Origin of the sequence: Sinorhizobium terangae (genome assembly GCF_009601505.1) — a bacterium.
Taxonomy (GTDB): domain Bacteria; phylum Pseudomonadota; class Alphaproteobacteria; order Rhizobiales; family Rhizobiaceae; genus Sinorhizobium; species Sinorhizobium terangae.
Map to the genome: position 1 here is coordinate 1 of NZ_WITC01000045.1, position 57671 is coordinate 57671.

The window sequence follows — 57671 nt, forward strand, 5'->3', positions numbered from 1 at the left end:
AGAGCAGGTCGTTGAGGCAATGGCCGAAACGCGACACCATCAACAGCACCTTCATGCGCTCTTCGGAATCGCGGATCTCCGCCGTCATCTCGAACCGTTTCGCGACCGGTTCGAAGCCTTCCCGCAATTCGTCAAGCTTGACACCTTCCTCGCTGATGAAGACCAACCGCATGAAGAACAGGCCCGTTTCGAGATCGTCGAATTGCGAGCTGTCAGTGATGTTACAGCCCTTTTCGGCGAGATAGCCCGAAACTGCCGCGATGATGCCGGTCGTCGACCTGCAGGTAATTGTAAGGATGTGCGATTTCACGACTATCTTCCTTGGGACGTGAGCTAAACCGCGACGACGGCAACACAGTCGCCCTGCTTGACCAGACCTGGAAAGTGCCGGGCAGCCAGCAGGCCGTCCATCTTCGCCTTGATCGCGACCGGTTCGGCACCGGTGCGCCCGATGGGATAAATGCGGGCGACCACGTCGCCCTTGCGTACCTTGTCCCCTAGATCGACGAGTGGCTCGATCAGGCCCCCATCTTCCGCGAAGGAGAAGCAGTCGCCGTCCGGCATGTCGAGCCATTCGGTCTTCGATGTCTCGACTGCACCCTTCAGAATGCCGGCGGCGCGAAGAACGTTCCTGACGCCGCGTTTGGCGATGCCGGCGCTCCTGGCGGTTGCCGTTCCGCCGCCGCCAAGCTCGGTCGTGATAAACACCTTGCCCATCTCTTCGGCTGCAGTATCGTACATTCCGACCGCATCGATCTCCAGCATCTTCATCGCCCAAGGCGCGCCGAACGCCTTGACCAATTCGAAAGCCGTTGCCTCCTGCTCCTTGTCCGGCAGGATGTGGGCGGCGCAGAACGGCAGGAAATCAAGCGTCTTTCCCCCCGAGTGGAAGTCGAGAACGATGTCCGCGAGCGGCAGGAGTTCTCGCTGGAAATAGTCGGCGATCTTCTGCGTCACGGTGCCGTCCGGTCTTCCCGGAAAGCTACGGTTCATATTGCCCTTGTCGATCGGCGACGTGCGGGTGCCGGCGGTGAAGGCCGGATAGTTCATGGCCGGTACGATAATGACTCGTCCCGTCACCTCATCCGGCTCCAAAGTCCGGGCGAGATCGAAGAGCGCGATTGGCCCTTCGTACTCGTCGCCGTGATTGCCGCCCGTGAGAAGGGCGGTCGGGCCATCCCCATTCTTGACGACGGTGATCGGGATCATCACCGATCCCCAGGCGGAGTCATCGCGGCTGTAGGGCAGCCGCAGAAAGCCGTGCTGGACGCCTTCGGCCGAAAAATCGACGCTTGCTGAGATCGGCGATGGCCGCAATATCGTCTCGGTCATTTGTTGCTAGTCCTTGATAAAGAGCTGGCGCGGCACGTTGGCGAAGCACTCGACACCCGTCTCGGTGATGAGGATGCTTTCCGTGGTCTCAAAGCCCATGTCCTCGAGCCAGAGCCCCGTCATGAAGTGGAAGGTCATGCCCGGTTTCAGTTCCGTCCTGTCGCCGGGACGCAGGCTCATGGTGCGCTCACCCCAGTCCGGCGGATAGGAAAGCCCGATCGGATAGCCGGTGCGGTTGTCCTTGACGATGCCGTATTTCTTCAGGACCGCGAAGAAGGCCTTGGCTATGTCCTCGCAGGTGTTGCCCGGCCTGGCGACGGCAAGCCCCGCCTCCATTCCTTCGAGGGTCGCCTTTTCCGCGTCGAGAAAGGCCTGGGTCGGCTTGCCGAGGAAGACCGTGCGCGACAGTGGCACATGGTAACGATTGTAGCAGCCGGCGATCTCGAAGAAGGTCCCCTCACCCGCCTTCATGGGCTTGTCGTCCCAGGTAAGATGCGGCGCGGTTGCATCGCGGCCCGAGGGCAGCAGCGGCACGATCGCCGGGTAGTCGCCGCCGATCCCGTCAACCCCGCGCGTGCCGGCGTCATAGATCTCCGCGACGAGATCGCATTTGCGCATGCCGACCTCGATCTTTTCGAAGATACGGCGATGCATGCCCTCGACGATACGGGCCGCGTTGCGCATGTACCTGATCTCGGTCTCGCTCTTGACCGCGCGCTGCCAGTTGACGAGCGCGGTCGCATCGACGAAGCGGGCATTCGGCAGATGCTTTTGCAGCGAGGCGAACGCGGCGGCGGAGAACCAGTAGTTGTCCATCTCGACGCCGATCCTGAGTGCACCCCAGCCGCGGTCGGCAAGGATGCCGGAGAGGTAATCCATGGGATGGCGTTCGGTCGACTGCACGTAATGGTCGGGGTAGCCGATGATGCTCTCGTGCTTCAGATAGGCGGTCAGCTTCGCACCGTTGGCGTCCTGGCCGCGGCCGAACCAGATCGGCTCGCCCGATAGCGGTACGATCACGGCCTGGTGCACGTAGAACGACCAGCCATCATAGCCCGTCAGCCAGGCCATGTTCGATGGGTCGCTGACGATCAGCAGATCGATGCCCTTCGCCTCCATCGACTGGCGCGTTTTCAGCAGTCTTGCTTCATATTCCGCCAAGGAAAATTTGAGATTGGGTTGAGTCATCGTCGTTTCCTCGATTTTTCCCAGGGTCTAGCTTTCGAACGTAGTCCCGGCATCCGCCGCATTGGCCCGCGTGAAGGCGAGGGTGGCGATTGCCGTATCCTGAATGCCGGTTCCGGTGAGATCCGCGATGGTGATCTGAGCGGCGTCCGCGCGTCCCGGTCTCTGCCCGGCGATGATCTGCCCGAGTTCGGGGAAGTCACGTCCGGCCCCGACGACGCCAGCCTCAATGGCGTGATGCAGTTCGCCGAGCCGGCGCGTCTGCGCGAGACTGTCGGCCACATAGAGGTCCGCGCGGCCAATGGCGGCGGGCTCAATCTCGTTCTTGTGCTCGGCGTCCGAGCCCATCGCCGTAACGTGCTGTCCCTTCTCGAGCCATTCCGCTTTCAGAATGGGCGTGACCGAGGGCGTCGTCGTGATGATGACGTGTGCGCCCGAGACAGCTGCCTTCGCGTCTGAAACGGCGGTCACGGGGATCCCGAGCTTTTCGGCAAGCTCATCTGCCGCAGCCTCGGCCTTGGCATGATCCCGCGCCCAGATGCGCGCTTCGCGGATTGGCCGCACCAGCGCGAGCGCCTGAAGCTGCAGCTTCGCCTGCATCCCGGCTCCCAGAACCGCGGCAACGCTGGCATCCTTGCGGGCGAGATGCTTCGCGGCAACCGCTCCGGCGGCGGCGGTGCGGACATCCGTCAGGTAGCCGTTATCGAGCAACAGCGCCTGAACGAGGCCGGTGCGGCTGGACAGCAGCACCATCATCCCGTTGGTGCTCGGCAAGCCGATCTTGGGATTGTCGAAGAAGCCAGGGCTGATCTTGATTGCAAAGCCTTCGATGCCGGGAACATAGGCCGTCTTGACGTCGACCTCGCCGCGATACTCCGGAATGTCCAGCCGCAGGATGGGCGGCATTGCCACGGCCTTTGTGGCCAAGGCATGGAAAGCGCTCTCGACGCAATCGACCGCCTCGAGGTCGAGCGATACGACCGCCCTCAGATCAGCCTCTGTGAGGATCTTCATTTGTGTCATGTTCTACTACCCTCCCGCAGGGGATCCTTCTCGCCGTTGATCACGCGCCGGTGCAGCCCCATGTCGATGTTGCGCCCTGAAAGGATCAGCGCGACAGGTCCGCCAATGTCTTTGATCTTGCCCGCCAAAAGTGCCGCAAAGCCGACGGCCCCTGCCCCCTCGACAATCTCGCGTTCCTGTTCGTAGGCGTGTCGCATGCCCGCGGCGATCTCTTCTTCGGAAAGCAGCACGACTTCGTCGAGGAGATCACGACACATGGTGAAAGTGACGCGGTTGTCGAGTCCGATCCCGCCGCCGAGCGAGTCCGCAAGACTTTCCTCTTCTTCGACCTGCACGGGCCGGCCGGCGTCGAGGCTTGCCTTCATCGCCGCACCGCGCTCCATCGTCAGCCCGATCACCCGTGCCTTTGGCCGGCGCGCTTTGACCGCTGCGGCGACGCCCGCCGCGAGCCCGCCGCCCGATAGCGGCACCAGCACCGTCGACACATCCGGCATGTCGTCGACTATCTCCAGCCCCAAGGTACCCTGGCCGGCAACGATCGCCGGATGATCGAACGGCGGCACCATCACCAGCCCCTCCTCGCTGACCAGACGGTCGACCTCCTGCTGGGCCTCGTCCTGCGATCTGCCGACGATCCTCACATTCGCGCCGAGGCGCCGGATCTCCGAGACCTTGTTCTCGGGCACCAGCCGCGACATGCAGATCGTTGCGCTCGATCCTTCGGCTTTCGCCGCATGGGCAAGCGCCCGGCCGTGATTGCCGGTCGAAGCCGCCACGACGCCGCGCGCCCGCTCCTGCGGGCTGAGCGACAGGACGGCGTTGGTAGCGCCGCGCAGCTTGAAGCTGCCGGTCGTCTGGTGGTGTTCGAGCTTCAGGCCGACTGGCACGCCGCAGCGCTCGGAAAGCGACGCGGAAAGGACAAATGGGGTGCGCAGCACCCGGCCGGCGATCCGTTGCCGGGCCGCCAGGAAAGCGTCGAGCTCCATCACTGGCATTCCTCCAGCCATTCAGAGATGCTCCTTGCGAAGCTTCGCGGCACGACAAATTCGCCATCGCGCTCCGAGAAACGCGTGAACATGACCGGGATGCGGTGCAGCGAAGAAAAGGTCGCAACGCCCAGTGTGCGGTCCCAGTCGATCGCCAGACACTTGGAGACGACATCGCGCAGATCGGGCGTGGAGACCTCGATGCGTATCCGCCCTTCGCTGAGGTCGAGCCTGCAGCCTAATTCGGGCGGAATGCCGGAAGCGATCGCCGACGAGCGCTCGAACGGGAAAATCCAGAAGCGCCGTGGTCCGGCGCGCACGACGCTGAGGCCGTCGCGGCCGGCAATCTGCCCGACCTGGATCGGCAGGGCGCCACCGATCTCGCCGGCAAGCGCCGACTCGAAAGCCGCAAGGGTGCCCTCCCAGGCATCGCATTGAATGAGCGGGCATGGCAGTTGCTTCAGCACCATGCGCTTGGCGGATGACGTCTCAACCATGCATGCGTTCTCCGGCGGGATCGAGGAAGACAGGCGAAACGACGCGCGCCCGCACGACTTCATTTTTCATGGGATAGGAGGCGATCACCTCGTCGCCTTTGAAGTCCGCGGCAAGCAGTCCGAGGCCGACGTAGCAGTCCAGCTCCGGACTGTAGGTGATCGACGTCATGCGGCCGTGGCCGTGGCCTTGCAGCGGCTCGCCGGGCGCAAACAGAAGCGCCCCACCGCGAAGCCGTTTGCCCGGTTCGACGCATTTGAGGCCGACCAGCCGCTGGCGGTTTGCAGCCTGAAAAGCCTCCCGATGGCTGAGCGCCTCGCCGACATAGCCGCTGCGCTTGGCGACCATCCGGCCCATGCCGAGGTCCGCAAGCGTCGTCCTGCCGTCGATTTCCGGGCCGGCTACGTGGCCCTTTTCGATGCGCAGCGCACCAAGCGCCTCGACGCCGTAGGGTTTCAGGCCGTGAGGCGCGCCGGCGTCGATGAGATGCCGCCAGGCGGCTTCTCCATTCGAGGCCCCGACATAGATCTCGTAGGCGCGCTCGCCGGAGTAGCTGAGGCGTATGATCCTCAGCGGACTTTCCTTGAACATTCCCTCGGCCAGCCCCATGTGCGGCAGCGCCTCGTTGGAGAAATCGATCTCCGGGAACGCCGCCGCGAGTATTTTGGCGCTCTCAGGCCCAGCGACCGACATGCCCGCCCATTCGTCGCTGACCGATGAAACGGAGACGCGCAAATCCGGCCACGCCGTGTCCAGCAGGAACTCCAGCCAGGAAAGCACGTCCGCCGCCTTGGCGGTCGACGTCGTCATGAAGAAGCGGTTCTGCTCGAGGCGGGTCGTCGTTCCATCATCGAAAACAATTCCGTCGTCGCGCAGCATGACGCCGTAACGCGCCCGCCCGACTTTAAGGCTGGCGAAACCGTTGGCGTAGACCCTGTCGAGAAAGGCGGCTGCGTCCGGTCCCTGGATGTCGATCTTGCCGAGTGTCGAGATGTCCATGATCCCCGCCGCGGATCGCACAAGCCGCATTTCGTTGACGTAAGCCGTGTTCACATCCTTGCCGGAAGCCTCGAAGAACCACGGCCGCATCCAGAGCCCGACCTCGAGCATCTGCGCGCCATTTGCGGTATGCCAGTCGTGGATCGGCGTGAGACGGTAGGGACGGAAGTGGTGACCTGTCGCACGCCCGGCAACCGCCCCGATCGCCACCGGCGTATAGGGCGGCCGGAAGGTAGTCGTTCCGGCCCCCGGGATCGAAATCCCGCGCAATTTGGCCATCACCTTCAGGGCGTTGATATTGCTGGTCTTGCCTTGGTCGGTACCCATACCGAGCGTCGTATAGCGCTTGAGGTGCTCGACCGACTCGTAGCCTTCCCGCTGGGCGAGTTGGATATCGTCGAGCGTCACGTCCATCTGGAAATCGACGAATGCCTTTCGCTGACCGAAGATCGGCTTGTAGACGGTCGTCTGTCCGGCCGCCTCCTCGATCTCCAAAGCGGGCGCTTCGGTGACTGTCCCGACCTTTCCGGCGACGGCGGCCGCCGCGCGGCCGGCGCTGGCACCCTCGGCGATCGCCGCCGAGACGCTCAAGCTTCCGCCCGCCGCGCCCGCGACGAACTGGGTTTCGGGGAGCTGCCCCGGAACAAAGGCGTCGATCTCTGGGCGGTAGACAGGCTTCACTCCCTGGTGCGACGTCAGATGCAGCACCGGAGACCAGCCGGCGGACATGCCGACCAGATCGCAACTGACGCCGGTGGTGCCTGATTTTCCTGCGAGAACGACACCGGTTACCGCATATTTGCCTTTCACGTCCGCGACATTCGTCGCGAGGTGAATCTCAGCACCCAGTTGCTTGGCCTTCGCAAGCAGCGTCGGCGCCGCGAGCGGCCTTGCGTCGGCGATCGTGACGCGTGCGCCGTGGGCGAGGAGATCGAAAGCGGTGAGATAAGCGCTGTCGTCGGCGGTCGCGATCACGACGTTCCTGCCGGGCAGAACCGCGTAGCGATTGACATAGGCTCTGATCGCCGAGTTCAGCATGACGCCGGGACGGTCATTGTTCGGGAAGACCATCGGCCGCTCGATCGCGCCCGTCGCAAAAACGATGCTGCGGGCGTGCAGCAATGTGAAGGTTTTCCGCGCCGCATCCATCGCGGGGCCAGCGAAGGGATCCGCATCCTCGATCAGTGCAAGCGTGTTCCCGTCATAGAGGCCGAAGGCGGTCGTGCGGCGCATGATGCGCACGTTCGCCATTTCCTCAAGCTCTGCCCGCATCGCGCCGAGCCATGCCGCTCCCGCAGGCTCGGAAAGCAGGCGGCCGCCGAGTTCGAAGTCCTGCTCGATCAGCAGCACACGCGCTCCGGCTTGCGCGGCGGCCCGGGCGGCGGAAAGTCCGGCCGCGCCACTGCCGACGACCGCCACGTCCGTGAAATCGTCACGGGAGTCGTAAACATCCGGGTCGGGCAGCATTGTCGCCTTGCCGAGACCGGCGGCCTTGCGGATGAAGTGCTCATAGAACATCCAGGCCCGGCGGCTCGGTCCCATGAAGGTCTTGTAGTAGAAGCCCGATGAAAGCAGCGGGCTGAACAGGCTGTTGACGCTCTGGACATCGAAACGCAACGACGGCCAGTTGTTCTGGCTTGCCGCATCCAGGCCGAATGCCAGTTCAAGCATCGTGGCCGGCAGGTTCGGCTCCCGGCGCGCGCCGGTGCCAACCGTCACCAGCGCGTTCGGCTCTTCGGCACCGGCAGAAAGGATGCCGCGGGGACGATGATACTTGAAGCTCCTGCCGACCAGCGCGACCCCGCTCGCAAGCAGGGCGGAAGCGAGCGTGTCTCCCTTGAATCCCGCATACGGACGGCCATCGAACATAAACTTGATGACTTGCGAGCGGTCCAGATATCCGCCCGACGCAAGGCGCTTTTCGGTGGGTATCATGCCCGTTGCCTTCTTGAAAAACTGACCGAATGGATCGAGTGCGTGACCGTGTCGCGCTCGACGACAAGCCATTGGCGGCAGCCGAGAACGTGCTGCCAATATTCCCGATGCAGCCCCTTGGGATTGGCGCGCACGTACACGTAGCGATACCAGGCATCGCCATCCGGATTGTCGTGAGCGGGGCGCTCGACGGTGGCATCGCCGCCGTAACGGAATTCACTGTGGTCACGCATGCCGCAGCAGGGGCAGTCGATACGAAGCATCTCGCTCTCCTATTGAAGCCACGCGAAGGGGCCGGCACCAGCCTCGTCGATCATGTGCCCACTGCGGAAGCGCCCCAGCCCATAGCCGCGGACGAGCGCCGGCGTCTCGCCAGTCGCCAGCATCTCGGCGAAGCACCAGCCGGATGCGGGCGTCGCCTTGAACCCGCCGTAGCACCAGCCGCCATTCAGATAGAGGCCATCGACGGGCGTCAGCGAGATGATCGGGCTGGCGTCCGGCGTCATGTCCATGATGCCGCCCCAATGGCGCAGCAGGCGCAGGCGCGAGATGTTCGGCATCAGCGCGATCGCAGCTTCGCAGACCTCGCGCAGCACGCCGGTATTGCCGCGCTGGGAGTAGGAATTGTAGCCGTCGAGATTGCCGCCGAAGACGAGGCCGCCCTTGTCGGACTGGCTGAGGTAGAAGTGGTCCGCCCCGTAGGCGACGACATGGTCGACCAGCGGCTTGACCGGCTCCGTTACGAAGGCCTGAAGCAGATGGCTCTCGATCGGGAGCTCCAGCCCCGCCTTCTGGGCAAGGACCGAGGTATGGCCGGCCACCGCAAGGCCGACCCGGCCGGCACCGATGCGGCCGCGAGTGGTTTCAACGCCGACGATCCGGTCGCCCTGCCGGACAAAGTCCGTAACTTCGCAGCCTTCGATGATGTCGACACCGTGGCCGCTTGCCGCGCGCGCATAGCCCCATGCAACCGCATCGTGGCGGGCCGTGCCGGCGCGCCCCTGGAAGATCGCCCCATGGATCGGAAACCGCGCCGTGTCGGAGAAGTCGAGATAGGGCACGAGCTTGCGCACGGCGTCCCGGTCGAGAATCTCCGCATCGATGCCGTTCGAGCGCATGACATTGGCGCGGTGGCTGAACGTATCGAGCTGATCCGCCGAATGTGCCGTCACGAGCTGGCCGCGCTGGGAAAACATGACGTTGAAGTTCAGCGCCGCTGACATTCCCTCCCAGAGCTTCATGGAGAACTCGTAGAACTGGGTGTTGCCGTCGAGCAGATAGTTCGACCGGATGACCGTCGTATTCCGGCCCACATTGCCGCCGCCGATATAGCCCTTCTCCAGCACCGCGACGTTGCGGATGCCGTGGTTCTCGGCGAGGTAGAAGGCGGTCGCGAGGCCGTGCCCGCCCCCACCTATGATGACGACGTCATAGGAGGCCTTCGGAGTGGCGGCCCGCCAGGCGCGTTGCCATCCCCGGTTGCCTGTGGCTGCGTGGCGCAGCAGCGAGAAGACCGAATAGCGGCTCATGACAAAGTCCTATCGAACGATCGGGCCGAGCGGCGTGCGCGTCAGCACCTCGGGTCCGGTCTCCGTCAGCAAGACGGTGTTGGAGACGAAATCGTCCCCCTTTCCGGTCCCCATGAGCCAGGAAAGAATGTGGAAGCTCATGCCCGTGCTGATCTCGAGATCGGAATCGTGCCTGAGACCGGTCACCGTGTTTCCGCCCGTCCACGACGGCGGCTGGCCGACGCCCACGCAGTAGCCGCAGTGATGGCGGCGGTAATGGGAAAGGCCCGCATCATCGACGACGCCCTGCCAGGCGGTATAGACATCCCGGGCGCGCGCGCCGGGTCTGAGCGCCCCGACAACGGCGTTAAAGGCCGCCGCCGTCACTTCCGCCATGCGCGCATCGGCGTCGCTGATGCCTCCAAGCCGGATCAGGCGCCCGAGCGGCGCGTGATAGCGCGAGATGCATCCGGAAAGCTCGATGAAGACCGGCTCTCCTTGGCGGTAGTTTCCCGATCCCCAAGTCGTGTGCTCCTCGCCAAGGCGGGAGGCCGGACGGATGAAGGGGCCAAAGCCCGGCACGTGACCTCCCGCGCGGGTCATCGCCGCGATGCACTCCGCAGCAACGTCGCGCTCCCGTGCACCGTCGGCAATCGCCTCAATGGCGGCACCGGCCGCCGCGTCCGTGACCGCGGCCGCCCGCCGCATGAGGACTTGCTCCTCGGCGCTCTTCACCAGTCGCAATTGATCCACCAGGTTGGAGACATCGCTCCACTCGGCGGACACGAGCGATTCCAGCCGCCGCGCAAGCCCGTGGCTCAGCCCGGACGTCCATTGCTCGAGCCCGAGCCGCTTTCCGGCAAAGCCCTGATCGTTGAGGATGCGCGACGTAAGGTCGGCCGCGGTTTCGCTATCGCTGTGGCCGCGGAACTCGGCCGCACGGACATGGTTCTCGATCGTCACCCGCTCCATCGCGCGGGTGACGAGCGTGGGCTTGCCCCGGAGCGGAACGACGAGAAGATGGGGGGCAAAGTAGCCCCAGTGGTCGAGACCGGTCAGATAAAAGATGTTTTCCGGCGATGCGAAAACCGCCGCGTCAAGTCCGCGATCGACGAGCCCGGCTCTTACAGCATCAAGACGGCGCGCGATCTCGCCATCGGTAAAGGGATTACCGTCCATGGTTTCTCTCTTGTCTTCCGCCCTCGGTCGGCGGCGCTTCGAATGGATATCAATGGGCGTCTATTCGACGACGATCAGCTCCCGGGGCGACGTGCAAAGCTTCTCCCCGCCCTTGTCCGTGACGACGAAGGACTCGGATATCGCCAGGCCGAAATCGCCAAGCCAGACACCCGCCATCATGTGAAAGCACATGCCTGGCTGCAGCTCGGTCCGGTCGCCCGGACGGAGACTGACCGTGCGCTCGCCCCAGTCCGGCGGATAGGCCAGGCCGATCGGATAACCGACGCGGCTTTCCTTTTTCAGCCCCCGGCTGCGCAGAACGGCCTGCCATGCGGCCTCGACCTCCTCGGCGGTGTTGCCGGAACGCGCCTTTTCGAGCCCGGCGTCCACACCGTCGACAATTGCCTTGGCGATATCGATGTAGGCCTGCGGCGGCCGCCCAAAATGCACCGTGCGGGTAAGCGCCGCATGGTAACGCCGCCTGACCCCGGCGATTTCAAGGATCGCGAGGCCGGACTGCGGCAGGGGATCCTCGGTCCAGGTCAGATGCGGCGTGGCGGTGCCTTCACCGACGGGCATCAGCGGGCAGATGGCGGCATAGTCGCCGCCGAGACCACCGACGCCCATGATCTGGGCGTGATAGAGCTCGGCGATGACTTCGTTCTGCGGCACCCCGGGGCTCATCTTCGCGACGGCCCGCTCCATGGCATGTGAGCAAATGGCGCCGGCCTCACGCATTAAGGTCAGTTCGGGCTCGGATTTGATCAGGCGAGCCCAATTGACGAGATCGCCATTGTTGGAAAAGCGGGCGTCCGGAAGCCCCTTGACGAGATGGGCGTGGCACCGCGCCGTGTAGTAGTGCGCGTCCATCTCCACACCGATGTGCGCCTTCCCCCAGCCACGGGCCCGCACCAGTTCGGCAAGCTCGTCAAAGGGGTGGTCTTCCGGGTTCTGCACCAGATACTCCGAAAACGGCACGACGTTGCTCTGAGGCAAGCCGGTCGTCAGAAGGGCGCTCTTCTCGTCCTGCGCGCGGCCGAACCAGATGGGCAGTTCCCCGTCCGCGTGCACGAGGACGCACTGCGGAACATAGAAGGACCAGCCGTCGTAGCCGGTGAGCCAACCCATGTTCGCGGGATCCTGACAGATGATGAGGTCGAAGCCCGCCCGCTCCATGCGCTTCTTCACGTCACGGATCCGGCGTGAATACTCCGCCGCGGTAAAAACAGCCGACCTGCTCACGACATCTCCTCCATCGTGTACGACGACATAGATGTGTACATCATTTTGCGCGACACGCAACTGGCTTTCCAGTTTTTCGTATTTCTTGCGGACCTTCTTGCCAAAACGAGAGACAGATGTATACTTCTATTCTCTCGCGAGGCATCCATGCCGTGTGAGGCGAACACCATGTTCAAATAAAAGGGGAACCCATGTTCAAAACTCTCATTTCCCGCAGGAATGCACTGAGGGCAGCAGCCCTCACGATTGCCGCCGTGTCCTTCTCCGGCTACGCCCATGCCGAGTCGACCCTCGAGAAGGCAAAGGCTGCCGGCTATATCCGCATCGGATTTGCCAATGAGGCGCCTTTCGGATTTGCGACGCCGGACGGAAAGCTCACGGGAGAAGCGCCGGAAGTTGCGAAGGCCGTACTCAAGAAAATGGGCATCGCGGAAGTGGACGGCGTCCTCACTGAATTCGGCTCGCTCATTCCGGGCTTGAAGGCAGGTCGCTTCGACATCATCGCGGCGGGCATGTTCATCAATCCCAAACGTTGCGCCGAGATCGCCTTCTCCGAGCCCTCCTATGGCATCGGGCAGGCCATGCTGGTCGCGAAGGGCAACCCCAAGGGGGTCAAGGACTATTCCACCTTTGCGTCCAACAAGGACCTGAAGCTTGCCGTGATGGCGGGTGCTGTCGAGAACGGCTACGCCAAGGATGCCGGCGTCGCGCCCGACCAGGTCATCTCGCTGCCCGATCAGTCCAGCCTCGTCGCCGCCGTCCAGGCCGGCCGCGCGGATGCGGCAGCGCTGACCGCGCTCTCCATCGCCGAGATGGCCAAGAAGGCGGAAGGCGTGGAATCGACCGAACCCTTCGGTGAAGTTGCCGGAAAGTCGGTCAAGGGCCATGGCGGCTTCGGCTTCCGCAAGGAAGACAAGGACCTCGTCGAGGCCTTCAACAAGGAGCTCGCCGCCTTCCTGGGCACCCCCGAACACATCGCCCTCGTCGAACCGCTGGGCTTTGGCAAGGCCTATCTGCCAAACAAGACGACCGCGCAGCTTTGCGCAGGCGAGTAACGCCTTCTGGCCGGCGGCGCGAAAGCGCCGCACTTCCAATCCCTGCGTTCATGAGGGACCCAGATGTGGATTCGCATGCTCGCCGCGATGCTCGCGGCAACGTTGCTGCTGATTGCCCTGCTTTCGGCGAACCCTGATTACCGGCTCTTCATGCCGGGCTTGCTCGACGGCGCCGTCCTGACGGTAGAGATCACGCTTCTGGGTGCTGTACTCGCCGTATTCATGGCGCTGATAGCGGCACTCGCAAAGCTCTACGGCCCTCTGCCGATAAGGTGGCTTTCGACGACCTACATTGAAATCTTCCGCGGCACGTCCGCGTTGGTGCAGCTCTTTTGGCTCTATTTCGTCCTGCCGCAATTCGGCATCTTCCTCGACGCCTTCGTGGTGGCGGTTCTGGCGCTCGGCCTGAACATTGGAGCCTATGGAGCGGAAGTGGTCCGGGGTGCCATCGTTTCCGTGGCGCGCGGACAATGGGAGGCTTCGATCGCGCTCAACATGTCGCAGGCACAGATGCTGCGCCGGATCATTCTGCCGCAGGCGTTTGCGGCGATGATCCCGCCCTGGGGCAACCTTTTCATCGAACTGGTGAAGTCCACGTCGCTCGTTTCCCTGATTACGCTCGCGGACCTCACCTTCAAGGCCCAGCAAATGAACCAGACCACACTGAAGACCGTCCCGGTGTTTACCCTCGTGCTGCTGATCTATCTGGCCATTTCTCTAACCGTCACCATTGGCATGCGCCTGCTTGAGCAGCGCGCGTCGAGGGGACTGACACGCGGAAGGGTCGCCTGATGTGGGATTGGACATTCACATTCGAGATTCTGCCGGTCCTTGCTCGAGCGGCGATCATGACGGTCGAAGCGACCGCTCTCGGTTTCCTCATAGCGGCGACACTCGGCCTTGTGCTCGCCTCCATCAGGCTGGCTTTTCCGGCCGCCGGTGTGGTCGTCACGGTGCTCGTGGAACTGATCCGGTCGACGCCCCTGCTCATCCAGATATTCTTCCTCTACTTCGTCTTGCCGAAGGCAGGATTCGTGCTGGATGCGTTTACGGCCGGCGTGGCAGCGATCGGCATTCACTATGCCGCCTATTGCTCCGAGGTTTACCGGGCCGGGTTCGAGAACGTTCCGAGAGGGCAATGGGAGGCATCGATCGCTCTCAATCTGTCTCCCTGGAACACTTTCAAGGATATAATCCTGCCTCAGGCGCTGCCTCCCGTCGTTCCTGCGCTCGGAAACTATCTGATCGCGCTTTTCAAGGAGACACCCTTGCTTTCGGCCATTGCCGTCCTCGAGCTCATGCAGACCGCAAAGAACATCGGATCCGAGACCTTCCGCTATACCGAGCCCGTCACACTCGTCGGGGTGTTCTTCCTGGTTATGAGTCTTGTTTCAGCGGGCATGGTCCGGATGCTCGAATCGTGGTTGCAGCGGAGATAAAAGATGAACGACATGCCAATGGTACGCTTCGAGAACGTTTCAAAACGCTACGGCCCGCTCACCGTTCTCGACAATCTCAATCTTGACATCGGCCGCGGCGAGAAGGTGTCGATCATCGGTCCCTCGGGCTCCGGCAAGACGACCGTCTTGCGCATGCTTATGACGCTGGAGGCCATCAATGACGGCGTCCTCTGGGTCGATGGGGAGCCGATGACGCACATGATGCAGAACGGCAAGCTCGTGCCTGCGACCACCAAGCACATACGCCGGATCCGCGCGAAAATCGGCATGGTATTCCAGTCCTTCAACCTCTTCCCGCACATGACGGCGATGGGAAACTGCATCGAAGCTCCGATAACCGTGCTCGGAATGAAGCGCTCGGAGGCCGAGGAACGCGCGGCGGAACTTCTCAACATGGTCGGCCTGTCCGCCAAGAAGGACCACTACCCGTCGCAGCTGTCGGGCGGTCAGCAGCAGCGCGTGGCGATCGCGCGGGCGCTTGCAATGCGCCCGAAGATCATGTTGTTCGACGAAGTCACGTCGGCGCTCGACCCGGAACTTGTCGGCGAAGTCCTGCAGGTTATAAGGAAGATCGGGCGCGAACACGACCTGACCATGCTCATGGTCACCCACCAGATGGGTTTCGCCAAGGAGTTTTCGGACAGGGTGTGCTTCTTCTATCAAGGCAAGATTTGCGAACAAGGCGCGCCTGCGGAAATCTTTGGAAACCCCAAGAACGAAAGGACAAGGCAGTTTCTGAACGCTGTCTTGGAAGCAGGATAATCTTGCATCCGGAATTGCCCGACAATGTCGAAACCAGCAGCTCCCTCCAGCCGGCATCGGCCAGAGAGAGGTTCGACCGGATATACCATACCCTCAGGGACCGTATCTGCATGCTCGAATACGCGCCGAGCAGCCGTCTGTCCGAGGAAGAGCTGGCGAAGGAATTTTCCACCAGCCGCACGCCCGTGAGACGTGTGCTGGCAAGGCTGGAGTCCGAGGGGCTGGTGGAATCGGTGCATGGTGTCGGGACGATCGTGACCGACCCCGATATCGGGGAATTGGTGCAGATCTATCATTTGCGCATGGAACTTGCGCTTCTGGTCGGCAAGCTTTCGCCGATCCCGCGCAGCGCCGAGGATCTCGAAAGGATCAGGGCGCTGATAGCCCGCTGCGACGAGGAGATGAGAAATCCCACACAAAAGGCCTTCCTGCACCTGAACATGGCATTCTTTACCGAAATCAGGGCGTTTACGGGAAACCTCCCGCTGCGGGAGATCAGCGAGCGACTGTACTATCAGGTCGTTCGCGTCGTCTTGAAAATGATGCCGAAGCTCGGATTGGCGGAAGAGTACTCGGCCTTTCGCAACGAGATGCAGGCTGTCCTGTCCGCCGCCGAAATCGGCGACTGGGAGGCGATCGGGTACATTCGGCGGGCCCATATCTCGATGAGCTTCCACCGCATGATGGCCTATGCCGAGAAGTCGGAACTGTCCGAAGAGCGTTCCAAGGCATGATCAAGCTTGATGCCATTGATCTGCGCATCCTGGAGGCGATCCAGAAGGACGGAAGAATTACCAAGCTGGCGCTCGCCGAAAAGGCGGGGCTGTCGCCAACACCGTGCTGGCTGAGGCTGAGGAAACTGGAAAAGGCCGGGATAGTAACGGGCTATCACGCGCGGCTCGCCATGCGCCGGGTGACCCCGGTCACGAGCGTTCTCACCGAAATCACGCTCGGCAACCATCGCCAGACCGATTTCGAACGCTTCGAACGGGTGGTCGCGTCGATCCCCGAAATCGTCGCCTGCTGGTCCGTCGGCGGCGGCGTCGACTATATTCTGAAAATCATGACACCCGACGTCGACGCCTACCAGCGGCTCATCGATGGCTTGCTGGATCGCGAGTTGGGCATCGACCGCTATTTCACTTACATCGTCACCAAGACGGTCAAGGAAGAAACCCAGCTCCCGCTCACCAGCCTGATCCCTGATACGCCGTAGACAATCCGGCTCCCCAATCCCGGTTATTTAGTCCAACTCTCTGCCGGATGTGCCCGGAATAGACAACTTCTCTCCCTGTTGCAGTCCAGACTACAGCCAACACGAGAGGAGATCGGACATGACAGCTGTTTTCGCGCGCACGACCTTCCATGACGCATTGAACCACCTGAATGATCGGCAGCTCTTACGGGAGCTCGCCTATGTCGGAGGGCGCTGGGTTGCCGGGCGTGACGGCAAGGCCTTCGAGGTCTCAGACCCGGCAACGGGTGCGACGCTTGCCTGGGTTGCCTCACTCGAAGCCGCCCAGGCTTCCGAAGCCGTCGATGCCGCTGCCAAGGCTTTCCCGGCATGGCGTAGCATGCTGCCGCAAGCACGCGCCGCCATTCTGCGCAAATGGTACGAGCTGATGCTCGCCGCCAAGGAGGATCTCGCGCTGCTGATGACGCTGGAGCAGGGCAAACCGCTTGCGGAATCCCGTGGCGAAATCGACTACGCCGCCTCCTTCATCGAGTGGTATGCCGAGGAAGGCAAGCGGCTTAACGCTGAGAGCGTGACGAGCCATCTGCCGGGAGCGGAGATGATCGTGCGCCGTGAAGCGCTCGGCGTGGTCGGCGTCGTCACGCCCTGGAACTTCCCCTCCGCGATGATCACCCGAAAGGCGGCCGCTGCGTTTGCCGCCGGCTGCACAGTCGTTGCCCACCCCTCCTCCGAGACGCCGCTTTCCGCCCTTGCGCTTGCGGAACTCGGCGAGCGCGCCGGCCTTCCGGCAGGCGTCTTCAATGTTGTTACCGGTGATGCCGCGACCATTGTCGGCCGCCTGTGCGAGGAATCCCGCGTCCGCGCCATGAGCTTCACCGGCTCGACCGAGATCGGCAAGCTGATCGCCCGCCAGTGCGCTCCGACGATGAAGCGGCTGGTAATGGAACTCGGCGGCCACGCGCCGCTCATCGTTTTCGCCGATGCCGATGTGGAGAAGGCTGCAGACATCGCGATCGCCGCGAAGTTCGCGACCTCCGGGCAGGACTGCCTGGCGGCGAACCGGATCTATGTCGAACGCCCGATCCTCAAAGCCTTCAACGAGGCTTTCGCTGCACGCGTTTCCCGTCTCAAGGTCGGCGCGGGCCTCGCACAAGGCACGGACATCGGACCGCTCATGCATGAGCGTGCCATCGCCAAGGTCGAGGAGCAGGTCGCCGACGCGCTGAAATGCGGCGCGAAACTCGCGATCGGCGGCAAGCGGCACGCGGCAGGGCCGCTGTTCTTCCAGCCGACCGTGCTCACCGATGTGCTGGACGACGCGCTGATCATGCGTGAAGAGACATTCGGCCCCGTAGCCGCCGTCACCGCATTCGACAGCGAGGATGAGGTGATCGCCCGGGCGAACGACACCGAATATGGCCTCGTGGCCTATGTCGTCACGCAAAACGGCGCTCGCCAGCTGCGGCTCGCACGGGCGCTCGAATACGGCATGGTGGCAATCAACCGGGTGAAGATCACCGGCGGACCGATCCCTTTCGGCGGCTGGAAGCAGTCCGGCTTGGCGCGCGAAGGCTCACGCCATGGCATGGAGGCCTTCACCGAACTCAAATATCTCTGCATCGACACCGCCGCCTGAACCGATTTGACGAAAGGAAAGACCATGCTCGATAAAAGCAACGAACTCACCGCCTGGGACCGCGACCATTTCTTCCATCCGTCCACGCATATGGGCATGCATGCGCGCGGCGAGAGCGCGACACGGGTCATCGGCGGCGGCGAAGGCGTCTACATCACCGATGTCACCGGCAAGCGCAGCCTCGACGCCTTCGCTGGCCTCTACTGCGTCAATGTCGGCTATGGCCGGCAGAAGATCGCCGAGGCGATCGGCGAACAGGCGAAGAACCTCGCCTATTATCACGCCTATGTCGGCCACGGCACCGAGGCGTCGATCCGACTCTCCAAGATGATCATCGATCGCGCGCCGAAAGGCATGAGTCGCGTCTATTTCGGCCTTTCCGGCTCGGATGCCAACGAGACCAACATCAAGCTCATCTGGTACTACAACAACATTCTCGGCAGGCCCGAGAAGAAGAAGATCATTTCGCGTTGGCGCGGCTATCACGGTTCAGGCGTGATGACCGGCTCGCTGACCGGCCTGCACCTATTCCATAATGCCTTCGATCTGCCGCGCGCACCGATCCTGCATACCGAGGCGCCCTACTATTTCCGCCGTCCAGACCGCTCGATGAATGAGGAGCAGTTCTCGCAATATTGCGCGGACAAGCTGGAGGAAATGATCCTCGCCGAAGGGCCGGATACGATCGCAGCCTTCATCGGTGAGCCGATCCTTGGTACGGGCGGCATCGTGCCGCCGCCGAAGGGCTACTGGCAGAAGATCCAGGCGGTGCTTGAGAAATACGACATCCTGCTCGTCGCCGACGAGGTCGTCACGGGGTTCGGACGTCTCGGCACCACGTTCGGTTCCGATCACTACGGCATCAAGCCGGACCTCATCACCATCGCCAAGGGCCTGACTTCGGCCTATGCGCCCCTTTCCGGCAGCATCGTCTCGGAAAAGATGTGGCAGGTGCTGGTGCAGGGATCGGACGAACTCGGCCCGATCGGCCATGGCTGGACCTACTCCGCCCACCCGATCTGCGCGGCCGCCGGTATCGCCAATCTCGAACTGATCGACGAACTCGGCATCGTCGAGAACGCCGGCTCGACCGGAGCCTATTTCCGATCCGAGCTTGCAAAGGCGTTCTCGGAGCACAGGCACGTCGGCGAAGTGCGCGGAGATGGTCTGATGGCGGCGATCGAGTTCGTTGAGGACCGGGACGATCGGAAGTTCTTCGATCCGGCGCTGAAGGTCGGCCCAAGGGTGGCTACGGCGCTGGCAGAGCGCGGCGTCCTCGGCCGGGCGATGCCGCAGGGTGACATCCTGGGCTTTGCCCCGCCCCTCTGCCTGACGCGGGAAGAGGCCGACATCGTCGTGACGGCGGCAGTCGGCGCCATCTCCGAAGTCCTGGGCAAAAAATAACCGCCTGAATTCCGATAGTTCAAATCCGGCGGAGCGCTGTCCAGCTACGGCGCTCCGTAAACCGTTCCAGTCCAACTTGCTTTGCAGCGCCCGTCAGCGACCGGCGGGCTGAAACAACTCGACGAAATTGCCGGACGGGTCGATCAGCAGGATCTGTGATCCGCCTGGTCCGGTGACGATGTCGTTGCGGAACTTGGCCCCGCCGGCTTTCAGTCGCGCGACCTCGGCAGCCAGATCATCGACGATGAGGTGGATACGATTCCAGCCGCCGGGCGCGGGACGCTCGCCGTCGGGCATCGGTCGGCCCGCGGAACTCAAGGGGCCACTGAGCAATAGCCGCAACGCTCCGCGCTTGACGTCCGCGAAAGCCGGAGCGTGGTTGGAAAGAAGCGAAAAGCCCAGATGCTTAGTGTACCACTCGATGGAAGCCTCGACGTCATCCACCATGTAGCGCACGTTGACGGTTATTTCCGGCATGCCTGCCTCCCGATCCGAGTTCACCCAGCCAGATTGACGTGCTGTACTCTACGACAACGGTCGCGGAAGCGGAAATTTCCTGTGGCGCAACCAGCCGATCAGGCTGCTGCGGGATCGAAAAGCGCCATGTCGATATCGGTCATCTCGGCGCGACGCTCGAAGGCGATGCCGTTTTCGTCGAACAGGTGGCAGTCAGCGGCACGGATGCCGGTCCTGACCTCTTCGTCCGCCCGGATCGCAGCGGTGCCCGGGAGCATCGCGCAATAATTCTCCCCCTCACCTCCGAGCGAAGCATAGGCAACCGTATGGGCTCCGAGACGCTCGATGACGGAGGGCGTGACCGCCAACGTCAGGTCGCCGGAACCGACCTGGATATGCTCGGGGCGCACACCAAGGGTCAAAGTCGCACCGGCCATGCCGCTACGCGGCGTCACCGGAATGATCGCCGTCTGCCCCTTGTATTCAACCTCGACGCCGGCGTCGCTGACGCTCTTGCAGGTGACCGGCAGGAAGTTCATTTTCGGGTTGCCGATGAAGCCGGCCACGAAGGTGTTGGCCGGTTTGTGATAGAGTTCGAGCGGCGCGCCCGTCTGGGCGATCTCTCCGGCGTTCAGCACGACGATCCGGTCCGCCATCGTCATCGCCTCGACCTGGTCGTGCGTGACGTAGATCATCGTTGCCTTCAGTTGCTGGTGCAGTTTTGCGAGTTCGATGCGCATGTCGGCACGCAGGGCCGCATCAAGGTTCGACAGCGGCTCGTCGAAGAGGAAGATCTTCGGCTCGCGCACGATTGCCCGGCCGATCGCGACACGCTGGCGCTGGCCGCCGGAAAGCATGCCGGGCTTCTGCTGGAGCCGCTGATCGAGATGGAGAATGCGCGCCGCGTGCTCCACCTTGGCCTTGAGCTTCTCCTCGGGCATCTTCTCCACGCGCAACGGGAATGCGATGTTCTCGAACACCGTCATATGCGGATAGAGCGCATAGGACTGGAAGACCATGGCGATACCACGCTTGACCGGCGGCAAGTCGTTGACACGCTTGCCGTCGATGACGATGTCGCCCGCAGTCGTCTCGTCAAGGCCAGCGATCATTCTGAGCAGCGTGGACTTGCCGCAGCCCGACGGGCCGACGAAGACCACGAACTCGCCGTTCCTGACTTCGAGTTCGACACCCTTCAGCACTTCGTAGGTTCCGTAGAATTTCTGAACCTTTTTGAGATTGAGCTGTCCCAAGAATCTGTCTCCGGCCACCGGCGAGAAGCGGCTCTTTCGTGAAAGCGAGGGAAGGACCGCGAACCTGTCAGTTCGCGGTCCTCATCGGGCTTACTTGTACTGTTCGAGTTCGCCGGCAGCCTTCTTCAAAGCATCGACCGGCTCCGCCTTGCCCGTGACGACCGACTGCACCATGTCGATCATTGCGTTCTGAAAGCCCTTGTAATCCGTGAAGAGCGGCTCTGGACCGCCATAGCCAATGCCGTCGATCAACGGCTTCCAGGATGGGTCGGCCTTGACGAATTCGTCGACCTTCGGGGACGGGCGTAGCGGCGTCAGCCCTGCGCCGCCCTGCAACTCGTACTCGCCCTGCGGTCCCGGCGAGGTGATGAACTTCGCGAATTCGATCGCCTTTTCCTCGACGCCGGTGCCCTTGAAGATCGCCAGGCTGTCCGTGATCAGGAGCGTCCCTTCGCCCTTGGCCGAAGGGCCGAGCGGCAGCGGCGCGATGCCCCAGTTGATCTTCGTGTCCTTGAGCAGCGCAGCCGCCCCGGAGCCCGACTGGATCATGCCAGCCTTGCCGTCAAGGAAGATGGCACGGATTTCGTTCTGCTCGTAAGCGGTCGCCCCTTCGACCGAATAGGGCGTGATGTCCTTGTAAGCCTGCAGCGCAGCCAGCACTTCCGGGCTGTCCACCACAATCTTGTCGCCGTCGATGACCTTGCCGTTGTTGGTGTAAACCCAGTGCATGAACTGGTGCATCGTGTTGTCGAAGGTCTTGGCCGGCAAACCATAGCCCGCAATGCCGGTCTTTTCCTTGATCTGCTTGGCAAAGGCGATCTCTTCGGCCCAGGTCTTCGGCGGCGTTTCCGGGTCGAGGCCCGCCTGCTTGAAGAGGTCCTTGTTCCAATAGAGCGCCTTGGTCGAGAATGCGATCGGCACGCCCCACTGGTTATCCTCGAAGGTCACCGTGTCGACGATGTTCGGATAGTAGCTCTTCTTCTCTTCCTCGGTCATGGGGACCGGAACGATCATATCGTTCTCGGCGAACTCCTTGAGTGTGCGGGACCCCACATAGGCCATGCCGACGGGCGTACCGGCCGCAGCAAGTGTCGTCGCCTTGTCCTGGCACTGGGCCCAGCCGACGACTTCCGGTACCACCTTCCAGCCGGCGTTCTTGCCTTCCCATTCCTTGATGTATTTCTCGTGGATCGGATCGATCTTGTCGCCGCAGTAGATCCAGCTGATCTCCTGGTCGGCGGCCTGCGCGGCAACGCTCCCGAGCGCGGTCGAACCGAGCAAGGCAAGCGTTAGAAAAGCAGTCTTGTAAGCAATGGTCACGATGGAACTCCCCTTCTTTGGTGGTTGCTTATTGTTTCACCGCGCCGGCGGTCAGGCCGCTGACGAGATAGCGTTGCAGGAAGAAAATGACGACGACGGCCGGCGCGATGCCGACGAAGCTAGCGGCCATCAGTTCGTTCCAGACCACTTCCTGCCGGCCGAAATAGGCGAAGAGACCCACGGGCAACGGCATGTACTCGGTCTTGGAATTGAAGGTCAGCGCGAAGATGAACTGCTGGGCGTAGGAGCCGATGAAGGTGGTGATCGCGACGACGGTGATGCCCGGCATGGCGATCGGCAGGATCACCCGGCGAAGCGTGTAGAAGTGACTGGCGCCGTCGACGAAGGCAGCCTCGTCCAGTTCCCGGGGGATACGCATCATGTAGGTGCGCAAGAGCCAGATCGCCGAGGGAATGAGGAAGGCGACGCCCGGCACGATCATGGCGAAATAGGTGTTGAGCACGCCGAAGCTGCGCATCAGCCGGAAAAGCGGGATCAAAAGCACTGCGCCGGAAAACATGTTGACCGCGAGGAAGGCCGCAAGCAGCGGTCCGCTGCCGCGGAACCTGAAGCGCGCAAAGGCATAGGCAGCCGGCACCACCAGCGCCAGCACGACGGCGGTGACGATGATGGAAACGAAGAATGAGTTGAAGATATAGCGGGCGAAGCCCGGCACGCTCACCCACATGGTCCTGTAGGCGGCAAAGGACCCATTCTCCGGCCAGAAGCGATAGGGCGATGAAAAGAGCAGGCTGAGCGGCTTCAGCGACACCAGGAAGCCTTCGACGAAGGGGGCGAGAATGAAACTCAGGAAGACAAAGATTCCCGCGTAGATTCCGACGAGCTCGTACCAGCGATAGCGATTGATCAAGGCCGGTTGGCTCATCGGCTTTCTCCCGAGGCGAGGCGGTGTGTGACGCGGAAGTAAAGCAGGCAGAAAATCGACAGGAAAATGCAGATCACCACGGCACGCGCTGCACCTTCGCCGTATTTCTTCGAGCCGATCGCCGTTCGATAGGTGTCGATGATCATCGTCGTCGTGTCACCGTTCGGGCCACCCTGTGTCAGGATCCAGATGATGTCGAACGAGTTGAAGGTGGCGATCAGCGACAGCATCGACATGGTGATCATCGCCGGCACGAGCAGCGGCAGGGTGATGCGGCGAAAGCGATAGAAGCGGCCAGCCCCGTCCGTCCATGCCGCCTCGTAAAGATCCTGCGGGATCGCCTGGATCGAGGCCAGAAGATAGAGCGTCACCAGCGGCACGCCGATCCAGACATCGGTGATGATCGTTGCCCAGAACGCCGTTGAACCATGCGCGAGGAAGGCGATCGGGCCGTCGACAAGGCCCATGTTCTGCAGCACGCCGGAAATCATCCCGAACTGGCCGTTGTACATCCAGCCCCACATGAAGATGCCGATTGCCATCGGCACGATCCACGGCGGCATGGTCAGGACGCGAAACAGGGCACGGCCCGGTACGGCGGCGTTCAGCATGACGGCGCCGAAGGTGCCGATGATCATCTTGATCGAGACGGAAAAGAAGGTCCAAACGAATGTCCGGACGATCACTTCCGCGAAGGTGCTGTTGAAGATCTTGTCGTAGTTGACTGTGCCGACCCATTTGGTGGTCTTCTTCAGCGAAGCATCTGTAAACGACAGGATAAATGTGTCGACGAGCGGATAGGCGACGATGACCGAGACATAGAGCAAGGCGGGAAGAAGCAGGATCCAGGCGAAGATGACGGTGCTGCGCCGAACGCTCATGCTCCTCACCCTCTCAGGCCGCACGGGCGTGCAGGGCTTCGTCGAAGCGGTCCCAGAGCGGTCTCAAATCGACGACCGCCCTCTTCATCCGCGCCTCGTCCATGGAAAGCGCCAGGATGCCGGCCTCCAGCGCATCGAGCGGTGAGACCGGCAGCGGCCCCTCGTCTCGGACGTGGGCGATGATCTCGGCCGCCATCTGCTCGTCGGCGCCGTAATGCTGCGAAAGCTCCGTCGCGGCATAGCGCTTCTCGACCACCTTCTTGCCGGAGAGCACTTCATGGACATCGAGATAGCCGCGGATGAAGTCGCCTTCGGCCATGCCGCGCGATCCCATCACGCAGAAGCGGCGGAACTGGTCCGGCACGTTCAGGTTGGTGTGGAAATTCATCGCAACGCCGTTGGCGTATTCGATGATCGCAACCTGATAGTCGATGATGTCGCCATCGCTGTCGAAGACCCTGTCCGATCCGAGCCACCCGCTTGGCTTGCGGTGGAAGAGCTGCAGATCGTTGATGCCTTCGCGGGCGGGATCGTTGGCAGGAATGAAGCTCTTGCGGCCGCCGAAGCTTGCGACCCGCTCGGGCCGGGCGCCGACGACACCGTTATAGAGATCGAGGTCATGGCAGCATTTTTCGAGCATGAAGCTGCCGGCGTAGCGTCCATAGCGGCGCCAGTCACGCATGAAAAATGCGCCATGATAGGGTTCGATATGTTCCGAGGCCTCGATCGAAACGACCTGGCCGAGCGTTCCCGCGGCCTGGGCGGCGCGAAGGTCGCGATACAGCGGCGCGTAGCGCAGCACGAGGCCGACCATCAGGCGGTCGTGACCGTGCTTCGCCAAAACCCCGGCAAGCTCGAGGCTCTGTTCGATCGTGCTGACGATCGGCTTCTCACAGAAGATCTTGAGACCAGCCTCTAGGCCGATGCGGATATGATCGAGATGCATGTGGTTGGGCGAGCCAATCATCAGCAGATCGAGCTTCTCGCTGGCGATCAGTTCCTCAGGCGATCCATAGGCCTTGCCGGCGGGAATGCCTTTTTCGACGAGGGTTGCGAGTCCCGCGGGCGCCGGGTCGACATAGCCGGCGATCTCGAAGCTTTCGTCGATCGCCTTGAAAACGTAGCCCAGATAGCCAAGACGGAATCCGAGTCCGATTATACCGACTTTCATGCTCGCGCTGTTCCCTTGCCTTTTGGCGTAATTTATTTTCGTAGACTGAGATAGATTTTTCAGGGCGTCAACAAAAAATCGGCCATTCCGGCGAAATGTGAAATTCATTTTCACAATCGCACCAAACTGCTGCTGTTACGACTTCTGCGAGCAGTGGCAAGTCGTCCGGATGGTCTAGGCGCGCACCCGGCCGGAAAGGAATCTCTCGAATGCCTGAAGCCCATCATGGATGAGCACGGCCAGCGCGGCGACGATGAGGCCGCCTTGAAGCACGAAGGCGAGGTTGTTCGACTGCAGACCGGCGATGATGACTTCCCCGAGCGTCTTGGCCGCAACGGTCGACCCGATCGTTGCGGTCGCAAGACTGATCACGACGGACAATCGGATCCCCGTCAGGATCACCGGCAGCGCCAGGGGAAGCTCAATGTTGAAAAGCCGCTGGCGCTCCGTCATACCCGCGCCGCGTGCAGCCTCCATCACGGCGGGCGGCAGCGTCGTCAAGCCCGTCAGCGCATTCTCGAAGATCGGCAGCAGGCCATAGAGGAAGAGGGCGATCAGCGTCGGTTTCTCGCCAAAGCCGAAAATCGGCACCGCCAGCGCCAGGACAGCGACCGGCGGAAAGGTCTGGCCGATGTTCACGAGGCTGCGCGAGAGCGGAAGAAACTCCGCCCCTGCCTTCCGCGTCACGAGGATCGCCAGAGCCACGGCAACGGCAGCCGCGCCAGCCGTTGCGACAAAAACTGTCCTGAGATGCAGCACGGTCAGCCAGAACAGGCTGCCCTGGTTGTAGATCGCCGGCGCATTTTGCTGAACCAGTGGCCGCAGCAAGGGTTCGAACCAGGAGGGCTGCAGCAGGAAGGCGAGCAACAGCAGCAGGACAGCAATCCGGGCGAGCTTGGGTAGCCACGCCATCACCGTGGCCTCGCCGCCCGTTTTGCCAAGCCTTCGAGGCTGACCTTGCCGAGGATGGCGCCGTCCGGCGCGGCAACCGGCAGCGCAGATCGCCCGGACCACAGGAGCTCGGAGAGCGCCTCGCGCTGGCTGAGCGTCGCCGGTATCGGCGCGCCTTCGGCCGAGCCGGGCTCGACCGCATCCGCGGCCGTGTCGATCGCCAGCAGCCGGAATGGCCGCTCGCTGGTGCCGATCAGCGTTTCCACGAAAGGTGTCGCGGGTTTGACCAGCATCTCGGCCGGTGTCGCGTATTGCACGACCTCGCCCTTGTCCATCACGGCGATCCTGTCGGCGAGGTGAAACGCCTCTTCCATGTCATGGGTGACGAGGATGATGGTCGTGCCGAAGTGTCTCTGGATCGCGACGAGGTCGTCCTGCGCCTTGGAGCGGATGATCGGATCGAGGGCGCCGAAGGGTTCGTCCATCAGAAGCACGTTCGGCTCGGCGGCGAGCGCGCGCGCAACGCCGACCCGCTGCTGCTGGCCTCCGGAAAGCTCATGCGGATAGCGCGGGCCAAAGGCCGCAGAATCGAGCTGGAACAGCGTCAGCAGTTCCTCGACCTTCGCGTCGATGCGCTTCCTGTCCCAGCCGAGGAGCGTCGGGACCGTGGCGATGTTCTGGGCGACCGTGCGGTGTGGAAACAGCCCGTGGCCCTGGATGGCGTAGCCGATCCTGCGGCGAAGCTCGAAATCCGGCAGGGCGCGGTTATCCTGGCCATCGATCCTGATCGTGCCCGAAGTCGGCTCGACCAGCCGGTTGACCATTCTGATCAGCGTCGTCTTGCCCGAGCCGGAGGTGCCGACGATCACGGTGATCGTATGCGGTTCGACGGTCAGCGACACGTCGTCGACAACGGTCGTGTTGCCATAGCGCTTGGTAACCTGTTCGATTTCGATCATGCGGTATTGCCCTGGTTACGGTCCGTTACGGTCATTTCGATCAAGGCGTCGAGCACGATCGCCGCCGCAAAGGCCAGGACGACGGTCGGCACAGCGCCGAGCAGCACGAGGTCCATCGCCGTCTGGCCTATGCCCTGGAAGACGAAGACGCCGAAACCGCCGCCGCCGATAAGGGCGGCGATGGTTGCGAGTCCGATGTTCTGGACGAGCACGATGCGGATGCCGGTGAGGATCACCGGAAAGGCGAGCGGAAACTCGATGCCGGCAAGTCGCTGCCAGTCGGTCATACCGATGCCGCGGGCAGCGTCGTTGGCGTCGCGCGGGACGCCGGCGAGCCCGACCACCGTATTGGCGACGACGGGCAGCAAGGAATAGAGAAACAGCGCGACAAAAGCGGGCGCGACGCCGATGCCGCGAATGCCGATGGCCGCGGCACCCGGCACATGTGTCGCGATCCAGCCGAGCGGAGCGATCAGGATGCCGAAAAGCGCGATCGACGGAATTGTCTGGATGGCGTTGAGAACGTTCAGCACGCTGGCGCGCAACACCTCCACCCGATGGCAAAGCACGCCTAGCGGCAAGCCGATGACGGTCGCCGCCGCGAGCGATCCGAGCGCGAGCGTTACGTGCCGCCCCGCCTCCTTCCAGAAGGTGTCGACGCGGCTTGCATATTCCTTCAGGATGGAGAGTCCGTCCCAGCCGCCGGCTATCAGCATAGCACCGGCGGCCGCAAGAACCGAAACAAGAAAGAGGAGGCGGATGACGGGCCCGGGATTCAGGCGTGTCAGCGCATCGGCAACCAGAAGTGAGAAGGCGAAAACCATCACCCAGAAGCCCGAGGCCGGCGAAACGCGGGCATAGGTGTTTTCCGGCGGCGTCAGATGATTGGCGGCCATTCCGATCAGAATGCCAAGCGCGACGAGAGCGGCAAAAGCCGCAGCCATTCGTACCAGGTTCGGCGTCTTGAAGAGGGCAACCGCCGCAGCCAACGCGATGAGGCCAAGAAGCGTGTATCCGAGCGATGGCGGCAAGCCCTCCAGAATTGCCTTCGCCTCACCCTGGACGATCCGGTTGGCCCGGAAGGTTGCAAACGGCGCAAGGAGCGCGCCGTAGCCAGCGAGCGCAGCAATGACGACGCCGAGCTTGTCGACGCGGAAGGGCAAGCGTTCCTTTCCTTGGATCATGCCATCACCCGTGGCGTTTCAGGAGTCGCCCGTCCGGTCGGATGGACTGCTGCATGATTCCTTAAATCGGAATCGATTAAGGACAAAATCATGCGGCAGTTCGATTTGCTACAGCGTCCTTTGCGCATCTGACTGGACGCGTGGGCTGCAGGAGGCGCCCGTCTGGACGTGCGCCCTCCCTTCGTCACATCATTTCAGAAAGCCGTTCTTCTTCAAGAAGTCCTCGGCAACGGCCTTGGCCGGCTCGCCGCCAACCTGGACGCGCCCATTAAGCTCCTGCAGCGTCACGAGGTCGAGCTTTTCGAAGACCGGTTTCAGCAATTCCTCGATCTGCGGGTTTTCCTTGAGCACCGCTTCGCGGATGATCGGTGCCGGCTGATAGATCGGCTGGACGCTCTTGTCGTCTTCGAGCACGACGAGGCCGGAAGGCGCAATGCCGCCATCGGTGCCGTAGACCATCGCGGCGTTGGCGCCGTTCGTCTGATTTGCAGCCGCGGCAATCGTCGCCGATGTATCGCCGCCTGACAGCGTGATCAGTTGGTCGGGCTTAAGCTTGAAGGAATATGTTGTCTGGAACGCCGGAAGCGCCGCGGCCGAGTTGACGAATTCGGACGAGGCCGCAAGCTTGACCTCGCCGCCGCCCGAGACATATTTGCCGAAGTCGGAGAGCGTCTTGAGCTTGTTGGCCTCTACGACCTCCTTGCGGAGCGCGATCGCCCAGGTGTTGTTGGCGGGCGACGGGGTCAGCCAAACGATCTTGTTGGCGTCATAGTCGAGCTTCTTTGCCTGCTCATAGGCCTTGGCAGCATCTTTCCAGGCCGGATCGTCCGCCTTCTCGAAGAAGAACGCTGCATTGCCGGTATATTCGGGATAAATGTCGATCTCCCCGGCGGTAATCGCCTTGCGCACCACTGGTGTCGCGCCAAGCTGAACACGGTCCGTGGTCTTGATACCGTTGGCATTGAGGACGGCGAGAATGATATTGCCGAGCACGCCCCCTTCCGTATCGATTTTCGAGGAAACGACGACATCGGCCTCAGCCGCAGCGGCGGTGAGCGCGATGGCAAGGGCAGTACCGATAACAGTCTTGATCAGGCGCATGATTGTCTCCCTCGTTCTGGTCTCGCAGTTTGATCACGGATTCTCCGCTGGGTCGGCGTAAGCCATTCCATATATGTCAGGGTTCGGCGAAAAATAGAGCGGGTTGCGTGTCCGCGCCTACGGTTGAATTCTCCGGCAGACGCACTCTCCTATTGGACATTGCAATCGATACCGTTCTCAGCCACTCTCCCCTCAGCGCATGGAATTGTTTCGGGGGAAACCATGTCCGTCAAGATTTTCGCGCTTTTGATTGGTGTGGTGGCGGGGCTTTGTGCCATGACCGCGCCCGCCGCCGTCTGCATCGCGGCCGATGCGGGCTGGCTGCCAATTGCCCTTCTCCAAGCTCTGATCGCAATTCTGCTAACCTTCCGGGTGGTGTCCTCCGTGTCATGAGCAAGCACTTCGACGCAATCATCATCGGCGCCGGCCAGGCCGGACCATCGCTTGCCGGGCGGCTGACGGCTGCCGGCAAGACCGTTGCGCTCATCGAGCGCAAGCTTTTCGGCGGCACCTGCGTCAACACCGGCTGCATGCCGACCAAGGCGATGGTGGCCAGCGCCTATGCGATCCACACCGCGCGTCGCGGCGCCGAATACGGCATGATGACCGGCGCGATCTCCGTCGACTTCGCCCGCGTCATGGCACGCAAGGAGAAGGTTCGGCTCGATGCTCGTTCGGGCGTGGAAAGCTGGCTCAAGGGCATGGACAACTGCACAGTCATCGAAGGCCATGCACGCTTCGAAAGCCCGACCGACATCCGCGTCGGTGATGAGCTGATTTCCGGCGACCAGATTTTTCTCAACACCGGCGGCCGTGCAGCGGTCCCTGATTTTCCTGGCGTCGACGAGGTTCCCTATCTCACCAACACCTCGATGATGGACCTCAGCGAACTCCCGGAGCACCTCGTCATCATCGGCGGCAGCTATATCGGGCTCGAATTTGCTCAGATGTTCCGGCGTTTCGGTTCCGAGGTGACCGTCATCGAGAAAGCGCCGCGCCTGATCGGGCGGGAAGATCCGGACGTCTCCGATACGATCCGCGACATTCTCGAAAAGGAAGGCATCCATGTCCGCCTCAATGCCGAATGCATCCGCTTCGCCAAGCATAAAGACGGCGTCGCCGCCGGCGTCGATTGCACGTCAGGAGCGCCGGAAGTCATCGGCTCGCATGTGCTGCTCGCCACCGGCCGCCGGCCGAATACGGACGATCTCGGGCTCGACAAGGCTGGCGTGAAGACCGACCCGCGGGGCAATATCGAGGTCGACGATTTCCTGCGATCCAGCGTTCCACATATCTTCGCGATGGGCGACTGCAACGGCCGCGGCGCCTTCACCCACACCGCCTACAACGATTTCGAGATCGTCGCCGCCAATCTCCTCGACAACGATCCGCGCCGGGTGACCGACCGTATCCCGACTTACGCGCTCTACATCGACCCACCGCTCGGGCGCGCGGGCATGACCGAGAGCGAAGCCCGCAACAGCGGCCGCAAGCTGCTGATCGGCACACGGCCGATGACGAGGGTGGGGCGTGCCGTCGAGAAGGGCGAGACGCAGGGCTTCATGAAGGTGATCGTCGACGCGGACACGCAGGAAATCCTCGGCGCATCGATCCTCGGCACCGGCGGAGACGAAGCGATTCAGAGCATCCTCGACGTCATGTATGCGAAGAAGCCCTATACGACGATCACCCGCGCCGTGCACATCCACCCGACCGTGTCGGAACTGATCCCGACGGTGTTCGGGGAACTTACTCCTGCGAAGTAATGCCAGGATTGTCCTTACCGAGTCCCTCAGAGCACGTCTGTCAGTTCGAGCGTCTGGTAGCCGGCCAAAAGCGTGATCAGGGATCCGACAAGCCGCAGGAGTGTCTTCTCCTGCAATGTCTTGATCACCCATCCCGCCGGCGCCGCCGGAACACCTCCGACGATCAGCCCGCCAACAGATGTCAGGTAATCGCCGATTTCGCCGGTTTGCTCCCAGTGGCCGGTTACATGGTGGCGAGGAAGCTCAGCCACACCGAAGTGCAATCAGGAACTCGGCCGCATTGACCGTGCCAATCACGTATCGCGGCCGACCGCCGCGAACAGTAGGAATTCTTCCATACGTGGCTCTGCGCATGACTGCGTTCATGGTGCCCCTCAAGGTTCGCAATTAAACGGACCACGCATCGGCTTGTCCCGTGATTTCGGCTCGGTCCGGGCGTGCCTAACTACTGTCGAAACGTTGCCGCACCCTGATCCAGTCGGTCGTGACCGGCCCCGCGACGATCACGTTCGTACGGATAGAGGCGTGGGGCGCGCGCAGCACAAACCAAAACGAGTGCCTTCGCGAACAAAAGCATCTCAGCTGTCGTTGCCGCAATTTGCGCGAACAACCGTTCGCGCCCAGAGCTTTTCCACTCTCGCTATTTCACCGGTACCATAAGGTGGGCGTAAGGAGTGCCTGCCCACATCACATACGGCCGGGAGGTGTCGGGCTTAGGGTCCGTCGGATAGCCCTGCATCATGTCCGTCGCGTTGACGATCATGACATGCGGGCCGGTTTCCACCCAGTTGTTACCCTCTTCAGGTTTTGTCGCGTAAGGATCGGTATTGCTTCCGTCGGTGCCGCCGGCCAGCATATACATGAAGCCTACCTTCCCTTTTGGCGGCTCCTTTTTCTGCATCCATGCCGTCGCCCATTCCATGGCATTGGCATCGCCGCACATCGGGTCCGGGCCTGGCGTGACCGGATTGTCCGGCATGCACCAGAAGCCGTTCGTGCCCTCCCTCAACGTGCGCATACTGCCCTTCTCGTCCATAACGTGGATGGCAGCGCCCCTTGCTACCGCAGCGGGCGCAGCGGATTCGGCGCTTTTGATCAGCGCAGCGTCGTCGACGGCTGCGTCGGCGGCTACGCCTTGCATTGCAACCAAGCTGCTTGCTGCCAACAGAGCAGCGGCCGTTAGAAGCCTTTTCATGGCCATTCTCCCGGATCGCATTCATCGTTGTCATTGTATCGGCCGGCGGCTGTCCCGAGCCGCATTAGCCACGCCTAAAATAATAGCAGATTGGCCGCACCCAAACAATTAAGCAGAGCAGGCCAGGGCGCCCGCGACGATCTGGTATCGTCCGTTGCCATGCGGCACCTATTCACCCACCTTTTCCGCAGCTGAACCAACGCAGCGACATGCAGGAGAGCCCGGCATCGATCTTGCCGATTTCCGTGGTCTTCAGCGGCACGACCTTGAAGCCAGCCCTGTCGAGCATCTCGATCGTGCGCGGGAAGTCGGCGCCGACCATGACGACGTCATTGACCCGGAGCGCGTTGGCGGCCGCCTCCTCGCCCTCCGGAATGATCACCTGCTTGAATTTCCCGAAGACGCCCGACCGCGCCAGGCGGTTGGTGGAAAGCACGGTTTCGTCGTCGAGCAGCGAGCAATCCGTCTTGAAGTGGAGAACGCCCTCGGGCGTCGCGACGATCTCACTCTTGCGGCCGAGCCTGTCGAGACAGCTCTGAAGCGCTTCGGCGCCTGCCTTGTCTGTGCGGGCCGAGAGAATCATTACGCTTTCACCTGTCGTCAGCACGTCGCCGCCATCGGCATAGCCCGTGCCCGGTAGTTCAAGAACCGTCTCGAACGCATCGCGCAGCGTCGGCGCGATTTCCTCGACTTCCTTCACGCGTGTCGCCGCGCCCGGCCTGAGCAGGATCGCCCCTTCGGTGAAGACGAGTGCCGGGTCCTCGACGAAGATCGCGTCCGGAAAGGCTTCGAGCGCCGGAAGGACGGCAACCTCAACGCCGGCTTTCTGCATCGCCTGAAGATAGGCGTCATGCTCGGCCTTGACCCCCTCATAGGTCGGGTTACCGCGATCTTCGGCGCGCAAGCCGTTGACGACCGAGCGCGAAGGAGTACGGGCGATGATCCTGTTGAAATTATAGACGGAGCGTGGCTGCGGCATTCGTTCGGCACCTGAGCTTCGACGGTTTTCACTGATGACCGCTGCAGTCGATCAGAGAATCGCGCTCGACGCTAGCAAGTTTGCGTCAGAATAAAGTGTTTTGATGAACAGAGTCTCAGCCCGGCCCTGCCGGGGCTCTGCAGCTTCTGATGGGCGTCCCTGCGGCTGAGCTAAAGCTCGTCGGAGACGCCGACCCGGTGGCGATAGACCAGCTCCCAGCCTTTCCAGCCGGTGAACAGGAAAATTCCGACGACGATGAGCGAAAGCAGCAGTCCTTCCGGTATCACGGCCTGGTCGCCATTCGAATAGCGCAGATAGAAGTTCACCGCCGTCACGACGATTGCCACCGCGTTGCCGATGAAGTGATACCAGGCATCCGTCAGTCTCCGGATGAGAGGTTCGCCCAGGAAATCCGTCAGACCGGCGACCGCTGCCAATGCGCCGAAGACCAGCGCGCCGCCGAGGAGCCACAGCGCCGCGGCTGACCATGATGACGAGCCCGTCTGCCAGAAGGCGAGATCGCAGAACAGCGTCGTCACCACGAAGACGACCGGAAACGGAATGAGCATCGGGTGGATCGGATGGCCGGCGATCTGCAGCGTGCTGCGGGGATTGCCAGCAGGACGCGCCAATTCCGGCGTCGATACGGCTCCTTGCGCCGTCGTTGAAGTGTGACTTTCATTCCAAGTCATGGACGCTGCCTCCTCAATACGGAAGCGGCGGGCGTCAAAACTTCGCGTCACATCCAGCCGGATGGCGCGGAGCCGGTAGAGGTGTCCGGTGAAGCGCTCGACAACCTCCGAAGATCACTGCTCGACCTCTTCCGGCGGAGCCGGCGGCCGCCAACCTCAAAACGGCGGAATCGCGAGCGAGCAATTACAAACGTCGCTTGATAGTAGAAGGTTCCACGACCGCAGGTACACTCAGCTGCCAGGCGCGGATGCGAGCACAAAGCAGCGGCGGTTGCTATCCCTCTGGAACCCTTGGGTGACACGCATTACAGCGCCGTGCGTCCATTAGGACGCACAAACGACGCTGTAACTCTTTGATTCGACGCATCGTGCTTTCCGAAAATCGGGTCCGATTTTCGGGCCGATGTGCTAGCCATATACCCTGGTTGCGAAATCCGGATTGCCGCGCAAGGTATTGCTGATCGTGCAGATCTCCGCCTCGGCCGCCTCGGCTATCGCATGGCGAACGGTGTCGTCGAAATCGCCCTTGATGGAGAACTCGATGTCGAAGCGTGCGACACGCGACGGCTCGTCATGGGCTTTCTCGCCGGTGACCTTTGCGGAGACTTCCGTCAATCTGTCGAGTACACCGAAGCGGCTCGCGGCAATGCGGGCGCTCAGCACCAGACAGCTCGCAAGCGAAGCATAGAGAAGATCGAGCGGGCCATAGCCGGGTTGTGACGGGCTGGTGACGATATCGAGTTCGCCACCGGTGACCGATTTCACGTGCGGGAAGCCCGTGCGCCCGACGACGGCGGTCGCGCCCGTCTCCCTCGTCCTTACCTTCAACTCACCCATTCATTATTCCTTCCCGCTGCGCACGCGACCGGCGCAATATCAATGCAACGCTCCGCTCCTGCAACAACGCCGCGGGGGCTTATCAGGCCCACGGCGCAATTTGCTCCCCGAAGAAATGGACGTGGATCGCTCAGTTCTTCTTCACCAGGCGGTAGGAGACGAAGTCGGATGTGGCGCCGTTGACGTTGCCCGCGACATTATTCTTCGTCGCCACCTGGGTCGCCGCCTGGAACATGATCACGATCGGCGACTTCTCCTGCACATTCTTCGGGTCGCGCTTTCGGAGCTCATCGAGATGCCGGCCAAGCTCGCCTTTCTCGCGGCCGCGCGAAAGGCTGCGAAGCAAGAGCGCTCGGTCGCTCTCCAAACTTCATTGGGTCGCGGCGCGGTTTACGACCGCGATCCCTCGCCCTTGTTGTCCGGTCTAACGTCGCGCCGACGAATCAGGCGGTTTCCGGCGGAATGACGCCCTTGGTGAAGAGGAAGCAGCCGTAGAAACGCGTCTCGCCCGTGGTGATGACGCAATAGGCCTTCTTCGCCTCTTCGTAGAAGGCGAAGCGCTCGATGCCGTACATCGGCGCCGGCTTGCCCTCGGCGCGATCGATTTCGGCCTGGACCTCCCGCTGTACCGCCGGAAGCTCGTCCGGCGCGCCCATGACTTCCATACGACCGGCCGAGGGCTGCAGCGGTGTGTCAAGCGGAAGGACCGAGAGCACCGCCTTTACGGCGCGCGCGGCGGAGACGTTGTCGATGTGCAGCAGTTTCCCGAGCGTCGTCTGACGCGCGATCGCATCGGATGGGAAATTGGTGTCCGAGATGACCAGCGTGTCGCCGTGACCCATCGAGCGCAGCGCGTGCAGCACGTCGGCATTGAGAGCCGGGTCGATATTCCTGAGCATTCCTGTCCTCCCCTGCATGATTCCTTGACCGATCTAACGACAGAACCATGCTGCAATTCAACGTGCTGCAGCAACTTTGCACGTCCGATCGGACGCGCGGCCCTGCAGGCACCCATCGCCGGGGCTTCCGGCGGCGTACGGCCGCATCAGGCCCATTCCAACGCCGGGCGTCAACAAGGTTGTTCGGATTTCCCCGCTCTTCCGGCCGTGCCCCCGCCCGAGAAGATGCTGGATCCTCCTACTCGCCGTAGGGGATCCAGATGTTCTTGACGTCGACGGCACGGCGCAGGAAAGCCGGGCCCTCGGCAGCCGTCCGGTCCATCCAGTCGATCGCCATGCCGTAGTCGACAAAGGTGCGCTTCAGGTTGCCGACGGAGAGCTTCTCGACCAGCGCCGAGAGTTCCGGTGAGCCGAAAGCCCAGAGCGCATCGACGTCGTTGTGGGCGGCAAGCGTCTTGGCGAGTTCGACCGCCGATCCGGTGACGATATTGATGACGCCAGCCGGCACATCCGAGGTTTCAAGCACGGAATAGAAATCCGTTGCCGCCAGCGGATGCTGCTCACTCGGAACGGCGATGACGCGGTTGCCGACGGCGATCAACGGCGCCACGAGGCTGACAAGCCCAAGCAGCGGTGCCTCGGGCGGGCAGATGGCGCCGACGACGCCCTGCGGCTCCGGCATCGCCAGCGCAACGCCGCGCAGCGGCGGCTGGTGCACGACGCCCTCGTATTTGTCCGCCCAGGCGCCATAGGTGAAAAGACGCGAGATCGCAGCGTCCACCTCGGCCCTCGCACCGGCTGCCGAGGCGCCGGTCATGGCGGCGATGCGATCGGCAAATTCCGCCGCGCGGCCGCTTAGGTTTTCGGCGATGTAATAGAGGATCTGCGCACGGTTATGGGTCGTTGCAGAAGACCAGGCCGATGCGGCCTGCGCTGCGACGACGGCGTTGCGGATGTCCTTGCGGTTGCCTTCGCCGACCTCGCCGATCACCTTGCCCTTGGAGGAAAGCACCGGCCGCGAATAGTTTCCATCCGGCCGCGCCTGCTTGCCGCCGATGAAGAGCTTTGCGGTGCGGTCGAGCGCCGGCATGGAGAAGTCGCCCGCGGCCGCTTTCACGATCGGCGCGGCCGGAACGGACCGGAGCTTGCGCCCGACCCAGGCCTTCGGCTTCAGATATTCATAGCAGCCCTCGCGCCCGCCCTCACGACCGAAGCCGGACTCGCGTTTTCCCCCGAAGCCGGCCGCCGCGTCGAAGAGATTGGTGGCATTGACCCAGACGACGCCGGCCGCAAGCTTCGCGGCCACATGCAAAGCGAGCCCGATCGTTTCACTCCAGACGCTGGCGGCAAGGCCATAGCGCGTATGATTGGCGAGCTGGATCGCCTCTTCCGGCGTGCGGAAGGTCATGGAAACCGCCACCGGACCGAAGATTTCCTCGGTGGCGACGATCGAGGTCGGCTGAACGTTCGTGAGCAGCGTCGGCGGATAGAAGCTGCCGCCCTTCGGCAGGTCGATCTTGGGCTGGTGCAGCGACGCGCCCTCGGTCACACCCTGGGCTACAAGGCTCTCAATCCGCTGCAACTGCACCGGCGCCACGATTGCCGCCATATCGATCGCCTTGTCCAGCGGTTGGCCGACGCGCAGCGTTCCCATGCGTCGCGTCAGGCGCTCATAAAAAAGCGGTGCGATGCCCTCCTGAACGAGAAGGCGGGAACCGGCACAGCAGACCTGGCCCTGATTGAACCAGATGGCATCGACGACGCCTTCGACCGCCCCGTCGATATCGGCATCGTCGAAGATGATGAAGGGTGACTTGCCGCCGAGTTCCAGCGTCAGAGACTTGCCGGTTCCGGCGGTCTTCTCGCGGATGAGGCGGCCGACCTCGGTCGAACCGGTAAAGGCGATCTTGTCGATATCCTCATGCTCGACGATCAGCGCGCCGGTTTCGCCCTCGCCCGTCACCACGTTCAGGACGCCCGGCGGCAACCCGGCCGCGGCGGCGAGATCGGCGAAGAGAAGCGCCGTCAACGGCGTGAATTCGGCCGGCTTCAGGATGACCGTGTTGCCGAGCGCCAGCGCCGGCGCGACCTTCCAGGCCAGCATCAGGAAGGGGAAGTTCCACGGGATGACCTGACCGACGACGCCGACCGGCACCTGATCGGCGAACTCGGTCTCCTGGAGCTGCGCCCAGCCGGCGTGGTGATAGAAGTGACGGGCGGCAAGCGGAATGTCGATGTCGCGCGTCTCGCGGATCGGCTTGCCGTTGTCGATCGCTTCGACCACTGCGATCAGACGCGCGTGGCGCTGGATCATGCGGGCCAGCGCGTAGAGGTGACGCGCACGCGCATGGCCGGGCAACTTCGCCCATGCGCCCTGCGCCTTGCGGGCGGCGCCAACCGCGCTGTTGACGTCCTCGCGGCCGCCGAGCGCGATCTTGGCGAGCAAGGCCCCGGTCGCAGGCTCGTAGGTATCGAACGTCTTTCCAGACGCCGAAGCGACGAAGGCGCCGTTGATGAAGTGGCCGAACACGCCCTTGTGGCGCGCGAGCCATGCACGCGCCTCGGTGTCGGCCTCAGGTGCGGGACCATAGGACATTTCGTCAAAATACCTGGCAACCGTCATCAGGATTATCCTATCGGGTGTCTGTTGAGGGCCGAGTAGGCGCCGCTGACATGATGCTCGAGCTGGCGTTCGATATCGGCAAGCAGGCTCGATGCCCCGATGCGGAAGAGATCGGGTTCCAGCCATTCACGGCCAAGTTCGTCCTTCATGAGGAATTGATAGTTCAGCACATCTTTCGCCGCCGAGATGCCGCCGGCCGGCTTGTAGCCGACCTTGAGCCCGGTGCGCTCCTGATAGGCCCGGATCATTCTCAGCATGACGAGCGTTACGAGCAGCGTCGCGTTGACACCCTCCTTGCCCGTCGAGGTCTTGATGAAGTCGGCGCCGGCCATCATGCAGACGAGCGATGCGCGCGCCACATTGCGCAGGGTCTTGAGATCGCCGGTCGCGAGGATCGCCTTGACATGAGCGTCTCCGCAAGCCGCGCGGAAATCGCGCATCTCGTCGTAGAGCGCCTGCCAATTGCCGGTCAGCACATGCTCGCGCGTGATGACGATATCGATCTCCCGCGCGCCATCGGCGACGGAGGCCTCGATCTCCTTCAACTTCACGTCGTGCGGCACGAGACCCGCCGGAAAGCCGGTGGAGACGGCGGCAACCGGAATACCTGAACCTTCAAGCGCATCTACCGCCGTCGAAACGAAGCGATGATAGACGCAGACGGCACCGGTCGTGATGCCGCGATCGCCCATGCCGAGCGCATCGAGAATGTCCTGTCGCACTGGCTGGCGCGCCTTGGCGCATAGCCGCCTGACGCGCTCGGTCGTGTCGTCGCCATTGAGCGTGGTAAGATCGATGCAGGTCACCGCCTTCAGCAGCCAGGCGGCCTGGGCGTCCTTCTTGACCGTACGCCGCCCCGGCAGTGTCGCAACACGCCGTTCGGCAGCCGACAGATTGACACGCTGATCGACCACCCACGAAAGGTCGAGCTCGATGCCATCATTGCGCGGCCAATTGTGACCCGCACCGACGATCTTAGCGGATGCCGCCGCCGTGCTCTTCACAGCAAGGTCTTCCAAACGACTACTCCTCGTATCGCCGATGTCGCCCTCGGGCGCGCATCTTCGCAGCTTTTGTCCGCCTTGGCGATGTTGTTATCTTTTTATCTATTTATGTTAGAATTCCACCAAAGCGCCGATCTGTCAAGCAAAGCGCGAAGCGCCTATCCGACCGCCGTCTCGCCGTCTTCCGTGATCACCGCCCGAAAGGCGCCCGTGGGCGCGAAAAAGGCCGGCTTCAGCTTGCCGATCTTGCTGCGATCGACGACGAGGTAATTTTCCCGAGCGAGCGAGATCACCTTCTGCTTGATCGACACCTCGTGGAAATGGACGCAGGTCGCGCCCCGCTGTCGGTCGATCCCGGCGGCGGAGAGAAACGCGACGTTGATACCAAGCCGATCAAGCGTCTCCAGGCCGGAATCGCCTGAAAAGGATGCCGACGACGGATGAAAAAGACCACCCAGCATGACGATCCGCACATTGGGTTTCCGGGTCAGGCGGTCGGCCACGTTCAACGAATAACAGACTGCCGTTATTGAATAATCTTCCGGAATCAGATCGACGAGGTATTCAAGCGTCGTGCCGCAGTCGATGAAGATCGTCTCATCGGGACGAATATACCGTGCGGCATGGACGCAGGCCTCGCGCTTGGCGGCCGCATGGCTGTCAGCCGCGCGCGCAAGCTCATAGGGAATGTCGCTTTCGATATCGGCCGCGGGAACGATGTGCCCCCCGAGATAGCCGAAAAGCCCGGGATTGTCGGCAACGTCGCGGCGCACCGTCATTTCCGATACGCCAAGCAGCGCGGCGGCCTCTTTCAGATGAAGCACGCGGCGCGCCGAAAGCGCGTCGGTCAAGGTCGTGATACGTGTCGACTTGCGACTGGTCATCGATCCCGGTTCTCGCAATCCAGCATGTGAGCGGGAGCTCGCTAGAAATTTCTTTGTGAGAATTATCACAGAATCCATCACATCGGCAAGCGGCCTTCCAATCGGTCACCTGGATGCGGCCCTAGAGGCTCAGCACGTCTTTCAGGTCACCACTTTTCTTCGCTCGGAGATCGAGGTCGGCTTCGATGTGATCGATATGTTCTAGCATCAGCCTGCAGGCGGCCTCGACATCTCCTTTCTCTAAGGCGTCGATGATCTGCTGATGCTCGGCATGACCGCAGCTTGAGACCACCGACTGGCCGTAAAGCGCAATCACCAGCGAGGAACGCGCAATGAGTTCGTCCATAAAACGCTGGAGAATGGCATTTCCGGTGATCGCCGCGAGCGCCAGGTGAACGTCGCCGGAGGCCTTGATCTCCGCCCGGCGCGCCGACTGGCCACGCTCATTGGTTAGCCGCTCCTCTGCGGCAAGCAGCGCACGCAACTCCTTGATATGTCGCTTCTCCAGATGACGGGCCGCCTCGCGTAAAAGGCCCGGCTCGATAAGTCGGCGCGTCGCGAATATCTGCTGCGCCTCAGCAACCGAGGGGTAGGCGACGAAGGCGCCGCGGTTCTTTTCGACCGTCACGAGCCCTTCGTAGGAAAGGGCCTGGAGCGCGGCGCGCACGACCGTGCGGCTGACGTTGAAAAGGCCGCCGACGTCGTTTTCGGAAAGCTTCGTTCCGGGCGCCAACCGCCGCTCGACGATCGCCTCGCGGATCACGTCACGGATATGCTGGGCGCCGGTGTCGATGGCGTTTTCTGCCGGGGCAAGAGTGGCTGAGGTCATGGGGCTGGGAATCCGAACAATGTTGACACTCTAACGCGGCGCACGCCGGAAGTGAATCATTAATTGTGCTCAACTCGGCTTTCAATTGTATACAATATTGGGCAGTCTTTGCCGACGACCGCCTACAAAATGTGCAACCGCTCAGGCCAAACCCGCCGGCCGATCGCGGCATCCGAAAACGTGGCCATGGATATCAGGCTTTTTAGCAAACTGGCACGCTTGATGCTTCTCTCCTGTCGCAAGGAGAAAACGCCATGTCAAAAGCGGCAGAGATCGATATTGCCTCCGTTTCCAAGATCTACGGATCGACCACCGCCGTCCATTCGATCAGCCTAAAGATTCCCGCCGGCAGCTATTGCTGCTTTCTCGGACCCTCCGGCTGCGGCAAGACATCGACGCTGCGCATGATTGCCGGTCACGAGAGCATTTCGTCCGGCGACATTCGTCTCGGCAATACCGTGGTCACGGATTTTCCGCCGGCGAAACGCGGCACGGCGATGATGTTCCAGTCCTACGCGCTGTTCCCTCATCTCGATCTCGTCGACAACGTGGCCTTCAGCCTGAAGATGAAGGGCATAGAAAGGGATGAGCGCCGGGCGAAGGCGCTGGAAATGCTGAAGCTCATGCAGATGGAGGCCTATTCGACGCGTCGCCCGGCGCAGCTTTCCGGCGGCCAGCAGCAGCGCGTGGCGCTTGCCCGGGCGCTCATCACAGATCCGGAGGCGCTGCTGCTCGACGAGCCGCTCTCCGCGCTCGATCCCTTCCTGAAGATCCGGATGCGGGCAGAGTTGAAGAAGCTGCAAAAGACGCTCGGTATCACCTTCGTCCATGTGACGCACAGCCAGGAAGAGGCGATGGCGCTGGCCGACCTGATCGTCATCATGAACAACGGCCGCATCGAGCAGGCGGCCAAGCCACGCACCGTTTTCGAAAAGCCGGCAACCGCCTTCGTTGCCCGCTTCATGGGCGACCATAACGTGCTTTCCGGCCGCATCACGGCGATCGGGGACGGCATAGTGACGCTGCAGGTGCCCGAAGGCCAGACCTTTGCCGTACGCGATATCGCGCAGGAGGTCGGCAAGCCGATCGACATCGGCATCCGCACCGATCGCGTGCGTCTCGAACCGGCCTCGGAAAGATCACTGGGCCTCCAAGGTGTCGTCTCGAATGTCGAATATCGCGGCGCTTCCGTGAGGATCACCGTGATCGGCGCCGGCAGCGACGACTTCACCGTGATCCTCTCCGACGCGGACTACTTCAGGAAACCGGTCTCCGTGGGCGAAGCGGTGTCCTTGAGCTGGGCCTTGGAGGACGTGATCCCTCTCGGCCGTCTTTCGGCATAGCGAGAAGAGGAAACGCGCGATGCGTTTTCGCCCGCGCCTTGCTCACAAACAACCACCAACCACCAAGAAGGGGAACTGCGTATGACAACCGAAGCCAAGACACTGAAAGCCCAAAAGGGCATCTCCCGACGCTCGCTGCTTAAGACGGGCGCTGCCGCCGTTGGCGCCATCGCCGGATCCGGCGTTATCACCGGATTCCCGACCATCTGGGCGCAGAACCCGATCACGCTCCGCCAGTTCGGTACCGGCGTTTCGAACATCAACGCGATCGCCGAGAAGTGCAAACAGGACCTTGGCATCACGCTGGAAATGACGGCGACCGACTCCGACGCCGCCGCCCAGCGCGCCGTCACCCAGCCGGACTCCTACGACATCGCCGACATCGAATACTGGATCGCCAAGAAGGTCTTCCCGGCTGGCGTCATGCAGCCGATGGATGTCACCAAGATCAAATATTACGACAAGATCGTGCCGCTCTTCATCAACGGCAAGCTGAAGCCGGACAGCGTAATCGCCCAGGGCACCGCGCCGCACACCGTCGGCTTCGTCGAAGCGCAGGACTCCAAGACCTTCGCCAAGGCGCCGACGCAATGGATGACCCTCATCCCGACCATCTACAATGCCGACACCCTCGGCATCCGTCCGGATCTCGTCGGTCGCGAGATCACGACCTGGGCCGACATCATGGATCCCGCCTTCAAAGGCAAGACGGCGCTCCTCAACATCCCTTCGATCGGCATTATGGACGCCGCCATGATCATGGAGGCCATGGGCAAGATCAAATATGCCGACAAGGGCAACATGACGACGGATGAAATCGACCAGACCATCGATTTCCTCATCAAGGCCAAGCAGGATGGCCAGTTCCGTGCCTTCTGGAAGTCCTTCGACGAGAGCGTCAACCTGATGGCTTCGGGCGAAGTCGTCATCCAGTCCATGTGGTCGCCGGCCGTCGCCGCCGTCCGCTCCAAGGGGATCGCCTGCAAATACCAGCCGCTGAAAGAGGGCTATCGCGCCTGGGGCGGCGGGCTCGGTCTTGCCGCCCACCTGCAGGGCGCCCAGCTCGACGCCGCTTACGAATACATCAATTGGTATCTCTCCGGCTGGGTCGGGGCCTATCTCAACCGCCAGGGTTACTACTCCGCCGCCATGGAGACGGCCAAAGCGCACATGTCCGAGGACGAGTGGGGCTTCTGGGTCGAGGGCAAGCCGGCAAAGGGCGACATCCTCTCTCCGGAGGGCAAGGTCATGGAAAAGGCCGGTGCCGTCCGCGACGGCGGCTCGTTCGAGGAACGTATGGGCAAGGTCGCGTGCTGGAACTCCGTGATGGACGAGGACCGCTACATGGTCCGCCGCTGGAACGAGTTCATCGCGGCGTAGAGGAGATTTGGCCTCACGTTAAGCGATCGCCTCTTATCGGAGGCGATTGCCCCTCACCCTTGCCCTCTCGCCGCACGCGGGGAGAGGGGACGAGGGGCGCGGCTCCCGCACTTTCTCTTCGCGAGGGAAAAGGTAGGACGAGGACAGCGCCGTAAGTCCCTTTCTCCCCGCGAGCGGGGAGAAGGTGCCGGCAGGCGGATGAGGGGCAGTTTCCAAGGCAAAATTGTAAAGGGATTGAGTATGACAGCCGTCGCAAGCTCAGGAGAAATCAAGGCCGGCAAGGCACCACGCTTCCTCGCCGCACCACAATGGCTGATCGCCTATCTCCAGGCGACGCCGCTCTTCCTGATCCTCGGCTTCTTCTTCATCCTGCCGATCCTGACCATCTTCGTCGTCAGTTTCTGGGACTACGACTTCGCGGGCATCTACCCGGATTTGCTGACAATGAACTATACGGACACGCTTGGCTCGTGGGTGACGTGGAAGACCTATCTCAACACGCTGAAATTCACGGCGATCACCTGGGCGCTGACGCTCGTGATCGGCTTCTGGGTCGCCTACTTCCTCGCCTTCCACATCCGCACGACGACGATGCAGATGGTGCTCTTCCTCGTTTGCACCGTGCCGTTCCTCACCTCCAACATCATCCGGATGATCTCCTGGATCCCGGTACTCGGCCGCAACGGCCTCGTCAACTCGACATTGATCGAGCTCGGCATCGTCCCTGAGCCGATCGAATGGCTGCTCTACTCCGATTTTGCCGTCGTGCTCGCCATGGTGCATCTCAACACGCTGTTCATGGTGACGCCGATCTTCAACACGCTGATGCGCATCGATCGCTCGCTGATCGAAGCCGCGCGCGATTGCGGCGCGAGCGGCTCACAGATCCTCTGGAACGTCATCCTGCCGCTGGCAAAGCCGGGTATGGCGATCGGCTCGATCTTCGTCGTGACGCTGGTGATGGCGGATTTTTCCACCGTGCAGGTCATGTCCGGCGGGCAGAGCGCATCGGTCGCGCTGATGATGAAGAACCAGATGTCGCTGCTTCAATATCCAGCGGCGGCCGCCAACGCCGTCGTGCTGCTGATCGTCGTTCTTTTGATGGTCGCCGCGATCCTCCGGGTCGTCGATATCAGGAAGGAGCTTTGAGATGAGCCACGAAAGACGGACTTGGGAATTCTATGTGCTGGCGGCCTTCTTTGCGCTGTTCGTGCTGTTCCTTTACGGACCGTTGTCGGCGGTCCTGATCCTCTCCTTCCAGGGGCCGGACGGCGGTCTCACCTTTCCGCTGAACGGCGTTTCGCTGCACTGGTTCTACAACCTCTTCGAAAAGCAGGCTGTCGGCGATTTCGGCGCCTCGTTCCGCCGGTCGTTCACGCTGGGACTTATGGTCATGGTCGTTAACGTCGTCGTGGCGCTCTTGGCGGGGCTCGCCTTCCGCCACCGCTTCCGCGGCTCGACGACACTCTTCTACGTGACGGTCGCGAGTCTCGTCGTGCCCTCGATCATCATTTCGCTTGGCATCGGCGTCGTCTTCCAGCAGTTCGGGTTAAAGCCCGCTTGGTATTCTTCCGGGTTCGGCGCGCACCTCACCTGGACGCTGCCCTTCGGCGTGCTGATCATGTTCGCCGTCTTCAACCGCTTCTCGCCCGCCTATGAGGAAGCCGCCCGCGACCTCGGCGCAACGCCATGGCAGACCTTCCGTCATGTCGTGCTGCCGATGATCGCGCCGAGCCTCGTCGGCGTCGGCCTCTTCGGCTTTACCCTCTCTTATGACGAGTTTGCCCGCACGCTGATGACGTCGGGCACCTACAACACGCTCCCACTCGAAATCTACGGCATGACGACCAATGTGACGACGCCGGTGCTCTATGCTCTCGGCACGGTCACGACGCTGTTCTCCTTCACCATCATCCTCGTCGCTCTCGCCGTCATCCTCGTGCTCAGGCGTCGGCAGGCAAAGATAAGCTGACATCCATGCGCATTCTGATCGTCAATCCGAACACCACAGCCTCAATGACGGAAAAGGCTGCGCAAGCAGCGCGCGCCGTCGCCGGACATGGGACCGAAATCGTCGCAGCAACCTCCAGAAACGGGCCCGCCTCGATCGAGGGGCACTATGACGGCGCGATTGCTGTACCGGGCCTGCTTCTCGAAATCCGCGCGGGGCAGGCAGCCGGCGCCGATGCCGCCATCATCGCCTGTTTCGATGACACCGGGCTCGAGGCTGCGCGCACCCTCGCCGACATTCCCGTGCTGGGGCTTTGCGAATCCGCCCTGATGACGGCCGCGCTTCTGGCCCAACGCTTCACCGCCGTCACCACGCTGGAGCGCTCCCGCGTTCTTATCGAAAACCTCGTCGTGCGCTATGGCATGGGCGGCCGCGCAAAGGTTCGTGCCGCCGATATTCCGGTGCTCGATCTTGAGGACAAGGACTCGGGCGCGCTCGCCAAGCTCAGGCGCCAGATCGAGTTGGCGCTTACTAAGGACAGAGCCGAAGCGATCGTTCTTGGCTGCGCCGGCATGACCGATCTAGCGCAGCTTCTGCAGCGCGAATACGGCGTCCCGGTCGTCGATGGCGTCTCAGCGGCGGTCAAGCAGGCTGAGGCGCTCGTCGCGCAGGGCCTTACGACCAGCAAGCGCGGTTCCTATGCCGCACCGATTGCAAAACCCTACACCGGTTCGATGCAGGCCTTCGCGCCGGAATAAGCCTGTCCCTGAGCCCCGCCCAATCAATCGCTCAGGTTGCAGCACCGCTCAAGCGACAGTTGCCGCGGGCCTTTGCCGCATGCGCGATTGACAAGCCGGCGAGAAGGTTGACAAAGTGACGCTCCATCGAGACGGGCAGCATCGGGGAGGACTTATGTCTATGCGCGCGTTTGTCGGCCTTTCCACCCTTCTTCTCACGCTCGCCTCCCTCAGTTCACCTGCTGCGGCGGCTGAAACGAGCCGCACAATCGAGATTACGCAAGACGGCGATTATTTCGGGTTCGATCTTCGCACCGAGCAGAATGTCTCGCTTCGGCAGTGCGAGACCGCCTGCATCGCCGACCAGGCCTGCCGCGCCTTCACCTACAATCCAAAGGTGAGGTGGTGCTTCCTGAAATCCGACTTCAATCAGTTGAACACCTTCAAAGGGGCGATCGCCGGCAAAGTCGTCGAGACGGGCAGCGTCCAGCCCGATATCGGCGCGCCATCGCGTCTCTCTTTCATCTCAGACGATCTGTTGCAGCAGGCGCGTGACGTCAAGGCGAACCTGGCGCTCACAGAGGATCAACAGGGTTTCGGCGTCAACGGTCTGATCGAAGCCGCCCGGAGCGAGTTGACAGCCGGCAACATCGAGAATGCGCTGAAAGGCTTTCGCGGTGCGCTGGCGGTAACGCCGGATGACGGCGAATTGTGGCTGGAGACGGCGCGTGCAGCCAACCGGATCACTGGCAACACTGAGATTGCCGGCCAGGCAGCGCTTGCCGCCCTCAACGGCTATCAACTGACCCGCACGACCGAGAGCCGGGCAGACGCGCTCGCCGTTCTCGCCAAATCGCTCGAAAACACAGAGAACTATCGCGCCGCCCTCAACGCCTACAAGGCGAGCCTCGAACTCGTGCAGGCGAAGACGGTCGAAACGGCCTACCTCGATCTCAGGGCGCGGCAGGGGTTCCGCGTCACCGACCATACAATCGATGCCGACAGCGCCAGCCCGCGTGCCTGCGTCCAGTTCTCCGAGCAGCTCGTCAAGAACGGAACGGACTACGCCTCGTTCGTCACTCTCGATGGCAAGGCTCCCAAGGCGGTCGAGGCCAAGGGAAACGAGATTTGCGTCGAGGGCCTGTCGCACGGGCAACGCTACAAGCTTGTGCTGAGGCAGGGCCTGCCCTCCTCCGTCGACGAGGTCATCGAAACGCCCGTCAGTCTCGACATCTATGTCAAGGATCGCTCGCCAATGGTGCGCTTCACCGGCGACAGCTTCGTGCTGCCGTCGACCGCACGGCGCGGCATTCCGATCGTCTCCGTCAACACCGAGAGCGCCAAGCTCAAGCTCTATCGCATCGGCGACCGCGGCATCTCTTCCCTGTTGACCAGTTCGCAGTTCCTGACCCAGCTCGATGGCTACAGCGAAGAGCGCATCAAGGAAGAGAGCGGCGAACTCGTCTGGCAGGGCAGCATCGACATCAAAACAGAACTCAACAAGGAAGTGGTGACCAGCTTCCCGGTGGATGAAGCACTGCCTCAACGCAAACCCGGCGTCTATGTGCTGACGGCAGTCTCGGGCACCGGGCTTAGCCAGGATTGGGACGCCCGCGCCACCCAATGGTTCGTCGTCTCCGATATCGGCATCTCGACCTATGCCGGGACGGATGGACTCACCGTCTTTGCCCGCTCGCTCGCCACCGCCAAGCCGCTCGACGGCGTCGAGCTGCAACTCGTTGCGAAGAACAATGAAGTTCTCGGCACCGCGACGAGCGACGCGGAGGGCAAGGCGACGTTCGCCGCCGGCCTGATGCGCGGCACGGCCAGCATGACACCTGCCGTCATCACCGCGAAGACGAGCGACGCGGATTACGTCTTTCTCGATATGACCCGCGCCGGCTTCGATCTTTCCGATCGCGGCGTCACCGGTCGCGCCGCACCCGGCGCGATCGACCTCTTCGCCTGGACCGAACGGGGTATCTATCGCGTCGGCGAGACGGTGCATGCGGCCGCGCTTGCCCGCGACGTGAACGGCGCGGCGATCGAGAACCTGCCGCTCACCTTCGCCTTCCTGCGCCCGGATGGCGTCGAGGACCGGCGCATGGTCAGCAATGGCGCCAAGCTCGGCGGCCACACGCTCGACCTGCCGATTCCGGAAAACGCGATGCGCGGGACCTGGACCATGCAGATCTTCGCGGATCCGAAAGGGTCCGCGATCGGCGAGAAGCAATTCCTCGTCGACGACTTCGTGCCGGACCGCACCGAGTTCGACCTGACGAGCGAGGCAAGCGAGATCACTGTGGGCACGCCGGTGCCCGTCTCTGTCGAAGGCCGCTTCCTCTATGGCGCGCCCGCTGCCGGACTGACGCTTGAGGGTGAAGTCGCGATCAAGCCGACGCGCGAGAGCGCGGCCTTCAAGGGCTACTTCTTCGGCCTTGCCGACGAGGAGGCGAGCGAAGACACGCGCTTGCCGCTCGAGGCGCTGGAGCCGCTGGATCAGAACGGCAAAGCTGTTTTCGACGTCGATCTGACCGAGGTTCCCTCGACGACGCAGTTGCTGAACGCCAATGTCACCGTGCGCATGCGAGAGGCCGGCGGTCGCGCCGTGGAACGCTCGCTGACGCTGCCGGTCAAGCCCGAAGGGCCGATGGTCGGCATCAAGCCGGAGTTTTCCGGAGATCTTGCCGAAAACTCGGTCGGGCGCTTTCACGTGATTGCGGTCGGGGAGGACGGCACGAAAATACCGATACCCGGCTTGCTCTGGAAGCTGATCAGCGTCGAACGCAATTACCAATGGTATCGGGACGGGAGCGCCTGGAAATACGAGCCAGTCGTCTCCACGAAGCAGGTGGCGAACGGCACTGTCGACGTGGCTGCGGACGGTGGCGAGATCGCCGTGCCGGTCGGCTGGGGCCGCTACCGCCTCGAGATCGAGACGGCTGCGGTCGACGGACCTGCCTCCAGTGTCGAGTTCGATGCTGGCTGGTATGTCGAAGCAACTTCGACTGAAACACCGGACGGGCTGGAGATCGCGCTCGACAAGGAGAGCTACGCGGTCGGCGAGACTGCGAGGCTCAAAGTCTCACCGCGCTTTGCCGGCGAATTGCTGGTCACGGTCGGTACGGAAAGCCTGATCACGATGAAGACGGCGACCATTGCCGAGACCGGCGGCGAGGTGGAATTGCCGGTCACCGCCGAGTGGGGCGGCGGTGCCTATGTCACCGCGACGCTCTATCGCCCCGGTGATGCCCAGGAGAGCCGTATGCCGATGCGGGCGATCGGCATCAAGTGGCTCGCCGTCGATCCGGCGGAGCGCAAGCTCGCCGTCACGCTCGACGCGCCGGAGAAGATGCAGCCGCGCCAGCCCCTCAACGTCAACCTCAAGGTGCGCGGCGCGGGCGCGAACGAGGACGCTTACGTTACGATCGCCGCTGTCGATGTCGGCATCCTGAACCTCACGCGTTACGAGGCACCCGATCCCGACGGCTGGTACTTCGGCCAAAGGCAGCTCGGCCTTGAGATCCGCGACCTCTACGGACGCCTGATCGACGGCTCGCTCGGCGCCACGGGCCGGTTGCGCACCGGCGGCGACGGCGGGCAAGTGCCGCTGCAAGGCAGCCCGCCGACCGAAAAGCTGGTTGCCTTCTTCTCCGGACCGGTGAAGCTCGATGCAGACGGCGAAGCGATGGTCAGCTTCGATATCCCGCAGTTCAACGGCACAGCGCGGGTCATGGCCGTCACCTGGACGAAATCCGGTGTCGGCCATGCGACCAAGGACGTCGTGATCCGCGACCCGGTCGTGGTGACCGCAAGCCTGCCGAAGTTCCTTGCCCCGGCAGACCGCGCCGAACTGAGGCTCGACATTGCCAACACGGATGCACCTGCCGGCGACTATCAATTGCAGGTGACGACCAACGGCCCTGTAGCCGTGGAGCAGACCGGCGCAGCCGAAACCGTGCATCTCGACGCCGGTGGCAAGACCGCCGTGACGCTGCCGCTGACGGGCCAATATCCCGGCAACGGGCTCGTCACCGTGGCACTTTCCAACGCCTCTGGCCTGTCGATCGAGCAGGCGTTGAACGTTCCGGTCCGCCCGGCGGCATTGCCGGTCACCCAGCGGCAGGTGGTCAGCATCGCCGCCGGCAGCAGCCTGACGGTGGACGACCAACTGCTTGCCGACAGCCTGCTGCAGGGCGCGTCCGTCAGTCTCAACGTCACGCGCTCGGCCGCCTTCGATATTCCCGCGCTCCTGATGACGCTCGACCGCTATCCCTATGGCTGCGCGGAACAGACGACGAGTCGCGCCCTGCCTCTGCTCTATCTCAGCGAACTCGCCAAGCAGTCCGGCCTTGCCGACGACGGCGAGGTGACGAAGCGGGTGCAGGAGGCGATCTACCGCGTGCTTGCCTACCAGTCCTCCTCCGGCAGCTTCGGCCTCTGGGGCCCGGGCTCCGGCGATCTCTGGCTCGACGCCTATGTGAGTGATTTCCTGACGCGGGCGCGCGAACAGAAATATGACGTGCCCGAACAGGCGATGGTGCAGGCGCTCGAGAATCTCCAGAATGCGCTGAGCTACGAGACCAACGTCAAGGACCGCGGCAACGAGATCGCCTATGCGCTCTATGTGCTCGCCCGCAATCGCAAGGCGGCGATCAGCGACCTTCGCTATTACGCCGACACGATGCTCGACGATTTCCCGACGCCGCTCGCCAAGGCGCATATCGCCGCGGCACTGGCGCTCTATGGCGATGCGGCCCGCTCTCAGGATATCTTTGCGGCATCCTTGAACATGTCGACCGGCGCCGGCCTCGTCAAAGTCAGCCTTGCCCGGTCCGACTACGGCTCGTCACTGCGCGACGATGCGGCGGTATTGGCGCTCGCGGCCGAAAGCCGTCCCGTACCGGCGATCATTCCGGAGCTTTCCAGGATCGTCGCGCGGGAGTGGCAGCAGGCGCAATATGCGAGCACGCAGGAACAGACCTGGATGTTGCTCGCAGCGCGCGCGATCCAGGGCGGCGACGAGGATATGAAACTCGACATCAACGGCGCGGCGCGCACCGGCAGCTACGCCGCACGCATAACCGGGGATGCGCTCATCGAGCACCCGGTCGTCATTCGCAACAACGGCGCCGACGCAGTCTCCGCCGTGGTGACGACCGTCGCGGCCCCGGCTCAGCCGTTGTCGGCCGGCGGTGATGGCTTCACGATCGAGCGCACCTACTACACGCTCGACGGCGCCGAGGCCAATGTCAGCGAAGCGCGGCAGAACGAGCGTTATGTCGTCGTGCTCAAGGTCACCGAAAGCAACGATTGGCCGTCGCGCGTGCTGATCACCGATCTGCTGCCGGCCGGCTTCGAGATCGACAATCCAAGCCTTGTCGACAGTGCGCAACTCACGAACTTCGAATGGATCGGTGAGGTACAAGCCGCCCACACCGAGTTCCGCAGCGATCGCTTCGTGGCGGCCTTCGATCGCTCGACCGGCGACAACCGGGAGATCACGCTCGCCTATGTCGTACGCGCGGTAACCCCGGGCACCTATGATCATCCGGCGGCAAGCGTGGAGGACATGTACCGGCCGCAATTCTCGGCCCGCACGGCCACCGGGCGCATGGAGGTGCTGGCAGCCCAGTAGATCGCGCGATGACGCTCTGGCAGCTACTTGAACGGATAGTGGGGAGTCGCAAAGGCATCGGTTGGACGTCACCCCCCTCTGCCCTGCCGGGCATCTCCCCCACAAGGGGGGAGAACAGGGATGCACCGACATGCGCCACCTCCGCATCGCACGCGACGGCTGATGCATCATACGCCGAAGCGACTGTCTTCGATGCGGTAGAACTGAGGAGTGACGACGCCCCGTCGGGCGGTCAGGCTGAGTTTATCGAGGATAGGAAGCCGGAAGTCCGCACCTTGCCGATCTCCCCCCTTGTAGGGGAGATGCCCGGCAGGGCAGAGGGGGGTAAAGCCAGTACAATCGATCCAGGTCGTTCCCGACACCTTCCGCGTCGTTACACGACGTTACTGATCACCTTGCCCATTGGGCTCGTCATGGCCGCGCTCGCAATCGTCGCCCTCGAATGGGCGGACAAAGCATTTCCACCGCCGATCGAGCCGGCCGGCGCCGTCTCGGCCGAAGTTCTCGACAAGGACGGGCGTCTGCTACGCGCTTTCGCGACCAAGGATGGCCTGTGGCGGCTGAAGACGACCGTCGACGATGTCGACCCGCGCTTTCTCAGGATGCTGGTCGCCTATGAGGACCAGCGTTTTCGGGAGCACCACGGTGTCGACCCCTTGGCGCTCGGCCGTGCGGCACTGCAGTTCGTCACAAACGGCCGCGTCGTTTCCGGTGCATCGACGCTCTCGATGCAGGTGGCCAGGCTGATCGAGCCGCGCCGGGAGCGGACGCTGCCGGCGAAGCTCCTGCAACTCGCACGCGCCATCCAGATCGAGCGGCGCCTCAGCAAGGACGAAATCCTCGACCTCTACCTGACCCATGCGCCGTACGGCGGCAATCTCGAAGGCGTGCGCGCCGCAAGCCTCGCCTGGTTCGGCAAGGAACCGCGCCGTCTCTCTGTCGCCGAGGCGGCGCTTCTCGTCGCGCTGCCGCAATTGCCGGAAAAGCGTCGTCCCGACCGCAATCTGGCCGCCGCCGAAGCAGCGCGCAAACGGGTCCTCGGCCGTGCCGCGGTCTCCCAAGTGATCGGCGAAGGCGAAGCGGAACGGGCGGCGTTGGCGGCCATACCGACGCGGCGCCTTCAGCTTCCGGCCTATGCGGCACATCTCGCCGAAGTGGCGCTTCGCAAGGAGCCAACAACCTTCCAGCACCATACGACGCTGCGTCGCGACATTCAGCGCGGGCTCGAAGCCGTTGCGCGCGAGGGGGCGGCAAAGCTCGGGCCAAAGGTCTCCGTCGCCATGGTGATGGCCGACGTGCGGAGCGGCGGGATCGTCGGCGAAGTCGGGTCTGCCGATTACTTTGACGCGAGCCGCGCCGGCTGGATCGACATGACGCGGGTCATGCGATCGCCCGGTTCGACGCTAAAGCCCTTCATTTACGGGCTTGCCTTCGAGGAGGGACTGGTCGCCCAGGAAACCATCATCGAGGACCGGCCGGCGGATTTCTTCGGCTATCGCCCGCGCAACTTCGACATGAGCTATCAGGGCGACGTCTCCATCCGGCAGGCGCTGCAGCTCTCTCTCAACGTGCCGGCGATCCGTCTGCTCGATGCTGTCGGACCCGCGCGACTGATGGTGCGTTTCCGCCGGGCGGAGGTGCGGCCCGCCCTGCCGCCCAATGAGGCACCGGGTCTTGCGATCGGCCTCGGCGGCCTCGGCATCACCCTGCGTGACCTCGTTCAGCTTTACGCGGGCCTCGCCAATCGCGGCTGGCCGGTGCGGCTCGGCGACGGCATCGAGGGAAAGGCGGGCCTGATCGACGGAGAGCCGCTGCTCTCGACCGTTGCCGCCTGGCATGTCGCCGATATCCTCTCCGACGTTTTGCCGCCCGCCGACAGCCGGCAGCGCGGCATCGCCTACAAGACCGGTACCAGTTACGGCTATCGCGATGCCTGGTCCGTCGGCTTCGACGGCCGGTACGTACTCGGCGTGTGGGTTGGCCGGCCGGACAACGGCGCAGTACCTGGACTGACCGGTTACGGCGCCGCCGCACCAATCCTGTTCGAAGCTTTCGCCAAATCCGGGATCGCCATCACGCCGCTGCCGGATGCCCCGCCCGGCGCCGTTCGAATTGCTCAGGCCGACCTGCCGATCAGCCAGCGGCGCTTTTCGACGACCGCGAGCGGCTTGCTTTCGGCATCGGCACGCGAGCCGGCCCCTCAGATCGTCTTTCCGCCTGAGGGGGCGCGCGTGGACCTTGGCGCGAGCGGCGGTGAAACGATGACGCCGTTGACCCTCAAGCTGCAGGGCGGTCGCGCGCCGTTCCGATGGCTCGCCAATGGCCGGCCGCTGCCCGATGTCACCCGCCGCCGCATCAGCCAGTGGCTGCCGGACGGCGGCGGCTACTCCACTCTCACGGTTATTGATGCCGTGGGGCGGGCTGCAAGCGTTCGCGTTTTCGTTGAATAATGCCGTTCGCGGATCGTTGAACTGGCGTCAACTGCGGCAGTTTTCGGACGTCTTCGCATCCGTCCACCGATCATCCGTTTTCAATCGGTGGACGGCACTCGCGTTTCCTCACGCACGCCGAGTTGAATTGCCTTCACCCACCTGCTGATGCGCTGGATGGCCGGTCGCCACAATCGGCATTCCGGCTTCAACGCAGGCCGCGACGAAAGCCTCTCGGGCGATCGCGGCCGGCGTCATGCGATTGAGCGCGCCGCGGCAGGTGCGTACCGCACGTTCGTAATGGCGGCCATTGCGTAGCGGCCACTCGTTTTCAAGAAAGTCCAGGGCTTCGTATACGGAATTGAAGGTGTGCTTGATGCCGCTTGAAAGACGTACGGTGAGGGGAGTTGTCCAGGGAATCTCATTGAGAAGCATTTATTCCTCCTTTCGCGCGCCATCAATGGATCGCTGACACAGATATTGGGCCCGATTCCGGAAAATCAAGCCGAGCGCGCGTCGAAATTTTTCACGATATTACAAAGACTTGCATCCATAGCCTTTCCTCGCCTCCCAATCGCCGGCACAACCCCTTGAAACCGCTGCGGAAGTCACTAAATCGCAATTGCGAGCCGCCTTTTGGGGTTCGCAGTCGAGGGGCATCGTCCTCTTCGACGCTGCTCCTCATCGTCCATGTTGCTTCAAGGAGGATATGGCTATGAGAACAACACTCGACTTTTCGCCCCTGTCTCGGTCAAGCGTGGGATTTGACCACGTTTTCGACCTGCTCGACGCAGCGAGCCGCCTGGCACCAACCGACAATTGGCCGCCCTACGACATCCTTCGCGTCGGCGATAACCAGTATCGCATCACCATGTCAGTCGCCGGCTTCGCGCCGGACGAGATAACCGTCACACATGAACCGCAATTGCTTGTCGTTCGCGGCGAAAAAGCCGGCGAAGACAACGCTGAGTACATCTATCGCGGTATTGCCGGCCGCAATTTCGATCGCCGCTTCCAGCTGGCCGACTATGTGAAGGTCACAAGTGCCAACCTCGCCAATGGGTTGTTGGCAATCGATCTCGTCCGTGAGTTGCCCGAGCAGATGAAGCCACGCCGGATCGAGATTGAACAGGCTAAGGCCCTACCCCCGTTGGAGGGCCGCGAGCAGACCGGTGGCAAGCAGGCCGCCTAGAGCATCCCGCTTTCAAGTGGAATCACTGAAAGCGGATAAGATGCTCTAGAATCAAAGTGCTAGAGCGTCCTTTGTGCGTTCATTTGAACGCACGGCGCTCTAGGCGGCAGGGCAACCGCGTATGCCGAATACCGCCGAAGCTCGGTGATCACCGGCGCTTCGGCGGACGGCGATAAAAGAAAAAGGAGCTGACAATGAACGTACGTGATCTCATTCCATGGGGCCGCGCCCCGGAGCATGTGCCTACATCCTATCGGGATAGCGACCGCAATCCATTCCTGATGCTTCACCGGGAAATGAACCGCCTGTTCGACGACGTCTTCCGCAATTTCGATCAACGCATGCCGTTTGCGTTTTCGAACCAGCCGGGCTTCGGCTTCGGTTGGCCTAATGTCGAAGTCACCGATCGCGATAACGAGATCAAGGTCACGGCGGAACTGCCCGGGCTCGAAGAAAAGGATATCGAGCTGTCCCTCTCCGAGGGCGTGCTGACGCTACGCGGCGAAAAGCGGGCCGAGAGCGAGGACAAGGAGAAGCAGTTCTCCGAACGCTACTACGGCCGCTTCGAACGGCGTATTCCGCTCACATACGACATCGACGAAGGCCAGGTCAAAGCGACGTTCAAGAACGGCGTGCTGAGCATCACGCTTCCGAAAACGGAGCAGAGCCAGGACAAGTCCAAACGCATCGCGATCAGCACCGAATAAGCGCCGGCAGTGCCCGCCAGGCTCGGCGGCGGCGAGGCGTTTGAGCGCCAAATTACTGCACGAGGATCGCTCGGAAATCGTTGACATTGGTTCCGGTCGGTCCCGGCTTGAAGGTATCGCCGAGTGCATCGAAAGCCGTCCAGCTGTCGTTGCATTGAAGCAGCGCCGCCGGGTCAAGCCGCTGCCCCCGAAGCCGGGTAATCGTCGTACAGTCGGCAAAAGCGCCGGCATTGTCCTCCGAGCCGTCGATGCCGTCGGTATCGGCGGCAAGTGCCGAGACGCCGTGAATGCCGTCTATGCCGAGCGCCAGCGACAGGAGGAATTCGCCGTTGCGGCCGCCCCTGCCCTTTCCCTTGATCGTCACGGTTGTCTCGCCACCCGAGAGGACGACGACCGGCTTGGCGAACGGGCGGCTGCGCTGAGCAACTTCGCGCGCGATCGCGGCATGGACGCGCCCGACTTCGCGCGCTTCGCCTTCAATCGCGTCGGAGAGGATAATCGCCTCGATCCCGGCTTCGCGGGCACGCGCGGCCGCCGCCTCCAGCGAGACGGCCGCCGAGGCGATCAGGCGCACTTCGTTTCGGAGAAATCTCGGATCGGACGGCTTCGGCGCGTCGGCAGCATCTGTCGCAAGCCACTCGATGGCCTTTTCCGGCAACGACAGCCCGCAGCGCTCGACGATCTTCAAGGCCTCCCCGCGCGTGCTCTCGTCCGCAATCGTCGGACCGGAGGCGACCAGCGCCGGATCATCCCCCGGGATGTCGGAAACGACGAGCGAAACGACTTTCGCCGGATAGGCAGCCGCCGCCAGCCTGCCGCCTTTGATCGTCGACAGATGCTTGCGCACGCAGTTCATTGCGCTGATCGGGGCGCCGGAGGCGAGAAGAGCGCGGTTGACCGCGATTTCATCCTGCAGCGACAGGCCTGGCGGCGGCGACGGCAGGAGCGCGGAACCGCCGCCGCAGACCAACGCCACCACGAGATCGTCCTTCGTCAGACCGCGAACCTCGGCGAGAAGGCGTTTGGAGGCGTGGAGCCCCCTTTCGTCCGGCACGGGATGGGCCGCTTCCAGCACCTCGATGCGTTCG

At 62.6% G+C, this 57671-nt stretch carries 51 protein-coding genes and 2 pseudogenes (1 of these 53 running past the window's edge); 19 read left to right on the plus strand and 34 right to left on the minus strand.

Features of this window, described 5'->3' with window-relative positions; genetic code table 11:
- From GHK62_RS12600 to GHK62_RS12650, 11 genes are all read right to left on the minus strand, one after another.
- On the minus strand, positions 1–310 hold a 310-nt coding region (locus tag GHK62_RS12600; RefSeq protein ID WP_337732371.1), incomplete at its 3' end, for an ACT domain-containing protein.
- Positions 311–333: 23 nt separating this feature from the next.
- Positions 334–1332: a N(2)-acetyl-L-2,4-diaminobutanoate deacetylase DoeB gene (doeB, locus tag GHK62_RS12605; protein ID WP_167528226.1), complete on the minus strand. Its 999-nt coding sequence runs from the start codon at positions 1330–1332 to the stop codon at positions 334–336.
- 6 nt (positions 1333–1338) lie between these two features.
- Positions 1339–2520: an ectoine hydrolase DoeA gene (gene doeA / locus GHK62_RS12610; RefSeq protein WP_153439546.1), complete on the minus strand. Its 1182-nt coding sequence runs from the start codon at positions 2518–2520 to the stop codon at positions 1339–1341.
- Positions 2521–2547: 27 nt separating this feature from the next.
- Positions 2548–3540, minus strand: a complete 993-nt coding sequence (gene eutC, locus GHK62_RS12615; protein ID WP_153439547.1) for an ectoine utilization protein EutC — start codon at positions 3538–3540, stop codon at positions 2548–2550.
- On the minus strand, positions 3537–4526 hold the full coding sequence (gene eutB, locus GHK62_RS12620; protein ID WP_420377797.1) for a hydroxyectoine utilization dehydratase EutB: 990 nt from the start codon (positions 4524–4526) through the stop codon (positions 3537–3539). Before eutB ends, eutC begins: the two co-directional genes overlap by 4 nt.
- On the minus strand, positions 4526–5023 hold the full coding sequence (locus GHK62_RS12625) for an aminomethyltransferase family protein (RefSeq protein WP_167528227.1): 498 nt from the start codon (positions 5021–5023) through the stop codon (positions 4526–4528). Before GHK62_RS12625 ends, eutB begins: the two co-directional genes overlap by 1 nt.
- The gene (locus GHK62_RS12630; protein WP_153439550.1) at positions 5016–7955 is read right to left on the minus strand and encodes a sarcosine oxidase subunit alpha family protein; all 2940 of its coding nucleotides are present in this window, start codon (positions 7953–7955) and stop codon (positions 5016–5018) included. Before GHK62_RS12630 ends, GHK62_RS12625 begins: the two co-directional genes overlap by 8 nt.
- Entirely contained in the window at positions 7952–8218 is a 267-nt protein-coding gene (locus GHK62_RS12635; protein ID WP_153439551.1) for a sarcosine oxidase subunit delta, read from the minus strand. The genes GHK62_RS12630 and GHK62_RS12635 overlap by 4 nt, the downstream gene beginning before the upstream one ends.
- 9 nt (positions 8219–8227) lie before the next feature.
- On the minus strand, positions 8228–9484 hold the full coding sequence (locus tag GHK62_RS12640) for a sarcosine oxidase subunit beta family protein (protein WP_153439552.1): 1257 nt from the start codon (positions 9482–9484) through the stop codon (positions 8228–8230).
- A 9-nt stretch (positions 9485–9493) separates the two neighbouring features.
- Entirely contained in the window at positions 9494–10642 is a 1149-nt protein-coding gene (locus tag GHK62_RS12645; RefSeq protein ID WP_153439553.1) for a M24 family metallopeptidase, read from the minus strand.
- A 60-nt stretch (positions 10643–10702) separates the two neighbouring features.
- On the minus strand, positions 10703–11884 hold the full coding sequence (locus GHK62_RS12650) for a M24 family metallopeptidase (RefSeq protein ID WP_184108676.1): 1182 nt from the start codon (positions 11882–11884) through the stop codon (positions 10703–10705).
- A 191-nt stretch (positions 11885–12075) separates the two neighbouring features.
- On the opposite strand from GHK62_RS12650, the gene ehuB reads away from it, so the two are divergent.
- The 8 genes from ehuB to GHK62_RS12690 all read left to right on the plus strand — a co-directional run bounded on the left by ehuB (position 12076) and on the right by GHK62_RS12690 (position 19396).
- Positions 12076–12939, plus strand: a complete 864-nt coding sequence (gene ehuB / locus GHK62_RS12655; protein WP_153439554.1) for an ectoine/hydroxyectoine ABC transporter substrate-binding protein EhuB — start codon at positions 12076–12078, stop codon at positions 12937–12939.
- 63 nt (positions 12940–13002) lie between these two features.
- Complete coding sequence (ehuC, locus tag GHK62_RS12660) at positions 13003–13731, plus strand: ectoine/hydroxyectoine ABC transporter permease subunit EhuC (protein WP_153439555.1); 729 nt, start codon at positions 13003–13005, stop codon at positions 13729–13731.
- Positions 13728–14378: an ectoine/hydroxyectoine ABC transporter permease subunit EhuD gene (gene ehuD, locus GHK62_RS12665; RefSeq protein ID WP_153439556.1), complete on the plus strand. Its 651-nt coding sequence runs from the start codon at positions 13728–13730 to the stop codon at positions 14376–14378. Before ehuC ends, ehuD begins: the two co-directional genes overlap by 4 nt.
- A 3-nt stretch (positions 14379–14381) precedes the next feature.
- Entirely contained in the window at positions 14382–15161 is a 780-nt protein-coding gene (gene ehuA / locus GHK62_RS12670) for an ectoine/hydroxyectoine ABC transporter ATP-binding protein EhuA (protein WP_153439557.1), read from the plus strand.
- Between the two features lie 14 nt (positions 15162–15175).
- Positions 15176–15895 carry a GntR family transcriptional regulator gene (locus tag GHK62_RS12675; protein WP_268833791.1) on the plus strand — a complete coding sequence of 240 codons (720 nt, stop codon included), beginning with the start codon at positions 15176–15178 and terminating at the stop codon, positions 15893–15895.
- Positions 15895–16377: an Lrp/AsnC family transcriptional regulator gene (locus tag GHK62_RS12680; protein WP_184108724.1), complete on the plus strand. Its 483-nt coding sequence runs from the start codon at positions 15895–15897 to the stop codon at positions 16375–16377. The genes GHK62_RS12675 and GHK62_RS12680 overlap by 1 nt, the downstream gene beginning before the upstream one ends.
- Positions 16378–16495: 118 nt before the next feature.
- On the plus strand, positions 16496–17992 hold the full coding sequence (locus GHK62_RS12685) for an NAD-dependent succinate-semialdehyde dehydrogenase (protein ID WP_153439560.1): 1497 nt from the start codon (positions 16496–16498) through the stop codon (positions 17990–17992).
- A 24-nt stretch (positions 17993–18016) separates the two neighbouring features.
- Complete coding sequence (locus tag GHK62_RS12690; protein ID WP_153439561.1) at positions 18017–19396, plus strand: aspartate aminotransferase family protein; 1380 nt, start codon at positions 18017–18019, stop codon at positions 19394–19396.
- A 93-nt stretch (positions 19397–19489) separates the two neighbouring features.
- Here GHK62_RS12690 and GHK62_RS12695 read toward each other — a convergent pair whose 3' ends face one another.
- From GHK62_RS12695 to osmF, 10 genes are all read right to left on the minus strand, one after another.
- Positions 19490–19873, minus strand: a complete 384-nt coding sequence (locus GHK62_RS12695; protein WP_153439562.1) for a VOC family protein — start codon at positions 19871–19873, stop codon at positions 19490–19492.
- A 98-nt stretch (positions 19874–19971) separates the two neighbouring features.
- Positions 19972–21105, minus strand: a complete 1134-nt coding sequence (locus tag GHK62_RS12700) for an ABC transporter ATP-binding protein (RefSeq protein ID WP_153439563.1) — start codon at positions 21103–21105, stop codon at positions 19972–19974.
- Between the two features lie 90 nt (positions 21106–21195).
- On the minus strand, positions 21196–22425 hold the full coding sequence (locus GHK62_RS12705; protein WP_184108680.1) for an ABC transporter substrate-binding protein: 1230 nt from the start codon (positions 22423–22425) through the stop codon (positions 21196–21198).
- Positions 22426–22453: 28 nt separating this feature from the next.
- The gene (locus GHK62_RS12710; RefSeq protein WP_153439564.1) at positions 22454–23311 is read right to left on the minus strand and encodes a carbohydrate ABC transporter permease; all 858 of its coding nucleotides are present in this window, start codon (positions 23309–23311) and stop codon (positions 22454–22456) included.
- A complete protein-coding gene (locus GHK62_RS12715; RefSeq protein WP_153439565.1) occupies positions 23308–24192 on the minus strand; it encodes a carbohydrate ABC transporter permease in 885 nt (294 codons plus the stop codon). Before GHK62_RS12715 ends, GHK62_RS12710 begins: the two co-directional genes overlap by 4 nt.
- Positions 24193–24205: 13 nt before the next feature.
- Positions 24206–25363, minus strand: a complete 1158-nt coding sequence (locus tag GHK62_RS12720) for a Gfo/Idh/MocA family protein (protein WP_153439566.1) — start codon at positions 25361–25363, stop codon at positions 24206–24208.
- 174 nt (positions 25364–25537) lie between these two features.
- Positions 25538–26275: an ABC transporter permease gene (locus tag GHK62_RS12725; RefSeq protein WP_153439567.1), complete on the minus strand. Its 738-nt coding sequence runs from the start codon at positions 26273–26275 to the stop codon at positions 25538–25540.
- Positions 26275–27213, minus strand: coding sequence for an ABC transporter ATP-binding protein (locus tag GHK62_RS12730; RefSeq protein ID WP_153439568.1), 939 nt, complete (start codon positions 27211–27213; stop codon positions 26275–26277). The genes GHK62_RS12725 and GHK62_RS12730 overlap by 1 nt, the downstream gene beginning before the upstream one ends.
- Positions 27210–28397, minus strand: coding sequence for an ABC transporter permease (locus tag GHK62_RS12735; RefSeq protein ID WP_153439569.1), 1188 nt, complete (start codon positions 28395–28397; stop codon positions 27210–27212). Before GHK62_RS12735 ends, GHK62_RS12730 begins: the two co-directional genes overlap by 4 nt.
- A gap of 189 nt (positions 28398–28586) precedes the next feature.
- Positions 28587–29498, minus strand: a complete 912-nt coding sequence (osmF, locus tag GHK62_RS12740; protein WP_153439570.1) for a glycine betaine ABC transporter substrate-binding protein OsmF — start codon at positions 29496–29498, stop codon at positions 28587–28589.
- Positions 29499–29720: 222 nt separating this feature from the next.
- Here osmF and GHK62_RS12745 point away from each other — a divergent pair.
- Positions 29721–29831: pseudogene (locus GHK62_RS12745) on the plus strand (DUF4126 domain-containing protein); the annotation flags it as partial.
- 56 nt (positions 29832–29887) lie between these two features.
- Positions 29888–31264, plus strand: coding sequence for an FAD-containing oxidoreductase (locus GHK62_RS12750; protein ID WP_153439571.1), 1377 nt, complete (start codon positions 29888–29890; stop codon positions 31262–31264).
- Positions 31265–31290: 26 nt separating this feature from the next.
- Here the strand turns inward: GHK62_RS12750 and GHK62_RS12755 are convergent.
- From GHK62_RS12755 to GHK62_RS12805, 11 genes and pseudogenes are all read right to left on the minus strand, one after another.
- A pseudogene (locus tag GHK62_RS12755) lies at positions 31291–31579 on the minus strand (sulfite exporter TauE/SafE family protein); the annotation flags it as partial.
- A 325-nt stretch (positions 31580–31904) separates the two neighbouring features.
- Complete coding sequence (locus GHK62_RS12760) at positions 31905–32459, minus strand: hypothetical protein (protein WP_153439572.1); 555 nt, start codon at positions 32457–32459, stop codon at positions 31905–31907.
- A 172-nt stretch (positions 32460–32631) separates the two neighbouring features.
- Positions 32632–33438 (minus strand): dimethylarginine dimethylaminohydrolase family protein, encoded by an 807-nt coding sequence (locus GHK62_RS12765; RefSeq protein ID WP_153439573.1) that lies wholly within the window; start codon positions 33436–33438, stop codon positions 32632–32634.
- Positions 33439–33608: 170 nt separating this feature from the next.
- Entirely contained in the window at positions 33609–34130 is a 522-nt protein-coding gene (locus GHK62_RS12770; RefSeq protein WP_153439574.1) for a DUF2231 domain-containing protein, read from the minus strand.
- A gap of 408 nt (positions 34131–34538) precedes the next feature.
- Positions 34539–34967: an OsmC family protein gene (locus tag GHK62_RS12775; protein WP_153439575.1), complete on the minus strand. Its 429-nt coding sequence runs from the start codon at positions 34965–34967 to the stop codon at positions 34539–34541.
- A gap of 130 nt (positions 34968–35097) precedes the next feature.
- The gene (locus GHK62_RS12780; protein WP_153439576.1) at positions 35098–35313 is read right to left on the minus strand and encodes a hypothetical protein; all 216 of its coding nucleotides are present in this window, start codon (positions 35311–35313) and stop codon (positions 35098–35100) included.
- 97 nt (positions 35314–35410) lie between these two features.
- On the minus strand, positions 35411–35866 hold the full coding sequence (locus GHK62_RS12785; RefSeq protein WP_153439577.1) for an RbsD/FucU family protein: 456 nt from the start codon (positions 35864–35866) through the stop codon (positions 35411–35413).
- A gap of 238 nt (positions 35867–36104) precedes the next feature.
- A complete protein-coding gene (locus GHK62_RS12790) occupies positions 36105–38489 on the minus strand; it encodes an aldehyde dehydrogenase family protein (protein ID WP_153439578.1) in 2385 nt (794 codons plus the stop codon).
- Between the two features lie 5 nt (positions 38490–38494).
- The gene (gene deoC, locus GHK62_RS12795; RefSeq protein ID WP_153439579.1) at positions 38495–39508 is read right to left on the minus strand and encodes a deoxyribose-phosphate aldolase; all 1014 of its coding nucleotides are present in this window, start codon (positions 39506–39508) and stop codon (positions 38495–38497) included.
- A 143-nt stretch (positions 39509–39651) separates the two neighbouring features.
- Positions 39652–40377, minus strand: coding sequence for a DeoR family transcriptional regulator (locus GHK62_RS12800; RefSeq protein ID WP_153439580.1), 726 nt, complete (start codon positions 40375–40377; stop codon positions 39652–39654).
- A 121-nt stretch (positions 40378–40498) separates the two neighbouring features.
- Positions 40499–41206 carry a GntR family transcriptional regulator gene (locus GHK62_RS12805; RefSeq protein WP_153439581.1) on the minus strand — a complete coding sequence of 236 codons (708 nt, stop codon included), beginning with the start codon at positions 41204–41206 and terminating at the stop codon, positions 40499–40501.
- A gap of 254 nt (positions 41207–41460) precedes the next feature.
- Here GHK62_RS12805 and GHK62_RS12810 point away from each other — a divergent pair, with 254 nt between their 5' ends.
- From GHK62_RS12810 to pbpC, 7 genes are all read left to right on the plus strand, one after another.
- Complete coding sequence (locus tag GHK62_RS12810; protein ID WP_153439582.1) at positions 41461–42549, plus strand: ABC transporter ATP-binding protein; 1089 nt, start codon at positions 41461–41463, stop codon at positions 42547–42549.
- 81 nt (positions 42550–42630) lie between these two features.
- Positions 42631–43929 (plus strand): ABC transporter substrate-binding protein, encoded by a 1299-nt coding sequence (locus GHK62_RS12815; protein WP_153439583.1) that lies wholly within the window; start codon positions 42631–42633, stop codon positions 43927–43929.
- Between the two features lie 240 nt (positions 43930–44169).
- Positions 44170–45078 carry an ABC transporter permease gene (locus tag GHK62_RS12820; protein WP_153439584.1) on the plus strand — a complete coding sequence of 303 codons (909 nt, stop codon included), beginning with the start codon at positions 44170–44172 and terminating at the stop codon, positions 45076–45078.
- 1 nt (position 45079) lies between these two features.
- Positions 45080–45901 (plus strand): ABC transporter permease, encoded by an 822-nt coding sequence (locus tag GHK62_RS12825; protein WP_153439585.1) that lies wholly within the window; start codon positions 45080–45082, stop codon positions 45899–45901.
- A gap of 5 nt (positions 45902–45906) precedes the next feature.
- Positions 45907–46638 (plus strand): aspartate/glutamate racemase family protein, encoded by a 732-nt coding sequence (locus GHK62_RS12830; RefSeq protein WP_153439586.1) that lies wholly within the window; start codon positions 45907–45909, stop codon positions 46636–46638.
- Between the two features lie 160 nt (positions 46639–46798).
- A complete protein-coding gene (locus tag GHK62_RS12835; protein ID WP_153439604.1) occupies positions 46799–52255 on the plus strand; it encodes an alpha-2-macroglobulin family protein in 5457 nt (1818 codons plus the stop codon).
- Positions 52256–52668: 413 nt separating this feature from the next.
- The gene (pbpC, locus tag GHK62_RS12840; RefSeq protein WP_234886872.1) at positions 52669–54705 is read left to right on the plus strand and encodes a penicillin-binding protein 1C; all 2037 of its coding nucleotides are present in this window, start codon (positions 52669–52671) and stop codon (positions 54703–54705) included.
- Positions 54706–54813: 108 nt separating this feature from the next.
- Here pbpC and GHK62_RS12845 read toward each other — a convergent pair whose 3' ends face one another.
- Positions 54814–55119: a DUF982 domain-containing protein gene (locus GHK62_RS12845; protein ID WP_153439587.1), complete on the minus strand. Its 306-nt coding sequence runs from the start codon at positions 55117–55119 to the stop codon at positions 54814–54816.
- Positions 55120–55399: 280 nt separating this feature from the next.
- On the opposite strand from GHK62_RS12845, the gene GHK62_RS12850 reads away from it, so the two are divergent.
- Both GHK62_RS12850 and GHK62_RS12855 read left to right on the plus strand, forming a co-directional pair.
- Positions 55400–55876, plus strand: coding sequence for an Hsp20 family protein (locus GHK62_RS12850; protein ID WP_153439588.1), 477 nt, complete (start codon positions 55400–55402; stop codon positions 55874–55876).
- 194 nt (positions 55877–56070) lie between these two features.
- Positions 56071–56583, plus strand: coding sequence for an Hsp20/alpha crystallin family protein (locus tag GHK62_RS12855; RefSeq protein WP_153439589.1), 513 nt, complete (start codon positions 56071–56073; stop codon positions 56581–56583).
- A 52-nt stretch (positions 56584–56635) separates the two neighbouring features.
- Here GHK62_RS12855 and GHK62_RS12860 read toward each other — a convergent pair whose 3' ends face one another.
- On the minus strand, positions 56636–57671 hold the 3' portion of the coding sequence (locus tag GHK62_RS12860; protein WP_184108682.1) for a glycerate kinase type-2 family protein. 233 nt of this gene lie beyond the right edge of the window; only the last 1036 of its 1269 coding nucleotides appear in the window; the start codon falls outside the window, past its right edge; its stop codon occupies positions 56636–56638.

Coding starts and splice junctions, on each gene's coding strand:
- GHK62_RS12845 (WP_153439587.1), bottom strand. CDS start 55,119: ATGCTTCTCAATGAGATTCCCTGGACAACTCCCCTCACCGTACGTCTT.
- GHK62_RS12815 (WP_153439583.1), top strand. CDS start 42,631: ATGACAACCGAAGCCAAGACACTGAAAGCCCAAAAGGGCATCTCCCGA.
- GHK62_RS12810 (WP_153439582.1), top strand. CDS start 41,461: ATGTCAAAAGCGGCAGAGATCGATATTGCCTCCGTTTCCAAGATCTAC.
- GHK62_RS12720 (WP_153439566.1), bottom strand. CDS start 25,363: ATGAAAGTCGGTATAATCGGACTCGGATTCCGTCTTGGCTATCTGGGC.
- GHK62_RS12730 (WP_153439568.1), bottom strand. CDS start 27,213: ATGATCGAAATCGAACAGGTTACCAAGCGCTATGGCAACACGACCGTT.
- GHK62_RS12825 (WP_153439585.1), top strand. CDS start 45,080: ATGAGCCACGAAAGACGGACTTGGGAATTCTATGTGCTGGCGGCCTTC.
- GHK62_RS12790 (WP_153439578.1), bottom strand. CDS start 38,489: ATGACGGTTGCCAGGTATTTTGACGAAATGTCCTATGGTCCCGCACCT.
- GHK62_RS12760 (WP_153439572.1), bottom strand. CDS start 32,459: ATGAAAAGGCTTCTAACGGCCGCTGCTCTGTTGGCAGCAAGCAGCTTG.
- doeB (WP_167528226.1), bottom strand. CDS start 1,332: ATGACCGAGACGATATTGCGGCCATCGCCGATCTCAGCAAGCGTCGAT.
- GHK62_RS12800 (WP_153439580.1), bottom strand. CDS start 40,377: ATGACCAGTCGCAAGTCGACACGTATCACGACCTTGACCGACGCGCTT.
- GHK62_RS12750 (WP_153439571.1), top strand. CDS start 29,888: ATGAGCAAGCACTTCGACGCAATCATCATCGGCGCCGGCCAGGCCGGA.
- GHK62_RS12805 (WP_153439581.1), bottom strand. CDS start 41,206: ATGACCTCAGCCACTCTTGCCCCGGCAGAAAACGCCATCGACACCGGC.
- GHK62_RS12775 (WP_153439575.1), bottom strand. CDS start 34,967: ATGGGTGAGTTGAAGGTAAGGACGAGGGAGACGGGCGCGACCGCCGTC.
- GHK62_RS12785 (WP_153439577.1), bottom strand. CDS start 35,866: ATGCTCAGGAATATCGACCCGGCTCTCAATGCCGACGTGCTGCACGCG.
- GHK62_RS12690 (WP_153439561.1), top strand. CDS start 18,017: ATGCTCGATAAAAGCAACGAACTCACCGCCTGGGACCGCGACCATTTC.
- GHK62_RS12710 (WP_153439564.1), bottom strand. CDS start 23,311: ATGAGCCAACCGGCCTTGATCAATCGCTATCGCTGGTACGAGCTCGTC.
- GHK62_RS12855 (WP_153439589.1), top strand. CDS start 56,071: ATGAACGTACGTGATCTCATTCCATGGGGCCGCGCCCCGGAGCATGTG.
- doeA (WP_153439546.1), bottom strand. CDS start 2,520: ATGACTCAACCCAATCTCAAATTTTCCTTGGCGGAATATGAAGCAAGA.
- GHK62_RS12695 (WP_153439562.1), bottom strand. CDS start 19,873: ATGCCGGAAATAACCGTCAACGTGCGCTACATGGTGGATGACGTCGAG.
- GHK62_RS12820 (WP_153439584.1), top strand. CDS start 44,170: ATGACAGCCGTCGCAAGCTCAGGAGAAATCAAGGCCGGCAAGGCACCA.
- GHK62_RS12685 (WP_153439560.1), top strand. CDS start 16,496: ATGACAGCTGTTTTCGCGCGCACGACCTTCCATGACGCATTGAACCAC.
- pbpC (WP_234886872.1), top strand. CDS start 52,669: ATGGCCGCGCTCGCAATCGTCGCCCTCGAATGGGCGGACAAAGCATTT.
- GHK62_RS12770 (WP_153439574.1), bottom strand. CDS start 34,130: ATGACTTGGAATGAAAGTCACACTTCAACGACGGCGCAAGGAGCCGTA.
- GHK62_RS12850 (WP_153439588.1), top strand. CDS start 55,400: ATGAGAACAACACTCGACTTTTCGCCCCTGTCTCGGTCAAGCGTGGGA.
- GHK62_RS12830 (WP_153439586.1), top strand. CDS start 45,907: ATGCGCATTCTGATCGTCAATCCGAACACCACAGCCTCAATGACGGAA.
- GHK62_RS12835 (WP_153439604.1), top strand. CDS start 46,799: ATGCGCGCGTTTGTCGGCCTTTCCACCCTTCTTCTCACGCTCGCCTCC.
- GHK62_RS12715 (WP_153439565.1), bottom strand. CDS start 24,192: ATGAGCGTTCGGCGCAGCACCGTCATCTTCGCCTGGATCCTGCTTCTT.
- GHK62_RS12725 (WP_153439567.1), bottom strand. CDS start 26,275: ATGGCGTGGCTACCCAAGCTCGCCCGGATTGCTGTCCTGCTGCTGTTG.
- GHK62_RS12625 (WP_167528227.1), bottom strand. CDS start 5,023: ATGGTTGAGACGTCATCCGCCAAGCGCATGGTGCTGAAGCAACTGCCA.
- GHK62_RS12640 (WP_153439552.1), bottom strand. CDS start 9,484: ATGAGCCGCTATTCGGTCTTCTCGCTGCTGCGCCACGCAGCCACAGGC.
- eutC (WP_153439547.1), bottom strand. CDS start 3,540: ATGACACAAATGAAGATCCTCACAGAGGCTGATCTGAGGGCGGTCGTA.
- eutB (WP_420377797.1), bottom strand. CDS start 4,526: ATGGAGCTCGACGCTTTCCTGGCGGCCCGGCAACGGATCGCCGGCCGG.
- GHK62_RS12765 (WP_153439573.1), bottom strand. CDS start 33,438: ATGCCGCAGCCACGCTCCGTCTATAATTTCAACAGGATCATCGCCCGT.
- GHK62_RS12645 (WP_153439553.1), bottom strand. CDS start 10,642: ATGGACGGTAATCCCTTTACCGATGGCGAGATCGCGCGCCGTCTTGAT.
- GHK62_RS12635 (WP_153439551.1), bottom strand. CDS start 8,218: ATGCTTCGTATCGACTGCCCCTGCTGCGGCATGCGTGACCACAGTGAA.
- osmF (WP_153439570.1), bottom strand. CDS start 29,498: ATGCGCCTGATCAAGACTGTTATCGGTACTGCCCTTGCCATCGCGCTC.
- ehuB (WP_153439554.1), top strand. CDS start 12,076: ATGTTCAAAACTCTCATTTCCCGCAGGAATGCACTGAGGGCAGCAGCC.
- GHK62_RS12630 (WP_153439550.1), bottom strand. CDS start 7,955: ATGATACCCACCGAAAAGCGCCTTGCGTCGGGCGGATATCTGGACCGC.
- ehuA (WP_153439557.1), top strand. CDS start 14,382: ATGAACGACATGCCAATGGTACGCTTCGAGAACGTTTCAAAACGCTAC.
- ehuC (WP_153439555.1), top strand. CDS start 13,003: ATGTGGATTCGCATGCTCGCCGCGATGCTCGCGGCAACGTTGCTGCTG.
- GHK62_RS12735 (WP_153439569.1), bottom strand. CDS start 28,397: ATGATCCAAGGAAAGGAACGCTTGCCCTTCCGCGTCGACAAGCTCGGC.